The sequence below is a fragment of the Streptomyces virginiae genome, from assembly GCF_000720455.1.
In the GTDB taxonomy this organism is placed as follows: domain Bacteria; phylum Actinomycetota; class Actinomycetes; order Streptomycetales; family Streptomycetaceae; genus Streptomyces; species Streptomyces virginiae.
Window position 1 is genome coordinate 1 of the sequence record NZ_JOAK01000014.1, and the last position, 57,671, is coordinate 57,671.

The following is a 57,671-nucleotide window of genomic DNA, read 5'->3' on the forward strand; positions in this document are numbered from 1 at the left end:
CAGCACCGCGCGAGCCGAGGAGACACTCCGGCGGGGCACCGCCCCACACCACCCAGCCCCGCCGGCGATTGAGGCGCGGGGCCTGGGGCAGCGCCCCAGCACCACCGGCCGACCGGAGTCGGCACCCCCGGCGGGAGCCACCCCGCACCACCGAGCCCCGCCGGCGGTTGAGGCGCGGGGTCTGGGGCAGAGCCCCAGCACCACCGGCCGACCGGAGTCGCCACCCCCAGCGGGAGCCACCCCGCACCACCCAGCCCCGCCGGCGATCGAGGCGCGGGGTCTGGGGCAGCGCCCCAGAACACCGGCCGGAGCCGGCCACCCCGGCGGGAGGCTACTCGTGGTGTTCCAGGCCGATCGCCTTCTGCAGGTCCTTGTGGGCCTGCCCCCATTCGCCCTCCTGCTGTTCCAGCAGCGCCGCGGCGATGGCGTCCAGTTTGACCTGGATGGCGTGTTCCGCCCGGCGTTCGGAGTTCTTCAGCAGGGCCAGCAGGAGCAGGGCGACCGCGCCCATCGCGTCGCCGACCAGGTGCTGCCAGCTCGTGTCCAGGTGGAGGAAGTGGACGACCAGGAAGGCAGCTACCAGCAGGACGCAGAACACGGAGAAGGCAGCGGAGCTGGTGAGGTTGGACGCCAGTTCCGCGAGCTTCTCGAACCGCCCGAGCCCGTTGTCGTCGCCCTTCTCCGCGGGGTGCTCAAAGGTCATGTTCCACGCCTGCCCGCTCCGGGCACCCCGAACCACCCGGTTCGGCCGCTTGTGCCCGAAGGTGTCGCGGCCGGGCCGAACGGCCCATACCCCGCACGGTACCGCCGAGAAGATATTGCGCCAGATTGGCCAGATGACTCCGCGCCAAACGATCATTTTCGCTCAGTAAGTTTCAAACACGATCATCCGGCGCCCGCCTCCGTCACCCCCGCTCGGGATACCCCCACCCCGCCCCTCGGCCGCTCCCGCCCCGGCCGAGGATGGCCGAAACCGCTCGGGCCCATCGGAATTGCAGCCAACTTCCGGCCATTCAAAGCGAGTTGACCTCACAGCAAGGGTCAACCTAAGGTTTGGACCAGTACTGACCAGTACTCCTATTCCAGCTTTGGCTGTTTTCGTGCTCCACTCCGCCAATCCCACGTTGCAGGGAATGAATCAAGGCCGATGTTCGCGGATCAGGATGCGATGGACGCCGGTTGCGTGACCTCGGGTCGATCGCCCCGGAGAGCGCCGCGCATCCTCGTCCCCGAATCCGTGGTACCGCGGAGAACACCGGCCCCGTGAGCCCCGGAGCTCCGGCACCCCGAAGAGGGGGAACCCCGCGCGGCAGCCCTCCCGGCGCCGCGCGTCACGTTCGCCGTCCGCCTGCCGGCCCGCACCCGGTGCGAACATCCGATCCGGCATTGAATGAGGCTGAGAATGCTTGACGCTGCCCTGGACCAGATCCACCACGAGACGGTGGTCGACGCCCTGCGCGCGCATGCCGCGCGCATACCGGACCACCCCCTGTTCACCTTCCTCCCCGACGGCGAGGAGGCCGAGCCCTCGCTCACCTTCGCGGCGCTCGACGCCAAGGCGCGGGCCGTCGCCGCGAGCCTGCAGGCCGCGCACGTGGAGCCCGGCTCCCGTGCGCTCCTGCTGTTCCAGCCCGGCCAGGACTTCGTCGTCGCGTTCTTCGGTTGTCTGTACGCGGGCGTCGTCGCCGTGCCCGCGTACCTCCCCCACCCCGCGCAGCGCGCCCGCGGGCTGCTGCGGCTGGCCGGAATCGCCGAGGACGCGCAGCCCGCGGCCGTGCTGACCACCGCCGGGATCCGGGCGGCCATCGAGACGACGGCGCGCACGATCCCCGAGGTCCAGGAAACGGCCTGGCTGGCGGTCGACACGATCGAGGAAGGGACCGGAGCGGGCTGGTCCGCGCCGTCCCCGGAACCGAAGTCGGTCGCCTTCCTGCAGTACACCTCCGGCTCGACCGGCCGCCCGAAGGGGGTGATGGTCACCCACGGCAACCTCACCCACAACACCGACCTCATCCGCACGTCCCTCGGAATGGACGGGTCCACGGTCGTCGTGGGGTGGCTGCCGCCCTATCACGACATGGGTCTGATCTCGATGATCATCGTTCCGGCGGCGATGGGAATCCATTCCGTTTCCATGCCGACCGTGGCGTTCCTGCAGAGTCCGGTGCGCTGGCTGCGCGCGATTTCGACGTACCGGGGAACGCTTTCCGCGGCCCCCAACTTCGCGTTCGACCTGTGCACCCGAAAAGTGACCGACGAGGACCGCGCGACCCTGGACCTTTCGTCCTGGCTGGTCGCGACGAATGGCGCCGAGCCCATTCGCGCCGAGTCGATGCAGCGGTTCTCCGAGGCATTCGCCTCCACCGGATTCCGCCCGGAAACCATCGTTCCGGTATACGGGCTCGCGGAGAGCACACTGCTGGTGAGCGGGGCTCCGATCGAACGGCCCTGGGTGTTCCGGTCCTTCGACGAGAACGAACTCGAACGCGGGGCCGCGGTGGCCGTGCCCGACGACAGCCCGGACGCCCGCGTCCTGGTCAGCTGCGGCGTCAGCCGGTCCCTGGACGTGGTCGTCGTCGACCCGCAGGCGCGTACCCGGTGCCGGCCGGGGCAGGTCGGGGAGATCTGGGTCGCGGGCGACAGCGTCGCGGTCGGCTACTGGCAGCGTCCCGACCTCAGCCGCGAGGCCTTCGAGGCCACGCTCGCCGACGGCGACGACCAGGGCCCGTACATGCGCACGGGCGACCTGGGCTTCCAGACGCAGGACGGTCTGTTCGTCTGCGGGCGCATCAAGGACGTCATCATCGTGGGCGGGCGCAACCACTACCCCCACGACATCGAGCGCACCGCCGAGAGCGCGCACCCCGCGGTCCGCCCCGGCTGCGTCGCCGCCTTCGGTGTGACCACGGACGGCGTGGAGCAGGTGGTGGTCGCCGCCGAGCTGCGCCGCGAGGCCGGTGACGGGTCGGACCGCGAGGCCCAGGAGGGCGTCGTGAACGCCGTGCTGCGCGCGGTGGCCCAGGAGCACCGGCTGACCGTGCGCGAGGTCGTCCTGCTGCCCGCCGGGACCCTGCCCAAGACGTCGAGCGGAAAGCTCCAGCGCCGCGAGACCCGCAAGGAGTACCTGGCCGGCCGGGCGCCGTGGAACGCGCAGCACTGAACCGCACCACCACAGAACAGCGGAACAGCACGACACAGGGGGAGCACATGAAGGACACCGAGCTGGAAACCTGGCTGCGCCGGCGCATCGCCGAGCTGGCCCGCATGAGTTCGGGAGACGAGATATCGGCCCACGAGCCACTGGCCGCCTACGGCCTGTCCTCGATCGACGCGGTGGCGCTGGCCGGTGAACTCGGCGCCCTGCTGGGCCGGAAGGTCTCGCCGACGGTCGCGTACGAATTTCCCACGCTGAGGGAGATCCTGGACCACCTCCAGGGCGGGCGGCCCGCCCGGGGCGGCCTCACCGCACCTCGCCGCACCGCCACCGCCGGCACGGCGCACGACGAGCCGATCGCGATCATCGGCATGGGGTGCCGGTTCCCCGGGGCCGACGGCCCCGAGGCCTTCTGGGAACTGCTCGAACAGGGCGTGGACGCCGTCGGCCGGGTGCCCGACGACAGGTTCGCCCGCTGGGGCCGCGGCGACGGCGGCACCGACCGCGCAGGCGTCGGAGGGTTCCTCGGCGGCGTCGGCGGACTGGACCTCGACTTCTTCGGCATCAGCGAGCACGAGGCCGCCAAGATCGACCCGCAGCAGCGGCTCATGCTGGAGGTCGCCTGGGAGGCCGTCGAGGACGCGGGGATCGACCCGTACGGCCTGGCCGGTTCGGCCACCGGCGTCTTCGTGGGCATCTCCAGCTCGGACTACCGCGACGTCCTGGCGAACTCGCCCTCGGCGGACGCCTATTCGCTGCTCGGCGGGGCGTCCAGCGTCGCCGCCAACCGGCTCTCCTACGTGCTCGACCTGCGCGGCCCGAGCCTGTCCGTCGACACGGCCTGCTCCTCGTCCCTCGTCGCCGTCCACCTCGCGTGCGACGCGATCCGCCGCGGCGAGTGCGGCCTCGCCGTCGTCGGCGGCGTGAACGTGATCCTCACCCCGGCGATCACCGAGGCGTTCGACAACTCGGGCGTCATGGCACCCGACGGCCGCTGCAAGGCCTTCTCGGCGCGGGCCGACGGCTACGTGCGCAGCGAGGGCGCCGGTGCGGTCGTCCTCAAGCCGCTGAGCGAGGCACTGCGCGACGGGGACCGCGTCTCGGCGGTGATCCGCGGCTCCGCGGTGACCTCGGACGGGCGGACCAACGGCCTGCTGGCGCCCAGCCGCAGGGCGCAGGAGGACGTGGTGCGCCTCGCGCTCGCCGGCGCGGGCGCCCGGCCGTCGGAGGTCGGCTACGTCGAGGCCCACGGGACGGGCACCGCGATCGGCGACCAGATCGAGGCCGCCGCGCTGGGCACCGTACTGAACCAGGGCCGCGCCGAGGACCGGCCGTGCGCGATCGGCTCGGTGAAGACGAACGTCGGGCACCTGGAAGCGGCCGCGGGCATCGCCGGCCTGATCAAGCTGGCCCTCTCCTTCGAGCACGGTGCCCTCCCGCCGTCCCTGCACTGCGCGGAGCCGAACCCGGACATCGACTTCGACGGGCTCGGGCTGCGCGTGCAGACGTCGCTGCGCCGCTGGGAGTCCCCCGGGGAGCTCGGTCTGGCCGGAGTGAGCTCCTTCGGTTTCGGCGGCACGAACGCGCACGCGGTGCTCGGCCCCGCCCCCGCCGCCGAATCGGACGCCGGGGCGCAGGCGCCCGCGGGCGACGCGCACCCCGTACGGCTCCTGGCCCTGTCGGCCGCCACCGAGGCGGCCCTGCGCGCGCAGGCCGCCGGTCACGCGGCGTGGGCCGCCGGGGTGGACGAGCGGGAGCTGGGCCGGGACACGGCCGCGGCGACGCTGCTGCGGGGACGCGGCGGGCCGCGGGGGCGCGAGTTCCGTGCCGCCTTCGCCTTCGCGGACAAGGAGGAGCTCCTCGGCCGGCTGCGGGAGCCGTTCACGGCCGCCCGGGGCGGGGCGGACGAGGCGGGCGTCGTCTTCGTGTTCCCCGGACAGGGCGCGCAGTGGCTCGGGATGGGCCGGGCCCTGCTGGATTCGGAGCCCGCCTTCGATCTGGCCGTCTCGCGCTGCGAGCAGGCCTTCGCCCCGTACGTCGACTGGTCGCTGCGCGAGGTCCTGACCGAGGAGGACGCCGCCCCGCTGCTGGAGCGCATCGACGTCGTCCAGCCGGCGCTCTTCGCGATGCAGGTCGCGCTGGCGGCGCTCTTCCGGTCCTGGGGCGTGCGGCCCGCCGGTGTCGTCGGGCACAGCATGGGCGAGGTGGCGGCGGCCCACGTCGCGGGCGCGCTGCGGCTGGAGGACGCGGCGCGGATCATCTGCCGGCGCAGCGCCCTGATGATGCGTCACCGGGGCCGGGGCGCCATGGCGCTGGTCTCGCTCCCCGTGTCGGACGTGCGCAAGGCGCTGGAGCCCTACGGGGACCGGCTCTCGCTCGCCGCGCACAACGGGCCGAGCACGACGGTGGTGTCCGGGGAGACCGCGGCCGTCGAAGCGTTCGTGGCCGCCATGGACGCCGAGGGCGTCTTCTGCCGGCGGGTCAAGGTGGACGTGGCCTCGCACTGCGCGCTGCTGGAGGACCTGCGCGAGGACCTCCGCGCCGAGCTGTCCGGGCTGTCGCCGCGCCCCGCGACCGCCGCCTTCTACTCCTCCCTGGCCGGGGAGCACCTCGACGCGCAAGCGCTGGACGCGGACTACTGGTGGCGCAACCTGCGCGAGCCGGTGCTGTTCGCCGACGCGGTCCGCTCGGCCGGGGCGGCCGGTCACCGGGTGTTCCTGGAGATGAGCCCGCACCCGCTGCTGTCGGTGTCGGTGACCGAGTGCCTGGAGGACGACGACCGCGCCGTGGCCGCCGTCCCGGCGATGCGGCGCTCGGACGGCCGGGCGCCCTACGAGGCGGTCGCCGCGCTGTTCGAGGCCGGGTGCGAGATCGACTGGGCCGCCTTCTTCGGCGGCCGGCCCCGGGCGGGCACGCGGCTGCCCTCCTACCCCTGGCAGCGCCAGGAGCACTGGGTCGAGCCCGGGGGCCCGCGCGCGGAGGGCACGCTGGTCACCGGGGCGCTGCCGGTCATCCGGGACCACCGGGTGCGGGAACGGGCGATCGCGCCCGCCGCGTGGATGCTCGACGCGGCGCTGAAGGAACTCAATCCGGACCGGGTCGGCGGGTACGGCCTGAGCGACGTACTGGTGACGAACTCCCTTGCGGTCGCCGAGGGGGAGGCCCGGCACGTGCGGGTCTCGCGGCGGGTGCGCGCGGGCGACGAGCCCTACCTGTCCGTGGAGAGCCGGGCGGCCGGCGAGCGGGGCTCGGCGTGGGAGGAGCACGTCTCCGCCACGTGGTCCGAGACCCCGCCGGCCCCGGACGCGGCGGACCTGTCCGCGATCCGCCTGCGGTGCCCGCGGCGCGTCGAGCCCGACGCCCTGTACGAGCACCTGGCGGAGTCGGGGCTCTCGTACGGGGAGAGCATGCGGATGGTGACCGGGATGTGGCTGGGCGAGAAGGAGCTGCTGACGCAGCTCGCTCCCCCGTCCCGGCGGACCGCGGACCGGCCGCTGCCGGCGGACGTCGCGGACGGTGCCATGCAGTCCATCGCCGGACTGTCCGTCGACGGCGGCGCCGACGGGACGTTCGTGGGGTTCGGCTACGGACGGGTCGACGTCTTCGCGCCCTGGTCGGGTCCGGCCTTCGCCCACGTGCGGCTGCACGGGGAACTCCAGGCGGACGCCGACACCTTCGACTGCGACGTGGACGTCCTCGATCCCGACGGGCGGGTCCTCGTACGGTTCACGGGCGTGTCGCTCAAGCGGATGCGCACCGGGCACGCCATGCGCTTCTTCGCCGTGGACGCGAGGCCGCAGCCGCGGCCCGCCGGGACGGACCCGACCGCAGCCGCCACCCCCGTCGTCCTCCTCACCGCGGACGCCGGCCGGTGTGCGGCGCTGGTGGAGGAGCTGGGCCGGGGCGGCGCCGAGTGCTCGGTCGCCCCGCTGCCCGGGGAAGAGGACGCGGCGGCGTTCCTGGAGTCGCTGCCGCAGCGGGCGCGCCTCGTCGTCGTGGAGCCGGAGCGCGAGGCGTTCCTGTCGTTCCTGCGGACCGCCGCGCGCACCGGGTCCGCCGCGCGCCGCGAGCTGGCGCTGGTGACCGGCGACGTCGCGCTGCCCCCGCTGCTGCGCGCCCTGGAACAGGAGACCGTGAGCTGGTCGGGGCGGGCCGTCCGGGTCGAGCCGGAGGAGCTGGCCACGCGGGAACTCGCCCGGGACATCGCCGCGGAGCTCGCGACGGCGCCCGCCGCGTTCTGCGTCCGCTACCGGCACGGGGAGCGCACCGTCCCGTCGCTGACCCCGGTCGAGCCGGCCTCCGGCGAGGCCGACCTCCGGCCCGGCGGCGTCTACTGGATCACTGGCGGGCAGGGCGGCCTCGGTTCCACGCTCGCGGTCGCGCTGGCCCGCGAGGCGGGCGCGCGGGTGGTGCTCACCGGGCGCCGCGCCGAGGTCGACCCGCACCTGGAGGAGGCGGTCGACGCGGCCGGCGGGCGGCTGCTGTACCTCCAGGCGGACGTGACCGACGCGGCCGCGGTGCGGCGCGCCCTGGACGAGACGCTGCGCCGCTTCGGGGCCCTGCACGGTGTGATCCACACCGCGGGGATCCTCGACGACGCGCTCGTCGAGTCGACGTCGGCCGAGCGCATGAACACGATCATCGGGCCGAAGGAGCAGGGGGCCCGGATCCTCATCGACGCGGTGGCGTCGGAGGACCTGGACTTCATCGTGCTGTTCTCGTCCATGGCCAGCCTGTTCGTGACGCCCGGCCAGGGGGCGTACGCGGCGGGCAACGCCACGCTCGACGCGCTGACCGGTACGGTGCGCAGCCGGCGCACGCCCGTGCGGACGGTCAACTGGGGCCCCTGGGCCGAGCTGGGGATGGTCGCCGACCCCAAGTACCAGGCCCAGCTGCTGGAGTCGGGGCTGCACCCGATGTCGCCGGAGGCGGGCGCCGCGGCGTTCCTGCGGACCCTGGGCAGCTCCCACCTGCAGCTGGCGGTCCTGGACGTGGGCGACGAGGTCGCCGACGGTCTGGTGGCCCGGTTCAACCGCGGGCACGGGCAGGCCGCGGCGGCGGCCCGGGGGCGCGCGGTGCGTCCGGAGGGCGCGGACGGCTCGGCGGCGGACTTCGTCCGGGCGGAGCTGGCCCGGGCGCTGCGCCGGTCCCCCGCCGAGATCGACACCTCGGCGCGCTTCGACCGCCTGGGGGTCGATTCGCTGCTGGCCGTTTCCCTCACCCGCCGGATCGGCGCCCACTTCGGGCTGGAGCTGCCGGCGACGTTCATGTTCAACCACCGGACGGTGGACGCCGTGGGGCTCCACCTGGAGGGGCTGCTGGGGCCGGCGGAGCCCGAGGGGGCGGACGCACTGCCCGAGCTGCCCGCGCAGAGCGCGCAGGAGATCACGCTGGACGAGGCGGAGCTGCACAGCACCGTCCCCGGTTACACGATCGTCGCGGGCCCGTCCGGGCTCGACATGCGGCTGCGGGACGTTCCGGTGCGCAAGGCCGGACCGGGCGAGGTGGTCGTCGACGTGCAGGCCGTCGGCGTCAACTTCATCGACGTCCTGGCGACCACCGGTTTCCATCCGTTCCTGTCGGCGCCCCCGTTCGTCCCCGGGCACGAGGTGGCCGGCGTCGTCCACGCGGTGGGCGAGGGCGTCGAGCACGTGCGGCCCGGTGACGCGGTCATCGCGCTGACCCCGGACGGCGGTTACGCGGCCCGCGTGACGACGGCCGCGTACACGGTGGCTCCGCTGCCCGAGGGTGTGAGTGCCGTCGACGCGGTCTCCGTGCTGATCAGCGGTCTCACGGCCATCGCGTGCCTGGAGCGGGAGGCGCGCGTCCACCCGGGTGACCGGGTGCTCGTCCAGGCCGCGGCCGGCGCGACCGGTACGGCCTGCGTGCAGCTGGCGCTGCACCACGGCGCCACGGTGTTCGGTACGGCGAGCACGGGGGCCAAGCTGGACCACCTGCGGGCCCTGGGGGTGCAGTACCCGATCAACTACGCGGAGGCGGACTTCGCCGACGCGGTACGGGAGCTCTCCCCCGACCAGGGGCTCGACCTCGTAGTGGACTCGCTCTCCGGCGACGCGGTGGGCCGCGGCCTGGAGCTGCTGCGGGCGGGCGGCCGCTTCATCGAGATCGGTGCGGCGGGTGTGCTCGACCTGGCCGTGGACGGACGCGACCTGTTCATGAGCAGCCGCTCCTTCTGCACCGTCAACGTCGGTGCGCTGGCCCGTGATCCGTCCCGGCTGCGGCCGCTGATGGACCGCCTCGTCGAGCTGATCGACGCGGGCGTGCTCCGTCCCTCGGTGGGCGGGGTCTTCGCCTTCGAGGACGCCCCGCAGGCGATCACGCAGCTGCGCAACCGGGCCAACATCGGCAAGTTCGTCATCACCGTTTCTTAGGATGGTCGTGGAAGAATCTCGCAGTCGATCAGAGTGGAAGCAGAAATTCCGCACGTTTGCCGATGAGGTGATGGCCCCGCACGTACGCCGCTACGACGAGGAGCGGGCCTTCCCCGTCGCGATCCACGAGAGGGCCGCCGCCGAGGGCATCCTCAACGCGGCCTTCCCGCAGGAGCTGGGCGGCGCCGGGCTGTCCTACACGGAGTTCGGCCAGGTGATCGGCGAGCTGTCCGCGGTCTGCCCGGGGATGACGTGGACGCTGGTGTTCAACCGGGGCGCGCTGCACCCGGTGGTCGCCGCCGGCACCCCGGAGCAGAAGGAGCTGTTCGTCACCCGGCTCCTGAAGGACAACGGCTACGCGGCCCTCGGGCTCACCGAGCCCGAGAACGGCTCCAACCTGCTGGCGGCCACCACCCGCGCCGTGCGGACGGATTCGGGCTGGCTGCTCAACGGCGGCAAGTGCATGTCCGGGAACGGCACCGTCGCCGACGTGTTCATCGTCCTGGCCAACACGGTGATGGACAACCGCAAACGCGGCCTGTCCTTCTTCGCCGTACCGCGCGACGCTCCGGGCGTGACCGTGAGCGAGGACATCGACAAGGCGGCGTTCCGCTGTCTGCCCACGCCCTCGGTCACCTTCCGGGACGTCGCCCTGGAACCGATCAGCCTGATCGGACGGGCCGGCGACGGGGAGATGCTGCTGAACGAACTCCTCGCGACCATCCGCATCGGCGGCGCCGCCTGCGGCACGGGCATCGTCGCCGCCATGCTGAAGGACGCGCTCACCTGGGTCGGTGAGCGCCGCGTCTACCCCGACGACCGCATGGACACCCTCAGCCACGTCCAGCTGACGCTGGGCCGGCTGTACGTCGAACTGTGCGCCGCCCGCAAGCTGCTGGACGAGGCGACGGCCCTGGCCGACCAGGGACTGCCCTTCGGCAAGGAGAGCTCCATGGCGAAGTACTACGCCACCGAACTCGCCGTCCGCGCCTCGAACGAGATCCTCCAGCTGTACGGGTGGCGCGGCATCGCCGCCGACCACGGTGTCGAGAAGCGCTGGCGGGACGCTCGCGCCCTGACCATCTTCGAGGGTTCCAGCGAGATCCAGCTGTTGAACGTGTTCCGCGAAATGCGCAGGATGGCCACGAGCGAGGGAGGTCTCTGATTCCGTCCGTCGAAGTGACCACCGAGACCGTGCGCGCCGAGGACGGCGCCACGGCAGACGTCCGGCTGCACCGCAGGCCCGGCGATCCGTCGGCACCGGTCCTGGTGTGCATGCCCGCCATGGGCACCAGGGCCGCCGCCTACGCCCCGCTGGCGGACGCCCTCGCCGGGGCCGGCTTCCAGGTGGCCGTGGGCGAACTGCGCGGGCAGGGCACGAGTTCCGTGCGCGTGGGGCGGGGGGTGCGCTACGGCTATCACGAGATGGTGGCCTACGACTACCCGGCGCTCTTCCGCGCGGTGGAGGCGGCCTTCCCGGCGGCCCCGCGCCACCTCCTGGGGCACAGCCTCGGGGGGCAGCTCGGCGCCCTCTACCTCAGCCAGGAGCCGCACATGGCCTCGGGCGCGGTCCTGGTCGGTGCCCCCTCCTGCCACTACCGCGGCTGGCCCTTCCCGCAGAGCCTGGGGATGCTCGCCGCCTTCCAGTTCGCGGCGGCGTTCGCCGCGGTGTACGGGTACTTCCCCGGCCGCCGCATCGGGGTCCTGGGCAACGACTCCGCGCAGGTCCTCAGGGACATGGCCACCCAGGTCAGGACGGGCCGCTACCAGGTGCCGTCCTCCGGGGTGGACTTCGAGCCGGCTCTGGCGAAGCTGGACCTGCCGGTGCTGGCGGTCGCCGTCAAGGGCGACGCGATGGCACCGCCCGGCGGCGTGCGCGGGCTCGCCGACAAGCTCACGAGCGCCCGCGTGACGTACTGGGAGCTCGCGCTCGGCGAGGGCGCCAAGGGCAGCCGGCACTACGCCTGGATCCGGGACAGCGCCGCGCTCGTCGAACGGGTACGGAGCTTCGTGGACCAGGGCTGATGCCCCTCCCCCGGTGCCCCTCCCCGGCCCGTCAGCCCAGACGGGCCGGGGAGGAGGCCCCGGAGGTCAGCGGTTCGGGACGGCCGGAGCCGTCGGCGGGCACGGTCCACAGGTCCGTACGGTCGGCGGCGCCGTCGGCGGGCAGGGCGTAGGCCAGCGTGCCGTCGTCGAGCCAGGCGGCCTGGTCGTCGACGCTGCGCTTCTCCGCGAGCGGATGGTCGCTCAACGTCCGCAGATCCATGACGTGTTCGCGCCACAGCGAGGCGCCCGCCCGCACCCGCTTCTTGTACGCGATGCGCGTCTCGTCCGGCGACAGGGACGGGCATTCGACGTTCTTGGCGAGGGTGGTGACGGAGCGTCGCGAGACCGACCCCTTCACCAGGTGCGTCTCGCCGGCCGTGGAGAGGGTGGCGTAGAAGGTGTCGTCGTCCTTGGCGAAGGTCACGCCCCAGAAGTTCACGTCCTGGGCGCGGTAGTCGCGCCCGTCCATGGTGATCGCGAACTCCTCCAGGCTGGCGTCGAGCTTCCAGGTCCTGGTGTCCAGGATCGCCGTGCGCGTGGAGAAGAACGCGGCGCCGTAGGACTCGCCCGAGACGAACACCGTCCAGGCGGCGAAGCGGCCGCTGGGCGAGACGCGGGCCCGGCTGGGCGTGCCCGCCAGAGGGAAGCTGCGCACCGGGCGCAATGCGGCGTCGACGATGACCGCCTTGTTGTCCTGGGCGAGCGCGCCCGGGCTGGAGCGCAGGCAGACGCCCGTTCCCGCGGCGGCGTAGAAGCGCTGGCAGGTCAGGTCGGACACGGTGCGCGGGCCGTCGGGCGCGTCGGCCGGGACGGAGGCGAGGGCCCCGCGGTGCGGGCCCTGCCCGCTGCCCAGGAAGGCCAGCGTGTCCCGTCCGGCCGTCAGCGTGACGGACCCCGCGGTCGCCTCCGGTCCACCCGTACGGGGCCGGTCGGCGCGGGAGGCGGCGCGCTGCACCAGGGTGGCGCCGACGCCCCCGAGCAGCAGCACCGCCACCGCGAGGACGAGCAGGCGGCGGGAGCGGGTCATCGGGTTCCTCACGGGCGTCGGGCCGGGTCGGGCGGTGCGGGGGCGGGAGGTGCGCCGGGCGCGGGCGGGGCCGGCCGCAGCACGTGGCCGGCGACGGCCGCGCAGCAGAGCAGGCCGGCCGCGGCGGCGGCGAGGGCCGGGCCGGTGCCCCAGAGGGTCCACGCCCCGCCGAAGGCCAGCGAGCAGCCGAAGCGGGCCAGCGCCTGGCCGGTGCCGACCAGGGCCAGGCCGGAGGCGCGCAGCGACTCGGGCACGGTGGCGGCGACGGCGGCGGGCAGCACCCCGTCGGTGGCGGCGTAGAACATGCCGTGCAGGGCGAGGACCAGGTAGGGCAGCGCCGGCCAGTCGGGGGCCCACAGCAGCAGCCCGTAGGCGGCGAGGAGGAGGGCGTGGCCGGTCAGGAAGACGGTGCGGCGCCCGATCCGGTCGGCGAGGGCTCCGGCCGGGACGGCCAGCAGCAGGAACACGGCGGCGGTGCCCAGCGGCAGCAGCGGGAACCACTGGTCGTCGATGCCCGTCCGGCGCTGGAGCAGCAGGTAGACGAAGGCGTCGCTGACGGTGGTGAGGCCGAGCAGGACCGCGCAGATCGCCAGGGCCCGCAGCCGCGGCAGGCGCAGCAGGGCCACGGCGTCGCGCAGCCGTACCGGGTCCGGGCGCGCGGGAGCGGGTGGCGCGGCGGGCGCGGCGGCCGGCCGGGGGCGGGGCGGGGTGTCGCCCGCGCCGGAGGGGACGAACAGCACCAGCACGACGACGCCGAGGGCTGCGACGCAGGCGCTGACACCGAAGACGGCGTCGTAGCCGTCGACGGCCACGCCGAGGATGAGGAAGGCGGCGAGCGGGCCGAGCAGCGCCCCGGTGGTGTCCATGGCCCGGTGCACGCCGAAGGCCCGGCCCTGTAACTCGTCCGGTGTGGAGAGGGAGATCAGCGCGTCGCGCGGGGCGGTGCGCAGGCCCTTGCCGGTGCGTTCCAGCGCGAGGATCACGCTGATCGGGCCGAGGCTGTGGACGAGCAGCAGCAGGGGTTTGCACAGGGCGGACAGGCCGTAGCCGATGCCGGCGACCAGCTTGTGGTTGCGGACCCGGTCGGCGAGGTGGCCGCCGGTGAGCTGCACCAGGGCGCTGACGCCGTTGTAGACGCCGTCGAGCGCGCCGAACCCGAGCGGGCTCAGGCCCAGCCCGGCGATCAGGTAGAGGGGCAGGACGGCGGTGACCATCTCGGAGGAGATGTCGGTGATCAGGCTGACCGTGCCCAGGGCGAGGACGGTCGGGGCGACCGCCGGCCCCCTGCCGGACCCCCGGCCCGGCGCGGTCTTCGCGCCCGCGGGCGCGGAGCGGTCCGCGAGGTACATGCTCTGGAGCTCCCGGTGCAGACGGTCTGAGTCACTCGAACGTGCGAGTGGCACCCTAGTGCTTGTACGGGCCAACTGTGGTGCGTACGACGGGATTCGGCAGTACGCGCCGCTTCGTGCGGATGCGCCGCTTCGTGCGGACGCAACGCTTCGTCACTGCCGGCTGCTCTCGTCCCGCAGCCAGGTGGAGAAGTCCCGGTCGCGGATGGCCCTGCGGGAACCCCGGCGGGCGGCGAGGGCGGCCGCCGCGAACACCACGACCCCGGGCAGCAGCGCCGGCCGGGCGCGCAGCAGGGCGCGCAGGTCCCCCGTGCGCGTGCGGGCCGACGGCGCGGCTGCGCCCTGCGTCTCCCGCGTGGCCTGGAAGCGTTCGAACTCGGCGGAGGACGTCGCGGCGCGGACCTTGCGCCGGATCAGGTCGGACCAGGTGCGCGGCGGGCGCACGACGACCCGGGCCGCCTCGACCACGCGCCGCTCCCCGGGGCCGAAGGCGAGGGACGCGGCCAGGTCGTCGGCCATCAGCGGGGGCAGGGCGGCGATCCGCTCGTGCCCCTCCTCGGTCACGGCGATGACGCCCCGGCCGAACAGGCCCTCGCGGACGGCCGGGAGCAGCTGCCACACCCGGTAGTAGGCCCGAACCGGCCAGGCGCAGCCGGCCAGCGGGATGTCCCGGCCGGGGGCGGCGGCGAGCAGGCCCGGGTCCCCGGCGAGCGCGCCCGCGAGGGCCCGTACGTCCGCGGCCCCGACCACGACGTCGGCGTCCACGTACAGCCGGGGGAAGCCGCGTGCGTGCTCGTCGCCGACCCGGAGTGCCGTGTGTTTGGAGGGGGTCGGGATCTCCACGACGCGTACGCGGTCGCCGCGCGCGCCCGCCACCCGGGCGGTGTCGTCGGTACAGCCGTTGCACACCACGACGATGTCGGGCCCGGACGCCGAGGGGTCGGCCAGGAGCGCGTCGAGGAGCCGGCCGATGACCCGGCCCTCGTTGTGCGCCGGTATCACGATGCTGGTCACCCGGGCAGTATGCACGCTCGAACACCAGCTCCCGGCGATTCCGCCAACTCTGCCCGGGGGTACGCCCGGTGGACTAGATTGAGCGGCGCCGACCGGATTCGGCGCGCTTCGGCGCGGCCGGCACGATCCGGAACCGGCAAGGGTGGTACGGGTTCGGCTGCTTGTGGGGAACAGGCGGTCGGGCCGGGGGGCGGCATACGCGATTCACGCAGAACATCGGTTGTGGGGGGCCATCACCGTCGAGCAGGTCACGCACGGGACGCGCAGGCGTCCGGCGTGCCCCTCGGCGACGGCGTTCTCCTCCACCACACGCGTCCCGGCCATGGGTTGTCGACACGCCAGTCGGCGTGCGCGGAAGGAAGGGAACGCTGTGAAGGACACCTCCAAGGACGGCGCGCAGAGCGCCGAACGGACCGTCGGGCAGAGCGCCGCAATCTCCGGCCGGGGGTCCGCGGCGCCCTTAGGCATCGCGGTGGTCGGAGCGGGCTACTGGGGCCCCAATCTCGTCCGCAACTTCCAGTCCAGTCCGCAGTACCGGCTGCGGTACCTCTGCGACCTGGACCTCGACCGGGCCCGGCAGGTGCTCGGCCGTTACTCGACGGTGCAGCCGACCTCCGACTACGCGGCGGTCCTCGCCGACCCGTCCGTGCAGGCGGTCGCCGTGGCCACCCCGGCCGGGACGCACCTGGACGTCGCACTGGCCGCCCTGCGCGCCGGCAAGCACGTCCTCGTGGAGAAGCCGCTCGCCGCCACGTACGAGGACGGGATGCGGCTGGTCGCGGAGGCCGAGAAGCGCGGTCTCACCCTGATGTGCGACCACACCTACTGCTACACCCCGGCGGTGCGCCGGATCCGGGAGATGGTCCGCTCCGGCGAACTGGGCGAGATCCACTTCGTCGACTCGGTACGCATCAACCTGGGGCTCGTCCAGAAGGACGTCGACGTCCTGTGGGACCTCGCCCCCCACGACCTGTCGGTCCTCGACTTCATCCTCCCCGACCACGTGCAGCCGGTGGCCGTGGCCGCGACCGGCGCCGACCCGATCGGGGCCGGCCAGTCCTGCGTGGCCTACCTGACCCTCCAGCTGAACACCGGCGCCATCGCGCACGTGCACGTCAACTGGCTCTCCCCGACGAAGGTCCGCACCACCATGGTCGGCGGCTCCAAGCGCACCCTGGTCTGGGACGACCTCAACCCCACCCAGCGCGTCTCGGTGTTCGACCGGGGCGTGGAGCTGAGCGCCCCGCAGGAGATCGGCGCCGACGAGCGCCGCGACATGCTCGTCTCCTACCGGTCGGGTGACATGGTGGCGCCCGCGATCGGCGAGAAGGAAGCGCTGCGCAGCATGGTCGAGGAGTTCGCCGACGCCATCAGGACGGGGCGGCCGCCGCTGACCGACGGCCGGGCGGGCCTGAAGGTGCTGGACATCCTCGAAGCGGCCTCCAGGAGCCTGGAGTTCCGGGGTGCGGTCGTCGGACTGCGCACCGGGCGCTGACCGCTCGCGGTCCGATCCCGGTCCTCATCCGGACCTTTCGCATTCCGTCACACGCAGGACCACGACCGATCCAGTGGGAGCAGGGCGTTGAGCAGCAGCGTACGAGGCAAGAAGATTCTGGTCACCGGCGGAGCGGGCACCATCGGCTCGCACGTGGTGGACCAGCTGGTGGACAACGGGGCACGCGAGATCGTGGTGCTCGACAACTTCGTGCGGGGGCGGACCGCCAACCTGGCCCGCGCCCTGCCGAGCGGCGTCGTCGAGGTCGTCGAGGGCGACATCCGCGACGTGGCGGCGGTGCGCAAGGTGACGGAGGGCGCCGACCTGGTCTTCCACCTGGCCGCCATCCGGATCACCCAGTGCGCGGAGGAGCCGCGGCTGGCGAACGAGGTGATGGTGGACGGCACGTTCAACGTGCTGGAGGCGGCGGCCGCCGCCGGAGTGGGCAAGGTGATCGCCTCGTCCTCGGCCTCGGTCTACGGGCTGGCCGAGCAGTTCCCGACGACCGAGCGCCACCACCCGTACAACAACGACACGTTCTACGGTGCGGCGAAGGCCTTCAACGAGGGGATGCTGCGCAGCTTCCACTCGATGTACGGGCTCGACTACGTCGCCCTGCGCTACTTCAACGTGTACGGGCCGCGCATGGACATCCACGGGCTCTACACCGAGGTGCTCATCCGCTGGATGGAGCGCATAGCCTCGGGCGAGCCGCCGCTGATCCTCGGCGACGGCCTGCAGACCATGGACTTCGTCGACGTGCGCGACATCGCCCGCGCCAACCTGCTGGCCGCCGAATCGGACCTGACCGACGAGGTGTTCAACGTCGCGAGCGGGACCGAGACGAGCCTGCTGGAGCTGGCGAACGGCCTGCTGGAGGCCATGGGCGCGGACGGCCTGGTGCCCGAGCACGGCCCGGCCCGCGCCGTGAACGGAGTGACCCGCCGCCTCGCGGACACCGCGCGGGCCTCGGAGGGCCTCGGCTTCACCGCCGGGATCGACCTGCGCACCGGCCTGCGGGACCTGGTGGACTGGTGGCGCGCCGAGCGCGCCGCCGACGCGGCCGCGGAGGCGGGCCGATGACCGCCCCCGACCCGGCCGCCGCACCGGCCCGGATCCCCGTGATGGTGCCCTGGCTGGGCGAGGAGGAGGCGAAGGCCGCGGCCGACGCGGTGCTCTCCGGCTGGGTCGCCCAGGGCCCCCGGGTCGCCGAGTTCGAACGGGCCTTCGCGGAGCGGGTGGGGGCCGAGCACGGCATCGCCGTCAGTTCGTGCACCACCGCCCTGCACCTGGCCCTCGTCGCGCTGGACCTCGGTCCGGGGGACGAGGTGATCGTCCCGTCCCTGTCGTTCATCGCCACCGCCAACGCCGTGCGCTACGTCGGCGCGCGGCCGGTGTTCGCCGACGTCGAGGAGGCCACCGGCAATCTGACCCCGGCCACCGTGGACGCGGTCCGCACCCCCCGGACGAAGGCGGTGCTCGCCGTCCACCAGGGCGGGGTGCCCGCGGACGTGCACGCGCTGCGCGCGGCGTGCGCCGGGTGGGACGTCGCGCTGGTGGAGGACGCCGCGTGCGGCATCGGCGCGACGGTCGGCGGGAAGTCCGTCGGCCACGGGGCGCTCCTCGCCGCCTGGTCCTTCCACCCCCGCAAGGTGATCACCACCGGCGAGGGCGGCATGGTGACGACGGACGACGCGCAGTGGGCGCAGCGGCTGCGCCGGCTGCGCGAGCACGGCATGAACGTGTCCGCCGCGCAGCGTCACGCGAGCAGCAAGCCGATCGCCGAGAGCTACCTGGAGGTCGGCTACAACTACCGGATGACCGACATCCAGGCCGCGGTCGGCCTGGTGCAGCTCGGCAGGCTGGACGAGATCGTCGCCCGGCGGCGCGCGCTCGCCGCCCGGTACGCGCAGCTGCTGCGGGAGGTCCCGGGCGTGCGCCCGGTCCGCGATCCCGCCCACGGGCAGGGCAACTTCCAGTCGTACTGGGTGCTGCTGGCCGAGGACTTCCCCGTCGGGCGGGACGAGCTGCTCGCGGTGCTCTCCGAGGCCGGGATCTCGGCCCGGCGCGGGATCATGGCCTCGCACCTGGAGCCGGCGTACGAGGGCCACGGCGCGGACGCGCTGCCGGTGACCGAGCGGATCAGCCGCGACTCGCTGATCCTCCCGCTGTTCCACACCATGACCGAGGCCCAGCAGGACCGGGTGGTGGCCGTGCTGCGGGAACGGGCGGGCGGATGAGCGCTCCGGTGACCGAGGACCTGCTGATCGTCGGCGCGGGCGGGTTCGCGCGGGAGACCGCGCAGGCCGTACGGGACGTGGCCGCGGCCGACGTGGCGCGCGGCCGTCCTGCCCGGTGGCGGCCGGCCGGGCACCTCGACGACGATCCGGCGCTGCACGGCCGGGAGGTCGACGGGGTCCCGGTGCTGGGCGGCTGCGAGCTGGTCCACGAGCTGCCGGCCGCCCGGGTGGTGGTCTGCGTGGGCAGTCCGCGCGACTACGCCGTACGGGCCCGCCTGGTGCGGCGCCTGGGGCTGCCGGTGGACCGGTACGCGACGGTGGTGCACCCGACGGCGGCGGTGTCGGCGTCCTCGGTGCTCGGCGCGGGTTCGGTGCTGCTCGCGCACTGCGTGCTGACGGCCGCCGTCCGGGTCGGGTCCCACGTGGCGGTCATGCCGCAGGTGGTCCTCACGCACGACGACACGGTCGAGGACTTCGCCACGCTCGCCTCGGGCGTCCGCCTGGGCGGCGGGGTGCGGGTGGGGCGCGGCGCGTACGTGGGGGCCGGGGCGCTGGTCCGGGAGTACGCCACGATCGGCGCCTGGTCGCTGACCGGCATGGGCAGCACGGTCCTCGCGGACGTTCCCGCCGGGGAGGTGTGGGCCGGCAGCCCGGCCCGCCCGCTGCGGCCGGCGGGGGCCACGGCCCTCGCCGAACTGGCCCGCGCGGCGGGGGTACCCGGTGGGTCCGCCGCCGGCGGACCCGCGCAGGACGCGCCGGTGCCCGCCCAGGCGGCGGCGCACGGCACGCAAGAGGGCACCGGCCCGGACGGCCCGCGGCCTCAGACACGGATGGAGAGTCCCGTCGTATGAACCAGATACCGCTCGTCGACCTGAAGGCCGCGCACGCCGAGGTCGCCGAGGAATTAAGGGCCGGTTTCGACCGGGTGCTCGCCGACACGGCCTTCATCGGGGGCGCCGAGGTCCGCGCCTTCGAGAGCGAGTACGCCGACTTCGCCGGGGTCCGGCACTGCGTGGGGGTCGCCAACGGCACCGACGCCCTCGAACTGGCGCTGCGCGCGAGCGGGGTCGGCGTGGGCGACGAGGTGGTGCTGCCCGCCAACACCTTCATCGCCACCGCGGGCGCCGTCGCCCGGATCGGTGCCCGGCCGGTGCTGGTCGACTGCCTGCCCGACACCCTCCTGATGGATCCGCAGGCCGCGCTGGACGCGGTCGGTCCTGCCACCCGCGCGGTGGTGCCCGTCCACCTGTACGGGCAGTGCGCGGACGCCGCGGAGCTGGCGGGCCGGCTTCCGTCGCACGTGAAGGTCGTCGAGGACGCGGCGCAGAGCCAGGGCGCGACCCGGGACGGCCGCTCCCCCGGCAGCGGGGGCATCGCCGCGACCAGCTTCTACCCGGGCAAGAACCTCGGGGCGTACGGGGACGCGGGCGCGGTGGTGACCGACGACCAGGAGAGCGCCGACCTGGTCCGGGCGCTCGCCAACCACGGCGGTGTCGCCAAGTACCGTCACGACGTGGCCGGTTTCAACAGCCGGCTGGACGGTCTGCAGGCCGTGGTCCTGCGGGCGAAGCTGGCCCGGCTGGCGGAGGGGAACGCGGCCCGCCGGGCCGCCGCCGCCCGCTACGACGGACTGCTGGGCGAGCTAGCCGCCGCCGGCCGGGTCATCCTGCCGGTCACCGGGGCCGGCAACGTCCACGTCTGGCACCTGTACGTCGTACGGGTCAGCGGAGCCGACCGCGACACCGTGGTCGGCAAGCTCAACGCGGAGGGGATCGGCGCGGGCGTGCACTATCCGGCCCCGGTCCACCTCACTCCGGCCTTCGCCCACCTCGGTCACGGGCGCGGGGCCTTCCCGCACGCCGAGCGGGCAGCGGACGTGATGCTCTCCCTGCCCCTCTTCCCGCAGATCACCGCCGCCCAGCAGGAGCGGGTCGTGGACACGCTCTCCGGCGCCCTGCGCTGACCACGTGCCGACGTACACAATGAGGTCCAGATGAACAAACGGACAAAGTTGCTCCGTTACGGTCTCTTCACCGTGGTGGCGGCCCTGATGGCCACGGCCCTGCCTCCGGCCTCCGTGGCCGCGGCGGCCGATCCCTGCGGTCCCACGACGAACGCGATCGTCTGCGAGAACTCCAAGCCGGGCACCCCGATGGAGGAGTGGTTCGCGCCGAGCGCGTACGGCGACATCAAGGGATTCCCGGCCCAGACGAGCGTCCAGGCCGGCGACACCCTGCAGTTCAAGATCCAGTCGCCGACGCCGTACAAGGTGTCGGTGTACCGCCTCGGCCACTACGGCGGCACCGGGGCCCGGCTGATGTCGACCGCGGCGCAGGCCGCCCAGACGTACCCGGCGAACTTCGCGCCCGGCGGGAACCCGGCCGCCTGCACCACCAAGGCCTCCACCGGCCTGGTCGACTGCGGCAACTGGCCCGTCACCGCGACGTGGTCCGTGCCGGCCGACGCCGTCTCCGGCCTCTACGTCGCCAACTTCGACCAGGCGGACGGCAACGGCGTGATGCCGTACCCGTTCGTCGTCCGCAAGGACTCCAGCCACTCCGACATCGTCGTGCAGACCAGCGACCAGACCTGGCAGGCGTACAACAACTACGGCGGCCAGGACCTCTACGACGGTGGTGGGCCCGCGCCCGACGGGCGGGCGTACGAGGTCAGTTACAACCGGCCCATGGACATCGGCGGGGACAACGGGATCTACGGTTCCGAGTTCCAGATGGTGGCGTGGCTGGAGCGCAACGGCTACGACGTGAGCTACATGTCGGGGATCGACATGTCGGTGCGCGGCGCGACCCTGATGCCGAACCACAAGGTCTTCATGTCCTCCGGGCACGACGAGTACTGGACCCAGGACCAGTTCACCAACGCCCTCAACGCGCGCCGGGCCGGGCAGCACCAGACGTACTTCGCGGGCAACGAGATCTTCTGGAAGACCCGGCTCGCCCCGAGCATCGACGGCGCGAACACCGCCAACCGGACGCTGGTCTCGTACAAGGAGACCAAGCTGTCCTTCCCCCAGCCCAACGGCATCCCCGACCCGAGCGGGATCTGGACGGGGACCTTCATGGACCCGGCCGGCGCCACGAACGGCCGGCCCTTCCAGCCGCAGAACCAGCTGACCGGCTCGATGTTCAGCGTCAACGGCTACCGCAGCGACGCGATCACCGTGCCGGGCACCTTCGCCAAGCAGCGGCTGTGGCGCAACACCTCCGTCGCGAACCTCACCCCCTCGCAGACCGCCACGTTCCCGCAGGGCACGCTCGGCTACGAGTGGGACAGCGACGTGGAGAACGCCAGCCGTCCGGCCGGGCAGATCCAGATGTCGTCCACGACGGTCGACATCGAGGACGGCAAGCTGCTGAAGGACTACGGCAACACCTACGGCAACGGCACCGCGAAGCACAGCCTGGTGGCGTTCCGCGACCAGACCTCGCACGCGCTGGTGTTCGGCGCGGGCACGGTGCAGTGGTCCTGGGGCCTGACCAACATGCCCACCTCCAACCCGGACGACACCGTGGTCACCGCCGACAAGCGGATGCAGCAGGCCACGGTGAACGTGTTCGCCGACATGGGCGTCCAGCCCAAGTCCCTGCAGAGCGACCTGGTCGCCTCGACCGCCTCCACGGACGCGGTGGGCCCCGGCATCAGCGTGACCAGCCCGGCGGCGAACGCCACCGTGCCGGCCCTGCGGCCGGTGACCGTCACCGGTACGGCGACCGACACCGGCGGCGGCGTGGTGGCCCGCGTCGAGGTGTCCACCGACGGCGGCACCACCTGGAAGGCGACCACCGGCCTGGCGAGCTGGAGCTACACGTGGACGCCGACCACCCCGGGTCCCGTGCAGATCAAGGTGCGCGCGGTCGACGACAGCGTCAACATCGGCGCGACCACCACGGTCCCGCTGACCGTCGGGCCGCAGCAGTGCCCCTGCACCGTGTGGCCCGCCGCGGCCGTGCCCGGCACCGTCAACGCCGGTGACGGCAGCGCCGTCGAACTCGGCGTGAAGATCCGTTCCTCGGTGGCCGGCTCGATCACCGGCGTCCGGTTCTACAAGTCCCCCGCCAACACCGGTACCCACACCGGCAGCCTGTGGAGCAGCACCGGCCAGCGCCTGGCCACGGGCACCTTCACCAACGAGACGGCGTCCGGCTGGCAGCAGCTGAACTTCTCCAGCCCGGTGCCGATCAAGCCGAACACCACCTACGTCGCCTCCTACTTCGCCCCGAACGGCGGCTACTCCTTCGACAACACCTTCGCCACCGCCGACGCGGGCCTGGCCCCGCTCACGGCCCTGAAGAACGGAACCGACGGCGGCAACGGCGTCTACCGCTACAGCGGCACGGGCGGGTTCCCGAACAAGGCCTCGACCGGCAGCAACTACTGGGTGGACGCGGTGCTGGACACCTCCGGCGCCAGCACGACCCCGCCCACCGTCACCGGTACCTCCCCGCAGTCGGCCGCGACCGGCACCCAGATCACGGCGGCGGTGACGGCCACCTTCAGCACCGCCGTCGACGCGGAGACGCTCACCTTCACCGTGAAGGACGCGGGCGGCGCCACCGTCCCGGGCACCAAGGTCCTCGGCGCGTCGAACAGCGCCACCTTCACCCCGTCCTCCGAGCTGGCCCTGAACACCACGTACACGGCGTCCGTCCAGGTCTCCGACCTGTGGGGCAACGCCATGACCGCGCCGGTCGCGTGGAACTTCACGACCAGCGCGAGCCCTCCGGCGGTGAACTGCCCGTGCACCCTGTGGAACGGCACGGCGACGCCGAGCACCGCCAACGTGGGCGACGACGCCAACTCGGTGGAGCTGGGCACCCGCTTCCAGTCGGCGGTGAACGGCTACATCACCGGTGTCACCTTCTACAAGGGCCCCGGTAACACCGGCACCCACACGGGCAGCCTGTGGTCCGCCTCCGGCACCCTGCTGGCCACCGGGACCTTCGGCAGCGAGACCCTGTCCGGCTGGCAGCAGCTGCAGTTCGCGACGCCCGTGCCGATCACGGCGGGCACCACGTACGTGGCCTCCTACCACGCACCGAACGGCAACTACTCCGTCGACGGGGGCTACTTCTTCGGCGCCCACCGCTCCTACCCGCTGGTGGCCCCGGCCGACGCGCCGGGGAGCGCCAACGGGCTCTACAAGTACGGCTCCGCCACCGTCTTCCCGTCGAACACCTACGGTTCGGTGAACTACTGGGTCGGTCCCGTCTTCACCACGACCCCGCCGAACTCCCTGCAGTCCACGGACGGTTCCACGGAGGTGTCCGGCCAGTGAGCACGGTCAGCGTGGTGATCCCCTGCTACAAGTACGGCCACTTCCTGGCCGACTGCGTCAAGAGCGTCCTGGACGAGCAGGAGGGCGTCGACGTGCGGGTGCTGATCATCGACGACGCCTCGCCCGACGACTCCGCGGACGTGGCGCGCGCGCTGGCGGCGGCCGACCCCCGGATCGAGGTACGGGTCCACGAGCGCAACCGGGGGCACATCGCGACCTACAACGAGGGTCTGCTGGAGTGGGCCGACGGCGACTACGTCGCGCTGCTCTCGGCCGACGACCGGCTGGTCCCGGGGGCCCTGGTGCGCGCCGCCGCCCTGCTCGACGCCCATCCGGAGGCCGGCTTCGCCTACGGCAGGCCGCTGCGCTTCCGGCACGGCGGTCCGCTGCCCGCGGCCCGCACCCGGTCCACCGGGTCGGTGGTCTACCCCGGGCGGTGGTGGCTGGACCGGCGGTTCCGGGAGGGCACCGGCTGCATCACCTCGCCCGAGGTGGTGGTCCGTACCAGTCTCCAGCGCAAGGTCGGCGGGTACGATCCGGAGCTGCCGCACGCCGGTGACATCGAGATGTGGATGCGGCTCGCGGCGCACGCCGACGTGGGCTACGTCCAGGGAGCCGACCAGGCCTTCTACCGCGTCCACGGCGACAACATGTCCACCACGGACTTCGGCGGGCAGCTCGACGACCTGCGCCAGCGCCTGGTCGCCTTCGACTCGGTGCTCGACAAGTGCGGCGATCTGCTCCCGGGGTCCGACCGGCTGGCGGTCGCGGCGCGCACCCGGCTCGCCCGGTACGCGCTGCGGCGCGCCTACCGGGCCTACGACCGGGGGCGGACCGCCGTGGTGCCGGTCGACGAGCTCGTGCGGTTCGCGGCCGAGTGCCTGCCCGACGGCTACACGTCGCTGGCCGAGTACCGGGCGCTGCTCAGGCGCCGGCGGATCGGTCCGCGCGTGATGCCCTACCTTCAGCCGCTGGTGCTGTCGGCCGTCGCCGACCGGGGGCGCGAGTGGCTGTGGTGGCGGTCCTGGAAGCGCCGAGGGATCTGATGTCCCGTCTCCACCGGTTCCACCGGCGGGTCCTGCGGACCGGCGTCGGCGCTCTCGCGCCGGCGCCGGTTCCGGCCTGTCAGGAGCCGGTCGGTCCACAGGGTCGCGGCCACGCCGACGACCGCGGCCACCAGGGCCACTCCGGCCAGGGCCCGCATCCGGTCGCCGGTCCGTGCGACGGCGTGCGGCTGCACCAGCAGGTCCACGCTCATCCGCGCCGCGTCCGGGATGCCCTGCTGCGTCTGGAGGTCGGTCAGGTGCCGGGTGTAGATCTCGATGATCTTCCGTACGGAGGCGTCGGCCACGTCGGGGTCGGAGTGCTCGACCTGGATCTGCAGCGAGGGGATCAGGTGGCGCGGGGTGACGCTGGTGCCGCTGTTGCGCGGTGTCATCCGGTAGGTGCCGGCGACTCCGCCCGCTGTGAGTTCGGCCGCTCCCGCGGGCGAGTCCAGCTGCTGCACCACCGCGTAGGAGACGGCGGCGAGCGGCGGCTGGAGGTTCGCGAGCTGGTTGGGCTGCCGGCTGGTCACCGGCGGCTTGAGCACCACGATCGCGGAGCTGAGGTGGACCGGCTGGGGCCGCAGCACCGCCGCCGCTCCGGCGGCCGCGAGCAGCACCGCCACGACCAGGACGTACCAGCGCCGGCGCAGCGCTCGGACCAACTCACCAGGCGACACGGGGATCCTTTCCTTCATGTCCGATCTTTGCAGGACCCGGGTAGGTCCGCCATCAAATCCGTTACCCGGCAGGGGTGTTCGTGAGCATTCGTGAAATGGGCGCGGTGCTGCGCCGGCGGTGGTACGTGATCGTGCCGGCGATCGTGCTCAGCCTGCTGGCGGCGCTGCACCTGTACCGGTCGGTGCCGGTGGCGTACCAGTCGCAGAGTTCGGTGGCGCTGCTGGACTCCTCGGCGGCGGCCAAGCTGCCGCCCGCCTTCGGCAATCCCATCTCCAACGCGGGCGGCGCCCTGGTGGTGACCGCGGACGTGCTGATCAGGACGCTGTCGGGGGCGGACGCCGCCCGTGAACTGCACAGCCTGGGCGTGACCGATCCCTACACCGTCGGGTTCGCCGCGAACACATCGGGGCCGCTGCTGACGCTGACGGTCACGGGCACCGACCGGGAGAAGGTGCTGGAGGAGACCAACCTCCTGACGGGTTTCGCCGGGGAGCAGCTCAACGCGCTGCAGGCGGCGGCCAAGGTGCAGCCGGCGTACATGGTGCAGACCGCGCCGGTGGTGCTGCCGCAGACCCCGGTGCCGCAGCTCAAGAGCCGCTACCAGCAGGTTCTGGGGGTCCTCATCCTCGGTGTCGGCGGCGGGTTCGTCCTCTCCTTCGTGGCGGACGCGCTGGCGGCGGCCCGCCGGCGCAGGCGCGAGAGGGCCGCCGAGGCCGCCGGCACGCCGGGCCGGGCCGCCCGCCGCAGGTCGCGGGGCCGCCATGTGGACGCCACCGCGCTGCTCACCGGGTATCTGGCGCTGGCGTTCTTCATCCCGTCGAACCTGACGCTGCCGGGCCTGGGCGGGGTGGGGACCCCGGCCAACGTGTTCGCCCTGCTGGCCCTGTTCTGGTATCTGGCGACCTGGCTCGCCGGCCGGATCAGGCCGGCGGCCGGGACCCGGCTGCCGCGGGTGGCGATGTGGCTGCTGGCCGTGTCGGTGCTGGCCTCCTACATCGCGAACGCGGGCCGCGGGAGCGTGCGCAAGGAGCTGCTCGGCGCGGACCGCGGCCTGATCGCCCTGCTGGTGTGGGTGTCGCTGGTGGTGCTGGTCTCCGCCGGGATCCAGGACCGTACGCGCCTGGACGTCCTGATGCGCCGGGCCGTGGTGATGGGCACGATCGTGGCGGCCGTCGGGTTCTACGACTTCTTCACCGCGACCAACATCGCCGACAGCATCAGCATCCCGGGGCTGACGTCGGGCGTCCCCCAGATCACGACCCTGGACCGCGGGGCGTTCACCCGGCCCCGGTCCACGACGGCGCAGCCGCTGGAGTTCGGCGGGATGCTGGCGCTGCTGCTGCCCTTCGCCGTGCAGCAGGCCTTCGATCCGGTACGCCGCCACCTGAAGGCCTGGCGCCGCTGGGGGCCGGTGGCGCTGATGGGCGGGGCGCTGCCGCTGACGGTGTCGCGCACCTCGATCATCGGGGCGCTGATCGTGATCCTGGTGATGGTGCCGCGATGGAAGCCGCAGCGGCGGTGGACCGCGATCGGTGTGCTGGCGGGCGCGGTCGCCTGCTTCAAAGTGATCATCCCGGGGCTGATCGGCACCATCACCGCCCTGTTCGCGTCCTTCCTGTCCAACTCCGACAGCAGTACCCAGGCCCGTACCGTGAAGTACAGCGCGATCGTCCCGTACCTGGACGAGCGCCCGCTGTTCGGGCGGGGTCTGGGCACCTTCATTCCCGAGCTCTACTTCTTCACCGACAACCAGTACATGCTGACCCTCGCCGAGATGGGGTTCCTGGGGCTGCTCGCGCTCGTGTTCCTCTTCCTCACCGGTATCCACCAGGGCGGGGCGATCCGCCGGCTGGCCGTCGGCGAGTCCGACCGGGAGCTGGGGCAGGCGTTCTTCGCCTCCGCGGTCGTCGCCCTGGTCGTCAGTGCCACGTTCGACGCACTCAGCTTCCCGATGTTCGCCGGGATGTTCTTCCTGACGATCGCCGCCGGAGGCAGTTACCTCGGCTTCATCCGGCGCGCGGCGCCGAAGCCCCGATCCGTGGAGTTCCCATGTCTTCCCGCCGATCAGCATCTCCCGAGTCCCTCCCCGGCTCCTCCGGCTCCGGTCCGGTAGCGGTCCTCGTCGTCACCTGGAACAGTGCGGAGGTCCTGCCGGAGTTCCTCGCCTCGCTGCCGGAGGGCATGGCCGGGCTCGACTGGCGCCTCGTCGTCGCCGACAACGACTCCGCCGACGCCACGGTGGAGGTGGTGCGCTCGTTGGCTCCGGACGCGACGGTCGTCCAGACCGGGCGCAACGCCGGCTACGCGGCCGGGGTGAACGCCGCGCTGGCGGCCGCCGCCGGGTGGGAGGGCGGCTTCCGGGCCGCCCTGGTGTGCAATCCGGACGTCCGGATGCGGCAGGGCTGCGCGAAGCTGCTCGTCGACGCGCTGGGCGAGGCGGGCCCCGGCGGCGGCCGGGTCGGGATCAGCGTCCCGCTGCTGTACGAGGAGGACGGCCGGACGCTGCTGCACTCGCTGCGCCGCGAGTCCAGCGTGACCCGGGCGCTCGGCGAGGCGGTGGTCGGCAACCGCCGGGCGGGCCGCTTCCCGCGCTGGAGCGAGCTGGTCACGGACCCGGCCGCTTACGGGCGGCGGACGGTTGCGGACTGGGCGACGGGGGCGCTGATGGCGCTGTCCGGGGAGTGCCTGGCCGCGTGCGGGCCGTGGGACGAGTCGTTCTTCCTGTACTCGGAGGAGACCGAGTACTGCCTGCGGGCCCGGGACCTCGGTTTCGTGACGAGGCTGGAGCCGTCGGCCTCGGCCACCCACCTGGGCGGGGACTCCCAGGTGTCGCCGCGGCTGTGGACGCTGCTGACGGTCAACCGGGTCCGGCTCTACCGGCGCCGCCACGGCGTCGCGGCCACCACCGCCTTCCGGGCGGCCGTGCTGCTGCGGGAGTCCTCCCGGGCGGCCCTCGGCCGCCCGGCGAGCCTGGCGGCCGCCCGCGCCCTGGCGGGCCCGTCGGCCCTGCGCGCCGTGCCCGGCCCTCAGCCGGCCGGGCCGTCCCAGGCGGTGTAGAAGCTGCCGGGGTTGACCAGGTAGCGGACGGTGGGGCGGGGCAGGTGGCGTACCTCGTGGCGGCGGGCGTAGCGTCGGATGAGCTCCCAGTCCTCGCGGGGCAGCACCTGGGGGGTGCGCCGCAGCCGGCTGAAGTGCAGGGCCCTGCTGCGGCGGGCCACGAAGGCGTTGGTGTCCAGGAATGCCTCGTGGGCGGCGCGGCGGCGGTCGAACGGCACCGACAGGACGTCGCGCTCGGTGCCGTCCGGCAGCACCCTGCGCAGCGCGGTGTAGACGGCGTCGGGTCCGCCGGCCGCGTCCAGTGCGGTCAGGGCCTGCTCCAGGTGGTCGGGCTCCCACAGGTTGTCGTCGTCGAGGAAGGCCACGTACCGGGAGCGGGTGAGCCGGATGCCCACGTTGCGCACGACTCCTGCGGTCGCCGTGTTGCGGGCCAGGGAGACCGCGAAAAGGCGCGGGTCCGTGGGCAGTTCGGGCAGTCCGGCGCCGTCGTCGACGACGATGACCACCTGGTCGGCGACGGTCTGGGCCAGGGCGGAGCGGACGGCCGCGCGCAGCGCGTCGGGGCGCCGGTGGGTGGCGATCACGGTGGCGACCCGGGCGTACGGCGGCCGGCCCAGGAGGGCTGCGAGGCGGGTGGTCTCGGTGTCCTCGAAACGCCGCAGCCGTACGGCGGAGGGCAGGAGCAGGAGCTTGTTGCGGGCCTCGAAGAGCACCAGCCAGCCGAAGGCCCGCTTGAGCAGTTCCCAGGGGGCCCGGGCGATACGGCGCATCGTGGAATCTCCGTGGTGGGGTGGGGTGTCAGGGGGCGGGTTCCACCGGGCGGCCGTCGGACATGCGGTTGTCCTTCCACACGTTCCCGGCGCCGCCCGCGTTCCAGGCGGTGACGGGGCCGTAGGCTCCACTGGCCGGGTGGTACTGGGTGGAGAAGACGTTGCCGGTGACCCGGATACCGGTGGCGCCCGGGCCGCCGCCGTAGAGCGCGTACGCGCCGCCGGCGAGCCAGTTGTCCTCGACGAGGACGGAGGAGACGACTCCGGTGTCGGCGAAGAGGCCCACCGCGGCGGTGGCGCCCTTGTCGACGGGGGTGGCGTTGAGCAGGGTGTTGTGCCGGACGGTCAGCCGGCCCTTGTTGCCGCCGCCGCTGATGACGGCGTCGGTGTGCTGCCATTCGCCGCCCTGGTTGCGGAAGGCGACGAGGTCGTGCACGTAGTTGTCGTGCAGGTCGCCCTGGCCCATGGACAGGGCGTTGCCGAACACCGAGATGTCGCACCAGCCGACCTCGATGGAGCTGCCGCCCATGTTGGACACGGCGTAGTTGACGCCTCCGTTGTCGGGGCCCTTGCCCGGTACGGCGGTGATGGTGGTGTGCAGGACCTTCAGCCCGCTGAAGCCGGGGCGCAGGTTGATCCCCCACCAGTTGGTGGAGGTGATCCTGCTGTCGATGACGGTGACGTCGTTGGCGTAGACGTCGAGCGAGCCGCGGATGTCCCAGCCCTTGATGACCGTGCCGTCCTTCTTGACCGACATGTTGCCGGTGTCGTGCCGCTCCAGGGCGATCCGCGGGCCGGTGCTGTTCGCGTCGGGGTATCCGCAGGCCCCGGGTGAGGTGCAGGCGGTGGGTGAGGGGGCGGGCGACGGGTCGCCCGATCCCGGCGGGGCCGCCGGGGAGGGTGTGGCCGAGGGGCTCGGCGTGGCGGTGGGGGCGGGCATCGCCGTCCCGGGCAGGGCGGCCGACGGTGTCGCGGAGGGGGCGGCCTTCGGGTCGCTCACCCCGGTGCGGTCGGCGTCGTACAGGGTGAGGACGACGGCGAGCACCACTCCGGCGAGCAGCCACGCCACGAGGCGCCTGCGGTTGCGTGTCATGGCCGGTCGCCTATCCTCGGAGCGTTTTTCGGGCGGGCAGGAGGCATACGGCGTAGCACAGGGTGCCGGCGGTCGCGGTCGCGAGGAGCGCGGGCACGGAGTCGCCGAGGGAGCGTTCCAGCAGGAGGAGCACGGCGGTCATCACGGCGCCGCCGAGCAGCGGCCAGGCGCAGGCCCGTACGAGGGTAGGCAGGCGGATGCCGCCGCGGTGCAGCGCGAGCAGGAAGACCGGGACCACGACGGCGCAGGCGACGACGACGTGCCCCTGTGCCACGCCGACGATCCCGCCGCCGCGGGCGCCGATCACGAGGGCCGGGATCAGGATGAGCAGCCACAGGCCCTGGACCCCGATGAGGGAGCGGCGCCGGCCGATGGCGAGCAGGCAGTCGTAGGCGAGTTCGCAGCCGATGCGGACCAGGCCCAGGGCCATGAGCCAGGGCAGGGCGCCGGCCGCGGGCAGCCAGCGTTCGCCGTAGACGAGCCCGATGACGGGTGCGGCGAGGGCGGCGAGCAGGACGCAGAGCGGGACGGTGGCCGCCGTCACCACGCCGAGGGCGCGGGCGAAGCCGGCGGCCAGTGCCTGTGGTGAGTCGGCCAGCCGGGAGAAGCCGGCGAAGGAGACGCGGCGGGCGGCTTCGGAGATGATGCGGACGGGCCAGCCGGAGATGTTGAAGGCGAGTACGTAGAAGCCGAGGGCGAGGGGGTCCAGGGTGGAGCCCACCACCATGGTGTCGACGTTGACCACGCCGAGGGCGAGCATGCTGGCTCCGGCGAGCGGGAGGCCGAACTTCAGCAGTGCGCGGGCCTGTTCCCTGTCCCAGCCGAACTTCAGGGTGCCGGGCGCGGCGAGGCAGCAGCCGATGAGGGCGGCGACGTTGCCGACGACGGAACCCCAGGCGAAGCTCATGGCGCCCCAGCCCTGGACGGCCAGCAGCAGGGTGACCGCGGTGCTGAGGACGAAGTTGAGCGCGTCGACGGCCATCCGCCGGCCCTGCGCGAACTCCCGGGTGAGGAAACCGGCCGGGACCTGGGAGAGGCCGTCGAGGACCACGCACAGGCACATGACCCGCAGGACTCCGGACGCCTCCGGCGAGCCGAGGACGTCGGCGACGGCCGGGGCGGTCGCGAACAGCACGGCGTACAGCAGGCAGCTGGAGGCGGCGCTGAGGGTGAGGACGGTGGGGGCGAAGCGGCGCGGGTCGCCCTCCCAGCGGACGATGGCGAGGGAGACGCCGAGTTCGTTCGCGGAGAGCAGGACGAGCAGGACGGTCTGGGCGATCCCGTACACGCCCCAGGCCTCGGGCCCGAGGAAGTAGCGGGCGAGGACGATGCCGGTAGCGAAGTTGCCGAGGCGCATGACGACGGTGTTGACCAGGCTCCACTTGGCCGCGGAGCCGACCTTGCGTCCCAGGGAGGGCGCCGCCGGGGTGGTCTGCGTGCTGGTACCGGTGTCGGTCACGGTGAACCCGCCCCGCCGGAGCCGACCGTGCGCAGTGCCATGGTCTCGTCGGTCGCGGCGGGCGTCGCGGCGCCGGGTCCGGCGGTGGCGGGCACGGCCGGCGTCCCGGCCGGGGCCGGGCGGTCCTTCCCGCGCGGGGTGCGCCGCCGGGCCTCGACGAAGAAGGTGGCGACGAGGCTGAGGACGAAGCCGAGCGCGCCCACCATCACGATGTACTGGAGCCGGGTCTTGGTCTGCGCCTGCGGTTTCTGCGGGGGCACGATGGTCGCCATCCGGATCATGGCCGCGGGGGCGACGGACTGCTGGGTCTGGAACTCCTTGAGCCTCTTGTCGGCGTAGGAGGCGAGGAGTTCGTCGGACTTGAGGACGGCTGCCGGGTCGGTGCCGGTGACGGTCAGCCACATGAAGGGGCCCTGGGCGTTGTCGGCGATCTTCACCTCGTGCTTGCCGGTGACGCCGAGGGCCTTGAGGTCGGCTTTGGCGCCGTCCGAGTTGAGGTTGCGGGCGAGGCCGTCGGCCATGCCGGTGAGCGAGGCCTGCGTGCTGAGGAAGGGGTTGCCGTCGAAGGCCTCGGTGGCCTTCGACGAGTTGAGCAGCGTCACGGTGCTCTGAGACTGGTATTCCACCGGGATCAGCAGGTGCACGGCGGTGGTCAGTGCCGCTGTCAGCAGCAGTCCGGGCAGCAGCACGTACCAGCGCCTGCGCATGACCCGCCATATCTCGGCGAGATCCATGGTCTTCCCCCTTGTTGCGGATGTTCCGGTTACTGCGGTCCGTGCCCGGCGGCCGGCACGAGGTCGGTGGGTCTGGGCCGGGTACGGGCGGGTCCGCCGTCCAGGAGGACGGCGGCGATGCGCTCGCTGGCGCGGCCGTCCCACAGGGCGGGGCAGCGCGGTGCGGGCGGGTCGTCGAGCACCTTGTCCACGGTGGCGACGATCCGGTCGGGATCCGTGCCGGCCAGGACGTTGGTGCCCTCCGCCACGGTGACGGGGCGCTCGGTGTTCTCCCGCAGGGTCACGCAGGGCACGCCCAGCGCGGTGGTCTCCTCCTGGACGCCCCCGGAGTCGGTGAGCACCAGCCGGGCGGAGTCCTGCAGGGCGATGAAGTCGAGGTACCCGGCGGCCGGTACGAGCCGGATGCCGTCGGGTACGCCCAGTTCGGCCAGGCGCTGGGCGGCCCGCGGATGCACGGGCAGCAGCAGCGGGCATCGGCCGGCGATCTCGCCGAGGGCCTTGAGCAGGCCGCGCAGCGCTCCGGGGTCGTCCACGTTGGCCGGCCGGTGCAGGGTGACCAGGCCGTATCCGCCGCGGGTGAGGCCGTGGCGGTCCAGGACGTCGGACTGCCGGGCCCGGTCGAGGTTGGCGAGGAGGGTGTCGATCATGACGTTGCCGACGAGGTGGATCTGGTCCTCGCGGTAGCCCTCCGCGCGCAGGTTCGCCGCGGCGTCCGGCGAGGGGGCCAGCAGGTAGTCGCTGACCCGGTCGGTGGCGACCCGGTTGACCTCCTCGGGCATGCTCCAGTCGCGGCTGCGCAGGCCCGCTTCCACGTGGGCCAGCAGCGGGCCGGCCTTCGCGGTCACCAGGGCGCAGGCGAGGGTGGAGTTGATGTCCCCGACCACCACCACGGCGTCCGGGGCCAGTTCTTCGACGAGCGGCTCGAAGGCGGCCATCACCCGGCCGGTCTGCTGGGCGTGACTGCCCGATCCGGCGCCCAGGTACCGGTCGGGCGGCCGGATGCCGAGGTCGCGGAAGAAGACGTCGTTCATGGACTCGTCGTAGTGCTGTCCGGTGTGGACGAGGACCACCTCGGCGCCGCGGCGCTCCAGGGCGTCCATCACCGGTTTGATCTTCATGTAGTTGGGGCGCGCCCCGGCGACGCAGACGATCCTGGTCATGGGTTCAGAGCACCTCCACCTTCGGGCCGGTCATGCGGTTGCGGGTGTCGAGGACGTAGGTGGCGTGCTCGCTGATCATCTGGTAGTCGAAGGAGTCGTGGTCGGTGAGCAGGACGACGACGTCGGCGGCCGCCAGTTCCTTGCGGGTCGCCTCGACGCGGGCGAGGCGTGCGTCGACCTTGACGCTCTCCACCACGTGCGGGTCGACCGCGCGGACCTTGGCGCCCATGTCGAGGAGCAGCTCGGCGATGCGTACGGCGGGCGACTCGCGTGCGTCGCCGGTGTTCTTCTTGTACGCGAGGCCGAGCAGCAGGACCCGGGAGCCGTTGACGGACCGGCGCTTGGTGTTGAGGGCGTCGATCACGCGGCGGGTGACGTATTCGGGCATGTGGTTGTTGATGTCGTTGGCGAGTTCGACGAAGCGGAAGTTCTGGCCGAGTTCGCGCTGGACGCGCCAGTTCAGGTACGAGGGGTCGATGGGCAGGCAGTGTCCGCCGACACCCGGTCCCGGGGTGAACTTCATGAAGCCGAAGGGCTTGCTGGACGCGGCCTCGATGGACTGCCAGACGTCGATGTCGAGGTGGCGGGCGAACATGGCGATCTCGTTGACGAGGGCGATGTTCACGTGCCGGAAGGTGTTCTCCAGCAGTTTCGCCAGCTCGGCCTCCTTGGGCGAGCGCACGGGCACGGTGGTGTCGACGAGCTGCCCGTAGAAGGCCTCGACGGCCTTCAGGGAGGCGGCGTCGACCCCGGAGACGACCTTGGGCGTCTGCTGGAAGCCCCAGACGGTGTTGCCCGGGTCGATGCGCTCGGGGCTGTAGCCCAGGTGGAAGTCGGCGCCGGCGGTGAGGCCGGAGCCGTCCTCCAGGATCGGGGCGAACAGCTCCTCGGTGGTGCCCGGGTAGGTGGTGGACTCGAGGACCACGGTCGCGCCCGGGCGCAGGAAGCGGGCCAGGGTGTGGGCCGACTCCTCGATGTAGCGCAGGTCGGGCGCCCCGTCCTGTAAGGGGGTGGGGACGGTGACGACGGCGACGTCGAATCCGCCGCAGTCCCGGGCGAGTTCGCTGGGCCGGTAGGCGCCGCGCTCCAGGGCGCGGGCGAGGCGTTCGGAGCTGACGTCCTCGACGTACGACTCTCCGGCGGCGAGGCTCTTGACCCGCCGCGCGTCGACGTCGTAGCCGATCACCTGGTGGCCGACTTCGGCGGCCCGGATGGCCAGGGGAAGGCCGACGTATCCCTGTCCCACGACGACGACGCGCATCAGCAGTGACTCCTGTTCGCGGAACCTGCAGACGGGGTGCGGTGGATGAGCTCCCGGACCGTCATGACGAGGAAGGCGGCATTGGTGGTGAGGTAGCGCCTGCCGAGGCGGCGCGGCTCCTGGAGGGTGCGGTAGAACCATTCGAGGCCCATCCGCTGCCATGCCAGGGGGGCCCGCTTGGTGATGCCGGCGAGGATGTCGAAGGAGCCTCCGACGCCGTGGACGACGTGGGCGCCGGTGCGCTTGCCGTAGCCGGCGGTGAAGATCTCCTTCTTGGGCGAGGTCATGCCGAGGAACAGCAGTCGTGCGCCGCTGTCGGCGACGGCGTCGGCGATCCCCTCCTGCTCGGCGTCGCCGAAGTAGCCGTTGCGGCTGCCCGCGACCCGCAGTTCCGGGAAGCGTTCGGAGATCTGGGCGAGCATCATCTCCAGCACCTGCTGCTGGGCGCCGAGGAGGTAGACGGGGATGTCCGCGACCTCGGCGGCGGCGAGCAGGCGCATGAACAGGTCGATGCCCGCGACGCGTTCGGGCAGCCGGACGCCCAGGACGCGGCCGGCCCAGACGACGGCCTGGCCGTCGGCCAGGACGAGGTCGCAGCCGGACACCGCCTCGGCGAGGGCCGGGTCGCGCCGCATGTTGACCAGCTTCGCGGCGTTGACCATGCCGATCTCGATCTGCTCCCCGCGCCGTACGGCGTCGAGGCAGCGCTGGACGGTCTCGTCCATGGTCAGGGGGTCGAGCGTGATCCCGAAGAGGGTGCTACGGCTCATCTCTGCGGCCCCCCGAGCCAGGCGAACAGCATCCAGCCGAACTCGTACGGGCGGCACTCCCGGTCCACCCACCGGGGGCGGAAGAGTGCGTCCAGGGGTGCGAGCCGGGCGTGCGGGGCGAGGCGGGTGGTGAGCCCGCGGGCGGCCCGGACGGCCTTCCTGGGGTCGCCGCGGTAGACCTTGCGCCAGGTGACGCCGAGGTCCTCGCGGATCATCGGCTCGCGCGGGGTCGCGGCGGGCCCGGTGAGTTCGGGCACTGCCGTCATCCAGCGCAGTCCCCGGCGGACCGCCGCGGCGAAGTCCGTGCCGCCCGCTTCGGCCAGGTCGAACAGGGCGGTCGGGGCCATCGCGTGCTGGTGGACGCTGTAGACGGGGTAGCCCTCGATCACGCCGCCCTCGCGGGCGTCGTAGTGCCACCACCACTGTCCGCCGTCGCCCTGGAGGTCGACGATGCGGGTGGCGCACGCGTCGGCGGCCGCGAGTGCCTCCGGGTCGTCGCCGCTCGCGTGCAGCCGGGCCAGTGCCTGCAGCGGATAGGTCTGGTCGGCGAAGCAGGCCACGTGCGAGCGGTAGCCGGGCACCAGTCCCGGGCCGGTGGCGTGCGCGAACAGCGGGCCGCTGCCCGTCCTGGCCGTCAGCAGGCGGGCGCGGGCGGCCGCGAGGCGGTCCTCCACGTCCACCACGGCGCGCGCGGCCGCGAGGGCGGAGAGCACCCAGGCCGCCTCGACCGTGTACTGGGGCCGGCCGGGCAGGTCCAGGGCGGCGACCCGGTCGAGTGCGTCGGACAGTTTCGGGTGGCCGGTCTCGGCGGCGGCCCAGGCGATGAGCGCCGCGTCGCCGAGGTTGACCACCCCGGGCAGCCGTTCCACCAGCAGCCCGGTGAACTCCTCGGCGGAGCGTCCGCCGAACAGGGCGCGCTGGCGGCCCTCGGGCAGGAACCGGGCGCCCAGCGCGGTGATGGCCGCGTACCGGGTGCTGGTGCCCCGCAGTTCCAGGCGGCGGGCACCCTCGGGCGAGACCGCCGCGGCCCTGGTGAAGGCGAAGGTCTCGGCCTCGGGCAGATACATGGCGGGCAGACCCGCCTCGGCCAGCCCGAGCAGCCGCTGCGCCAGCGCGTGCAGCTTCGGGTCCTCTTCGGCCAGTGCTGCTAATCGTGTGATGGTCATCGGGTCCCCACCCCGACTCCCCGGGTGCCGCTCGCACCCCGCATGTCCGAGCTCCTCGGCTCCAACACACCTACCCCCTCTGATCGCTCCTCGGACGGACCTGGCGGTCGTCATTCCGCGGAGGGGGACTGCGCGTGACGGCGCCCGTGGCCGCGGCGTTGCGACGCCGCGGGCACGAGCCGTCCGAAGGCTGCCGTCTGGATCCCCCCAGCGATGCCTCGGACCGGGACACGCGCGCACGGCAGTGTCGGCGGGCGCGGTGGAACCACGCTCCGCCGGGCGCTGCCCGCGGTGCCCTCGTCGTACACAACCCCCCACTGAACAAGGCCTGTTGCCTGCTCAGATCCCGTGTGCAGGGACACGTTATGCCCACGGATGTTCATTGATTGTGGTTTTGAGGAAATGCTTGTGGCCTAAATTGCCGACATTCCGTCAGTTTCGCTCGACGAGCGTGCCGTCCTTCTCGTCGTGCAGCGCCCCGGTGCGCGGACACTCCCACGTGCCCGGCTCACCGTCGCGCGCCACGAGGCGGACTCCGGCCCGGCCCACCCAGCCGATCCGGCGGGCCGGCACCCCCGCCACGAGGGCGAAGTCCGGCACGTCCTTGGAGACCACCGCACCGGCCGCGACGAGGGCCCAGCGCCCGACGCGCACCCCCGCCACGCACACCGACCGGGCCCCCAGCGAGGCGCCCTCGGCCACGACGACCCCGGCGGCCTCCCAGTCGCCGTCGCGCTTGAGGGTGCCGTCGGGGTCGACCGCGCGCGGGTAGAAGTCGTTGGTGAGGACCGCGGCCGGGCCGATGAACACCCCGTCGCCGAGCTCGGCCGGCTCGTACACGAGGGCGTAGTTCTGGAGCTTCACGTGGTCGCCGATCCGCACGCCCGGCCCGACGTACGCGCCGCGCCCCACGATGCACCCGCGCCCGAGCCGGGCCTCCTCGCGTATCTGCGCCAGATCCCAGATCGTGGTCCCCTCGCCGAGCTCGGCGCTCTCGTCGACCTGCGAGGTGGGTTGAATGCGGACACTCACGGCGCGGTCCCCTTACGGTTCGTGAGACGTGCTGCGCACGGGCGTGCGTATGCACGGGCGTGCGGGTGTTCAGGCGTTCCGGTGCTCAGGTGTACGGAAGTACGCGCCGAGCATATGCGCCCGCGGGCCGCTCCACCCTCGGATCAACCGACTGTTCACCCAACGCACTTGGGAGGAGTCAGAGGAGGCGTTCGGGAACGGAGCCGGCGGGGACGGTGCGCGTGCGCAGGCGCCCGTCGGGGGAAAGGAACTCGACGTCGCCCATGGGGTCGGCCGTGACCTCGCCGACGACGGCGGCCCGTCGGCCGTGGGGGTGGGCGTGCAGCGCGGCCAGGACCCGGCCGGTGCGCCCGGGCGGGACGAACAGGCACAGGCACCCGGCGCACGCCGCGTCCAGCGGCGCGATGCCGCGGGCGCCGAGGGCCACCCGGGCCGCGTGGCGTACGGGCAGGGCGGACTCGTCGACGCGCAGCGTCAGGCCGCGGCCCGCCGCGCTCTGGCGCAGCACCTCGGCCAGACCGCCCGCGACCACGGTCCGGGCGTGGCGGACGTCGGCGACCACCGTCCGCAGCAGGCCGCCCAGGGGGGCGCAGTCGCTGGGTACGTGGTGCTCGTAGCCCAGGCCGTCGCGCAGCGACACCAGGTGGGCGGCGTGGCTGCCGAGCGGCCCGGTGACGACGATGCGGTCCCCCGGCCGGACCGAGTGGAGTTCCGGTGGGGAGCCGTCCGCCGCCACCCCGAACGCGGTCGTGGTGACGAAGACCCGGTCGGCCTCGCCCGCGCGGACGACCTGGGTGTCGACCGCGGCGATGGCGACCCCGGCCTCGGCGGCGGCGCTGCGCACCGACGCGGTCAGCCGGTGGACCAGCTCCAGCGGGAGCCCGGCCTCCAGCACGATGCCGAGGGCGATGTGGCGGGGTTCGGCGCCGGTGACGGCCAGTTCGTTGACGGCGCCGCAGACGGCCACGCGGCCGATGTCGCCGTTGCCGAAGAAGGGCGGATCGACGACGTACGTCCCGGTGCGGACGACGACGCCGCGGTCGGGGAGGAGCTCCTCCTCGACCAGGGCGCGCACGCCCGGGCCGAAGCCGACCTGGGCCGCGTCCCATCCTTGTGCGTACGTCACGCCATCCCCCGATGCGCCCGATTCACGATCGCCCCATCATCCTGCGGCTACGGGGCGCCGCATACCCGTGCCACCCGTACGACGGCGGATCAGGGGTCGGTAGGGGCGGGCGGGCGGTCGTACCCGCGCAGCAGTACGACGGCGGCCGCGGTGGCGAGGGCGGGCAGGGCCGCGAAGCCGGCCAGCAGGCCCAGTTCGGCGGTCGCGCCCTGCTCGGCGGCGCGGCCGGTGCCGGAGGAGACGTAGCCGGAGAGCTGGAGGACCAGTCCGTAGACGAAGGGCCCGGCGGCGACCCCGAGGCCCTCGCCGGTGGTGAACAGCCCGGACAGGGCGCCCGCCCTGCGCTGCTCGCTGCGGGCGGTGCACTGCGCCAGCATGGCGTACAGGAACAGCAGTTGGCCGGCGTGGCCGGTGCCGGCGAGGGCCATGACGGCCAGCACCGCGGCGTCGGGCAGCACGGGGGCCGCGAGGAGGAGCAGGCAGCCGGCGGCGAACAGCGCGGACGCGAGGGCGTGGCCGCGGCGGCCGCGCAGCCGCGACCAGAGCGGGACGGTCAGCAGGTTGGGGGCGACGAACGCGACGACGAGGGGGCCCACCCCGGCGGAGTCCCGCAGCACGTGGTCGGCGAAGTACGGGGCGCCCGCGAGCAGGACGCCGGTGGCCGCGGACTGGACGACCGCGCACCGCAGCAGCGCCGCGAAGGAGGGGTTGGCGCGGGCCGCGGCGAACTGGCGGTGCAGGCCGGGCTCGCTGTCGGCGGCCCGGACCCGCACCGGCGGACCGGAGCCGGAGGTGCCGGCGAAGACCCAGAGCGCGCCGAGGGCGATGACCACGGCGCCGAACACGCCGGCCCAGCGGTGCCCCGCGAGGCCGCCGCCCCCTGCGTCGATCAGGGCGGGGGCGGCGGCTCCGGTGACGAGGGCGGCCACCCCGATGACCGCGACCCGCCCGCCGACCAGGCGCATGCGGTCCTCGTCGCGGGTGGCGAGCTCCGCGGGCATGGCCACGTACGGCACTTGGAAGAAGGCGAAGGCGGTGGCGGTGAGCAGGTATCCGGCCGCCGTGAACCAGGCGCCCGCGGTGCCCGGAAGCGGGCCCGCGAACGTCAGCGCGAAGGCCGCGGCCATGGCGAGCCCGCCCCACAGGACGTACGGGCGGCGGGCGCCCCAGCGGGTGCGGGTACGGTCGCTGGCGCGGCCGACGAGCGGGTTGAGCAGGGCGTCCCAGGCCTTGGGCACGAACACGACGAGGCCCGCCAGCGCCGCGCCCACGCCGAGGGTGTCGGTGAGGTACGGGAGCAGCAGCAGGCCCGGGAGGGTGGTGAAGGTCGCGGTGACGAGGGATCCCGAGGCGTAGCCGAACCGCAGCCGGGCCGGCGGGCCGGCCGCCGGCCCGGGCGCGGGCGCGGGCGGGGGCGCGGGCGCGGGCGGGGGCACGCCTCGCGTGCGCGCGGTCCCTGTGGTGGCCATCGGGGGCTCCCTTCCGGGATCGGGGAGAGCGGGGTGAACGGGCGAACGGGCGGACGGGGGGGACGGGGGGGGGACGGGGGCGGGTCAGGGGTGCCAAGGCCCCGCGCCCGAAGGGTGGGGGATGCCCCGAGGGGGCGGGGCCTTGGCTCGGGCCGTGAAGTCCCCATAGCTGTGCGGGACTTGACGGAGGCTCTCCGGTACCCACACTCCGGCAGGCGGCATGGACGTCGCTAAAGCCCCGGCCCTGCGGACCGGCCGGCGGGCCGGACGAGTTCCTGCCATGCACTTTGCTGACACCGGCTCCGGCTGGCTGCCCGCTCCGCGGCGGCCCCACCATGGCTGCAGAGAAGGAGAGGGACATGACAGTCGACAACGGCACGACCTCGCCCCCCACCATCCATGGACATGCGACCGCGGGCACCCAGCACCTGATCCACCGTCCGCCCTCGCGGGCGTACTACGCCCTCGACGCACCCAGCCTGGGTGAGGAGAACTTCACCCTCGTCGGCGCGACTCCCGTCACCCACCCGCTCTTCAACGACGGCCCGGGCCGTTTCCACGACCTGCAGATCGCCACCGAGACGGTCCGCGAGATCGGCGAGTTCGTCGGCCACCGCTACTTCGGCGTCCCCGACGATCGGCCCGGCCTGTTCTACCGCTTCTCCCTCGACTTCACCGACCTCTCCGCCTGGCGCACGGACCCGGGCGGCCCCCGTCCCGTGCCCCTGGCCACCCACATCCGGGCCCGTCCGGCGAACGTGGTGGCCGAGGTACCGCGCGGGCTCGACTTCGACCTCCGGGTGACCATCGACGGCCGCCCGTGCGCGACGGGAGCGGCCGGGCTGGTCTTCCTCATGCCGAAGCTGTACCGCAAGCACGTGGAGCACTCGCGGCGGGCCCTGCAGGCCGCGCCGGAGATCGACGACGCGCCGGACGGTCCGCTGCGCCCGGCCGACTCCGCCGAGGCGGGCCGCTACGCGCCCGAGAACATCGTGATCAGCGAACCCACCGACGTCTCGCGCGGCCGGCTGAGCACCTGGCTGCTCCCGACCCCCGTCAGCCCGGTGTTCACCGGCGCGGACGGCCAGTACTCCGGCCTGCACCTACTGGAGGCGCTGCGCCAGACCTCGCTGCTCGCCGCGGGCCGCACGCACGGGCTGAGCTCCGCGCACAGCACGCTCGGCGCCTGCCAGATCCACTTCCGCGGGCCCGCGGAGCGCGAACTGCCGTTGCGCTGCGTCGCGGTGGCCGGACCGCTCGGGCGGGACGACGAGGGCCGGCCGTCCGTCGCGGTCACGCTCACCCTGACCCAGCGGCGGCGCGCGGTGGCCGAGGCCCGTACCACCGTGGTGCAGGACCACTGAGCACCATGCGCTTCGGGATCCTGGGCCCGCTGGAGGTCACCGGCGCCGCGGCCCCCACGGACGGCGGCCGGGAGCCCTCGTACGCTCCGCAGGCCGCCAAGCTGCGGGTGGTCCTCGGCACGCTCCTGATCCGCGCGAACGAGGTCGTGTCGGTGGAGAGCCTCATCGACGAGCTCTGGCCGGACGCGCCGCCGCGCACCGCGACGACCACCCTCCAGGTGTACGTGTCCCACCTGCGCAAGACCCTCCAGAGCGCCGACCCGGACAACGGGCGCGAGGCCCTGGTCACCCGGCGCCCGGGGTACCTGCTGCGGGTCGGCGCGGACGCCGTCGACGCGCTCGCGTTCGAGGACCTGTCCCGGCGGGGCCACCAGGCCCTGCAGGCTTCGGACTTCGCCGCCGCCGCCGATCTGCACCGGCGGGCGCTGGCGCTGTGGCGGGGGCCGCTGCTGTCGGACACCCCGCACGGGCCGGTGCTGGAGGGCGCAGCCGTACGGCTGGCCGAGGCGCGCACCAGCGCCCTGGACGAGCGGATCCGGGCCGAGCTGCACCTCGGGCTGCACCGGGAACTGGTCGCCGAGCTCCAGGAGCTGGTCGCCGAGCACCGGATGCACGAGGAGTTCCACACCCACCTGATGGTGGCGCTGTACCGGTGCGGGCGGCAGGCGGAGGCCCTGCGGGTGTTCACGACGCTGCGGCAGACCCTCGTGGAGGAGCTCGGGATCGAGCCGGGCCCGGCGTCGACCCGGCTGCAGCGGCGCATCCTGGAGGGCGACCCGGCGCTGACGCGCGCCGGCGGCCGGGGCGCCGTCCGGGGCGCGGGCACGGGAACGACAGCGGCAAAGACCGCGGCGACCGCGGCGACGGCGGGCACGCCGGGCGGGACGGGCCGGTCCCCCGGTCACGACGGGCCGCCCGCAGCCGCAGCCGCAGCCGGCACCGGAGCGGGCGCGGGCGCCCCGGGCTGGTCGGCGGAGTCCGGCGCGCTGCCCGCCGCCGACCCGTGTTTCACCGGCCGCACCGAGGAACTGGACCGGCTGGAGCGAATGGTGCGCAGCGCCCCGGCCGGCGGCTGCGTCGCCGTGACGGGCATGCCGGGTGCCGGCAAGACCGCGCTGGCCGTCGAGGCCGCGCACCGGGTCGCCGACGCCTTCCCCGACGGGCGGCTCTACCTGGACCTGCGGGACGGCGCCGGAACCGGCCTGCCCTCGGACGCGGGATCCGTCCTGGAACGGCTGCTGCCCGCCTCCGCCGGGCCCGGCGCGGCTCCCGCCGACGGTGCTCCGCAGGCCCCCCGGGTCCTGTTGGTCCTGGACGGGGTCGGCTCGGAGACCCAGGTACGGCCCCTGCTGCCCGCGCTGCGGGGCGCCGTGGTGCTGCTCGTGGCGCGCCGGGTGCCCGCCGGGCTCCCCGGGCTGCGGTCGGTGCTCCTCGGACCGTGGCGGCCCGACGAGGCGCAGCGGCTCGTCGGGCTGTTCACCGGTCGCGCGGGGACCCGCCCGGGGACGCTCGGCGCCGCGGCCGCGCTGGACGCAGGGCCGGGCCTCGGCCCCGACACGGTCGCCGAGGTCGCCGAGCTGTGCGGGCGGCTCCCGCTCGCCGTGCGGACCGCAGCGGCGCAGCTCGCCGCCCGTCCGCACTGGACGGCCGCCGTCCTGGCGGACCGGCTGCGGGACGAGGGCGGGCGCCTGGACGTGCTGCGCACGGGTGACGTGGACGTCCGGGCCCGCCTCCTGGACGCCTACGCGGCCTGCCCCGAACCGCAGCGGCGGGCCTTCCGGCTGCTGTCCCTGCTGCCGCCCGGCCGGTTCGGCGCCCGGCAGGCCGCGGCCGCCCTCGACCTGACCGAGGCACGGGCCTCGGCGGCCCTGGAGTCGCTGGCCGACGAACGGCTGGTGGCCGTGGACCGTGACGGCTGCCACCTCCCGGAGCTGCTGCGGCTGCTCGCGGTGGAGCGGCTGGCGCTGGAGGACCCGCCCGAGGTGGTCCGGGCGGCGGCGGAGCGCGTGTGCCGGGCGTACGCGGCCGCCGCCGCGGCGCAGCCGGGCCGGATGTCGGACTCCGGCGCGCGCGGGCTCGTACGCCTGGCCCGGACCGCGTACGGGGCGGGGCTGTGGGCGCTGGCCGTACGGCTGACGGACGCCCTGGGCGGGTGGGTGCCGGACGACGGGGAGGCCGTGTACGCGCTGGCGCTGGACGCCGCGCGGCGCTGCGCCGACCGGTCGGCGCAGGCCCGGATGCGGCGCTCGCTGGGTGAACTCGCCTGGCAGTACCGGCGGGTGGAGCGGGCGCACGAGCTGTTCTCGGGCGCTCTGGAACTGGCCCGGGAGGCCGGCGACGAGGAGGAGGCCGCGCGCGCCCAGGTGGGCCTGGCCGAACTGCGCCTGGACGCCGGGGAGTGGGCGGCTGCCGCCGCGCTGCTGGAGCCCGCCCTCGCTGCCCTGTCGGCGCCGGGCCGCACCCGCGGCCGGTACGAGGCGAGCCGCGCGCGGGGGCTGCTGGCGCTGGCGCACGAGGGGCCGGAGAGCGCACGGGCGTGGTTCGGCGAATGCCTGGAACTGGCGGGGGCACTGCGCGACCAGCGACTGGAGGTGTACGCGCTGCGCTCGCTGCGGGCGCTGAGCCTGCCGCCGGAGGGCGGCTCCGGTCCGGCTGCGCGCGCCGTGGAGATCCGCCCCGGCCTGTGGCGCATCCACCCGGCCGGTGTCCCCACGTGAACGGGCCGGCCCGGCCGGTCCCGACGGTTCCCGCGACCCCCTGTGAAAGGAGCACCATGAGCACGATGGGCACCCTGCCGGCAGCGCTCGGCCCGGTGACGGAGCTCGTCGGCCGGGAGCTGGAGGCGGCCATGCTGCGCGAGCGGCTGCGGGACCCGCTGGTACGGCTGGTGACGGTCACCGGACGGGCCGGGGTGGGCAAGAGCCGGCTGGCGCTGGAGGTCGTACGGGAGATCGGCGGGGAGTTCGGCCGGGTGGAGGTCCGGGACGCCGGGGCGCCGGACACGCCGTCGGCCCTGGCCGGCCTGGCCGCGCCGCCCGCCCTGGCCGACCTGCCCGCCCGGCCGGCACCCGTCGAGCGGCAGCAGGAGTGCGGCCGGGTCCTGCTGCTGCTCGACGGCTGCGACCACGAGGCGCGCCCGGGCGCCGCGGGGGCGCTGGAGGCGCTCACCGGCGATCCGCGGGTCGTGGTGCTGGCCACGGCCGTGGAACCGCTCGGGGTGTACGGGGAGCTGCTGTTGCCGCTGAACCCGCTGGCGGTGCCGGGCCCGGTGCGCGGTCCGGCCGGCGGCGCCGCGGCCGCGGCCGATCCGCACGAGCTCCAGGAGGTGGCGTCGGTGGCGCTGTTCGTGCGGCGGGCCCGGGCCGCCGACCCGGCCTTCGCGCTCACCCCGGAGAACGCCGGGGCCGTCGCGGAGATCTGCACGCTGCTGGACGGGCTGCCGCTCGCCGTCGAACTCGCCGCGCGCCGGCTGCGGCTGCTGCCCCCGCACCTGCTGCCGGTACGGCTGCGGGACCGTACGACCGTCCTGTCCGGCGGGCCGGCGAACGCGCCCGAGCGGCACCGCTCGCTCGCCGCCCTCGCCGAGTGGAGCTGCCGCGGCCTGGACGCCCCGGCCCGCGCGCTGCTGGGCCGGCTCTCGGTGTACGAGCCGGGCTTCGGCCTGTCGGCGGCGGGGCTGTCGGCCGAGCCGGCCGTCGACACGCTGATGGACCGCGGCCTGCTCGTCGTGGTGGGTGAGGAGCGGGGGGAGTTGCGGCTGGCCGTCTCCGAGCCCGTGCGCTCCGCCGCGCGCGACGCCCTGGCGGAGGCGGGCGGCGAGGACGCGGCCCGGGACGCGCACGCCGAGCGCTACCGGACGCTGGTGGGCTCCGCGCAGGCCGGGCTGCGGGGCACGGCACAGGACCATCTCCTGCGGGAGCTGGCCGCCGAGGCGGCCAACGTGACCGCGGCCCTGCGGCGGCTACGCGAACGGGGTGACGCCGAGGCGGCCGCCGCCACGGTGCTCGGCTGCCGTCTGCCCTGGCTGGTCCAGGGGCGGTTGCGGGAGGGCCTGGAGTGGTGCGACGAGCTCGGCGGGGAGGGCGGTCCGGCGCTGCCGGACGCCGTGCGGGCCCGCCTCGCCGACCAGTCCGGTGTCTTCGCGCTCGCCCTGGGCGATCCGCAGGAGGCGGTCCGCCGCCACCGGCACGCGCTCGCCCTGGGCAAGGGCGTCGGTGACCGCCGGCAGAACGCTCTGGTCTCCGCCCACCTCGGCGCGGCCCTGCTGGAGGCCGGCGATCCGCCGGGGGCGCGGGCCGTGCTGGTGACCGCGCACAGCGCGCTGGAGGCGATGGGCGTCACCGGCGGCGCCGCCGGAGCGGCCGCCTCGCTGGCCGGCGTCCTGCGCGCCGAGGGCGACCGGAGGCGGGCCCAGGAGCTGCTGGACCGGGCGGTGGAGGCGCTGAGGCGGAGCCGGGACGGACGGGGCCTCGCGGGTGCCCTGCGCAAGGAGGCCGCGCTGGCCCTGGACGGCGACGAGCCGGCCCGGGCCGACCGGGCGCTGCGCGAGGCCCTGCGGCTCTACGGATCGGTCGGCGAGCGGACCGGACTGCCGGGACTGCTGGAGGAGTTCTCGCTGCTGCTGATGCGCACGGCACCCGCCCAGCGACCGCGGACGGTGCGGCTGCTGGCGGCGGCCGACACCTTGCGCGCCGCGACCGGGGCCGCGGTGCCGGACGAGTGGCGGTCGGCGGCCGAGCGGGCCCGGACGGATCTGGGCGCCCGCCTGGACTGGACGGACTTCGCGCTGGCCTGGGCGGAGGGCGTACGGATGACCGCGTCCGAGGCGGTGGCGGAGGCCCTGTCGGCGCCCGCGCCGACGCGCCGCCCGTCGGCCGGGCCGGCCCCCGAGGACCAGTCGCTGACACCGCGCCAGGTCCAGGTGGCGCTGCTGGTCTCGCAAGGCATGACGAATCGTCAGATAGCGTCCAGGCTGGACATTTCCGAGTGGACGGTGGTCAACCACGTGCGGCAGGTCATGCGCCGCCTGGGGTGCTCCTCCCGGGTGCAGGTCGCGGGTGCGGTGGGCAGATGGGCCTGACGAGGACGGGCTCGACGGGCCCGACGCGTGCGACGGCCCCGGCGGGCGCCGTCCGCACGGCGGGCCGCTCCTGGTACCAGCCCGCCCGGCCGCTGGACCTGGCGCCGCCCGCCGAGGTCGCGGAGCGGTTCCGGGCCGCCGGCCGGTGGCGCGGGGAGACCTTCCTCGACGACCTGTACCGGACGGCCGCCCGTACCCCCCAGCGCCCCGCGATCGTCTCCGACCGGGCCCACCGGCCCGCCGGACGGCGCCTGGTGACCGTCTCCTACGCCCAGCTCGCAGCGTACGTGGACCGGTTCGCCGGCGCCCTGTCGTCCCTGGGTGTCGTGGCGGGCGACCCGGTCGCCTACCAGCTGCCGAACTGGTGGGAGACCGCGGCGCTCACCCTGGCCTGCCTACGGGTCGGCGCGGTCGCGGTGCCGGTGCTGCCGACCGTACGGGCCCACGGCCTGCACCGGATCCTGGACGCCACCCGGGCCCGGGTCTGCGTGGTGCCCGACGTCTGGGAGGGCTTCGCCCACGCCGAGGCCCTGGCGGACCTGGCCGGCCGGCTGCCGTGGCTGCGCCACCGGGTCGTCGTGGGCGACGCGGCGGCCACCGGCGCGGTGGACTTCACCGCGCACTTCCTGCGGACCGCGCACGAGCGCACGGCGGCGGGCCGGCGGAGCAGACCGCGGGGCGGGCGGGCCGACCGGCCCGCCCTGCTGATCAGCGTCATGGGGCTGCGGGACGCCTACACCTCGGTGCTGCACTCCCCCAACACCCTGTACGCCAACATCTCCGCGCAGAGCGCGCCCGACGGGCCCGGACGGCGACCGGGCGAGGTCTTCCTCAGCACCCTGCCGCTCACCTCGCTGGCCTCCCTGATCTACACCGTGTGCTGGCCGCTGGCCGTCGGCGGGACCGGGGTCTGCCAGGACGTGTGGGACCCCGGCCGCTGCCTGGACCTGATGGCCACCGCCGGGGTCGACCAGCTGTACGCGGAGCCGGCCTACCTCTCCGAGCTGGTGACGGCGCAGCGCCGCCGGCCGCGGGCGGCGCGGCGGCTGCGGCTTGTTCTGTCGGGGGGCCGCACCAGTACGCCGGCGCCGCTCGCCGATGAGCTGCGGGAGGTGTTCGGGGTACCCGTGCTCTCCGTGTGGGGGGCGCCCGAGCTGGGCATGGGCGCGCTCTCCGGGGACGCGCCCGGCGGCGGTGACGGGGTCCGCCCGCTGGGCGGGCTGGAGGTGTCGGCCGGGCCGGCGGGTTCGGCGCTGGAGGTGCGCGGCCCGTCGGTCTGCCTGGCGACCTGGCGGCACGGTACGCCGGCGCCGGTGGCGACGTGGGAGCACGGGGACGGCTGGCTGGACACGGGGGACCTGGCGGCGGCCGACGCGCAGGGCGGGCTACGGCTCCTGTCCAGGGCCGGCACGCGGACCGGCGCCATCTTCATGGTGCCGGTCTCCGAGGTGGAGGAGCGGCTGCTGGCCCACCCCCGGGTACGGGAGGCGGCGGTGGTGGCCTACACCGACCCGGAACACGGGGAGCTGCCCTGCGCCGTCGTGGTCCCGGCCGCCGAGGACGGGCCGCCGGGGCCGGCCGAGCTCCGCGAGCACCTCGCCTCCCTGGGCGTGGCGGAGGCCTTCCTGCCCACCCGGCTGGAGATCGTCGGGGCGCTGCCGCGCGACGAGCGGGGCCAGGTGCGGCGGGAGGCCCTGCGGAGCTGGCTGGCGCGGCTGCGGCCGGGCGGCCCCCGGCCGGCACCCGCCTGAGGCCCGGACCGGGGCGGGGCCGGTACGGGGGCCGGTACGGGTGCCGGGGCGGGGCCTGGACGGGGGCCGGGGCAGGGGCCTGGACCGGGTGGTGTCGGCCCGGTGTCCGTCCCGGACGACAGGACAGCGTCCGGACGGCAGGACAGCGTCAGCCGGCGATCTCGCGGGCGAGGGCGCCGAGTTCCTCGCGCCACGCGGGGGTGATCCGGGCTCCGGCCACGGCCTTGTCGGCGCGGACCACGAGCGCGGCGATGGTCTCCTCGGCGCGGTCCCGCGCCCGGTCGTCGAAGAACACGTCGCGCAGGAACTGGGCGTCGCCGTCGAAGCCCGGGCCGCCGCCGAGGAACCCGCGGATCCGCCAGGCGGCGTGCAGGGCGCGGGCGTACTCCTCGTAGGCCTCGCGGAGGTCGTCGCGGCCCGCGAGCGCGGCGCCGATCAGCAGGGCGTGGCGCAGCCCGTACCAGCCGGCGCCGCAGCCGGTGGCGCAGCCGTCGAGGCACTGGCCGGGCCAGGCGTCGTCGAGGTACTCGGTGGCCGCGGCGGCCTCCATGTGCGCGCCGATCGCCCGCTCGACGCGCAGGTCGTCCCACAACAGGCGTGCCTGCTGGGGCAGTCCGGCGGCGAGCCGGTCTCCGTAGGCGAGGGCGAGGTCCCCCGCGAGCACGGCCGTGCCCTCGCCGAACCGGCGCGGCTCGCCGCGCCAGCCGTTGCGCTCGTGTTCGGCGGCGTGGCTGATGTGCAGGGTCGGGATGCCGCGGCGCAGCGGGGCGTTGTCCCGTACGTCCGCGCGGATCACCCAGCAGGTGTCGAGCAGTTCGAGGGCCGCGGCGGCCGCCACGGCTTCGCCGTCGTCGGGGTCGCCGCCGGCGGCGAGGTACCCGGTGAGGCAGATGGCGGGGCGGGCCCGTTCACCGCCGGCCTGGATCAGTTCGGCCACGCCCATCACCAGGACGGCGCTGCGCGGGTCGGAGGTGCGCCGGCCCCGGTGCTCCTGCGCGAGGAGCCGCGCGAGCTCCTCCTCGACCCGGTCGAGCATGGCGTCGCGGACCTCTCCGGGCGACGCGGTGCGCCACGGCTGGTCGTGTGCTGTGGTCATGGTGCCCTCCCTGCGGGCTACGGCTCATGACCGACTGTCCCGGACGGGGCGCGCGGAAGCCACCCGTTCGGCGTTCGGAGGCGGTAACCGGGGGGTGCGGCGGTCCCGATCCCTGCCAGGAGCCTGCCACGGGAGGGCCCGCCGGACCGGGCTTGCCATGGCCTTGCCATGCCCGACAGACCACGGCCTTGCCGTGGGGGCGCCGCCCGCCGTCCGCCGCCCGCCGCCCGCCTCAGACCGGTACCCCGGCGGCGGCCGGGTCGAGGTCGACCGGCAGGGCCTGCCGGCCGGGGATGTCCAGCTTGCGGTAGACCCGGGTGAGGTGCTGTTCCACCGTACTGACCGTGATGTAGAGCCTCTTGGCGATCTCCCGGTTGGTGTGGCCGTGCACCGCGAGCAGCGCCACCCGCCGCTCCGACTCGCTGAGGGCCGCCACCAGTGCGGCGTCCGGGGCGCCGGCCCGGCCCCCCTCGCCGGTGTCGTCCTCGGTGTGGCCGGGCAGGATCCGCTCGCGCAGGGTGTCGGCCCCGCAGGTCTTCGCGAGGTGCCAGGCCTTGCGGTTGACCATGGCGGCCCGTGCCGGTTCGCCCGCCTCGCGCAACGCCTGCCCGAAGTCCGCCATGGCACGGGCCAGTTCGTACTTGTCCCCCGAGCGCTGGAGGTCGTCGACGGCCTTGGCCAGCATCGTCTGGCGTTCCCTGGGCTCGCGCAGGGACGCCCGCAGCCGCAGGGAGGTGCCGCGCACCCACGGGTCGGCGGCGTCGCGGGTGGTGAGCTGGTCCGCGAGGAAGCGCTCCGCCTGGTGGGCCTCGCCCAGCCGGAGCAGGGCCTCGGCCGCGTCCGTGCGCCAGGGCAGGACACGGGGCCGGTCCAGGCCCCAGCGCTTCGCCTGCCGGCCGATGTCCAGGAAGTCGCCCAGGGCCGCGTGGAAGCAGCTCGTGGCCAGGGCGTGGTGGCCCCTGGCGCGCAGGTGCGCCAGGGCGTGCACGCCGCCGGTGTGCCCGGCGGGGGCGGGCCGGGGCAGGGCGGCCGCCGCCTCCTCCAGCCGGCCCATCGCGGTGAGGGCCCGCGCCCGGGTGCCCGCCAGCGCGCCCAGCAGCACGCTGGTGCCGCGGGCCGGCGCCGCCCGCAGGGCCTCCCCGGCGGTTTCCGCCGCGCCCGTCAGGTCGCCCAGGCGCAGCCTGGCCTCGGCGGTGAGTCCCGCGAACACGGCCAGCCAGCCGGGGGCCCCGCGCCGGGCCGCCTGGTGGGCGAACTCCTCGCACCAGGGCAGGGCCCGGGCCGCGCCGTCCAGGTACAGCAGGGTGCGCAGGGCCTGCGCCACCGGTTCGACTGTGCCCTCGGCGAGGGTGGCGCCGCGCAGGAACAGCTCTGCCGACCGGGCGGCGACGCCCTCTTCCGCCTCCACGGGGAGCGCCCACAGGGCCGCCGGGTGGACGGTGGTCCCGGCGGAGCGGACGGCGGGGTCGGTGCCGGACTCGGCCGGGACGCTCCGCCGGCCGGCGGCCCACCGGGGGAACGCCGACAGGCCGTCCAGCGGGTCGCCTCCGGGGATGCCGCCGAGTCGGGCGCCGCCGGCTCGGGTGCCGTCGGCCGCCAGTCGCTCCAGTACGCCGGCGGACTCGTCGATGCGGCCCTGCGCGGCCAGCGCCCGGGCCAGGGGGGCGAGGGCCTGCGGACCGAGCTGTCCGGCGCCTGCGGCGGCCAGCGGGGCCGCGAGGCGGTGTTCGGCGGCCGCCGGGTCTGTGCGGCCCAGGACGACACCGAGCCTGATGTCCACTTCGGCGCGGGACGTGGCGTCCGGGCAGGCCTCGTGGGCGAGCCGCAGAAGTGCCACGGCCCGGTCGGGGTCGCCCTCCGCCACGTGCTGGTCGGCGGCGGAGCGCAGGACGGGCAGGGCCCAGTCCGGGCGGGTGTCGCGTGCGGCGAGGAGCTGTCCGGCGACCTCGGTGTCGGGCGCGCCCGACGCGCGCGCCAGCAGGGCGGCCTCCGTGTGCAGGGCGGACCGGTCGGCGGGGTCGAGGCGGTCCAGTACGGCGGCCCGGGCGGCCGGGTGGCGCAGTCCGTGGTGTCCGCGCCGTCCGTGCGGGCCGTCGGGGGCGAGCAGTCCGGCCTCCTCCAGGGCCGCGAGGGCGCGTACGGCGGTGGCCTCGTCGGTGCCGCTCAGCCGTGCGAGGTGTGCGGGCGTGGCCCGGCCGTCGAGTACGGCGATCGCCGCGCCGAGTCGGGGGGTGGCGGGTCCGCAGCGGTGCAGGCAGGTGAGGACGGCCCGGGCGTAGGCGTCTGCGGGCCGTCCCTCCGGGTCCTGGAGGAGGGCCCGCAGGAGCAGCGGGTTGCCGCCGCTGGCCTCGTGGAGCAGGGCCGCCTCCGCCCCGGTGCGGCCGGGCAGCAGGGCGTGGACGGCGTCGGGGGTGAGCCGCCCGAGCCGCAGGCGGACGAAGTGGGGCAGGCGGAGCAGTTCGGTGCGCAGCAGCGGGTCGCTGTCGTGTTCGTGCGGGGAGGCCGTCAGGACCAGCAGGACGGGGGCGCGGCGGGTCTCGCGCGCGAGGTGGAGCAGATGGCGGCCGGAGGGCTCGTCCACGTGGTGCAGGTCGTCCACGCAGATCACCACGGGTGCGGTGGCGCTCAGTTCGCGGACGGCGACCGCGAAGTCCCGCAAGGCCAGAGCGTCTTCGGCGTCGTCCGGGGACGCGGGCAGGGGCAGGGCTCCGGGCGGGGCGTCGGCGGCCAGCCGGCGCAGGACCCCGAGCCGGCGGCCGCGTTCGGTGGCGGCGCCGCCGGCCCGCAGGACGAGGGCCCCGCGGTCCTCCGCGTGCGCGGCGGTCGTTTCGAGGAATTCGCTCTTTCCGCAGCCGACCGCCCCCTCGACGAGAAGCAATCCGGCTTTTCCTTCGGCGCAGCCTTCGAGCAGAGCTGCTGATACGGACATTTCCTCGGCACGGCGGAACGGCAGCATGAAAATCCCCCAGGATGCCCGTTCCGCATATCCGAGACATTCGAAGCACTCAAAGCATTCGAAAGGGGAACATGAATACCGAACGGGGGTGTTCGAGCGTGGAGCGAGTGAGAATTCCCGCTCAGTCTAGGGGCCGGATCCGTACCCGCCGGTGTCCGGAAGCTGCCTGGCATCAATCCCCGCGACGGGCGACGGGGAAGATCCGGCGGGGGATATTCCGCGGGTGTCCGGGCCGCTGCCACTCGCGGGGATAGCCGACGGAGACCTCCTCGAAGCGCACGCCGTCGTACCAGGTGGTGCGAGGGATGTGCAGGTGGCCGTAGACGACGGCGGCGGCGCGGAAGCGGATGTGCCAGTCGGCGGTCAGCTCGGTGCCGCACCACTGGGCGAACTCGGGGTGGCGCAGTACGTCCGTCGGGGCGCGGACCAGCGGGAAGTGGTTGACGAGGACCGTGCGCAGGTCGGGGCCGCACGCGGCGAGCCGCTGTTCGGTGGCGGCGACGCGGGCCCGGCACCAGTCCTGCCGGGAGGCGTAGGGGTCGGGGTGCAGCATGAACTCGTCGGAGCACACCACCCCGGCCTCGTAGGCCTGTTCCAGGGCCTGTTGCCTGGTGGCGGCGGTGGGCGTGCGGAAGCTGTAGTCGTACAGCAGGAAGAGCGGGGCCACGACGAGCGGGCCGCCCGGCCCCGCCCAGACGGGGTAGGGGTCCTCCGGGGTGTGGACGCCGAAGGACCGGCAGATCTCGACCAGGCGCCGGTAGCGGGCCTCCCCGCGCAGGGGTTCGGGGTCGTCCCGGACGGTCCACAGTTCGTGGTTTCCGGGCGCCCACACCACGGTGGCGTAGCGCCGGGTGAGGAGGTCGAGCACCCACCGGAGATCGTCGAGTGACTCGCTCACGTCGCCGGCCACGATGAGCCAGTCGGCGGGACTGTCGGGATAGAGGTCCTCGACGATCCGGCGGTTCTCCGGGAATCCGACATGGAGGTCGCTGATACCCATGAGGTTTCCGTGCGGCATTACGCGAGTGTGCCCGGTCGGCGGGCCCGCGAACACCCCTTAACCACCCCTCAATTGACGCCGGCGCACCCTTGTCCGGAGGCATGGCAGGGGGATGGCAATGCGGGGGCGGCCGGCTGCCTGCGGACCGGCAGGCGCGGGGCCGGCGCACCGGCGGATGGCAGCGGTCTGGCAGAGAACCGGGCAGCACCCGGGTGCGTCCGGTTGACCTGCGCCTTCGCCGCTGGCCGGGGTGGTGCGGCGGCGTGAACGTGGGAGCTGTCCGACCGGAACAGCGACCCGAGGGAACACCGTGCTCACAAAGCTCCTGCCCGCGAACGTCGCGACTGCCGAAGCCACCACCGACCCCGCCGACGTCTTCCTCTACCCCGAGGAGGAGCACCTCGTCCGCAACGCCGTACCCAAGCGGCGTCTGGAGTTCGGCACCGTCAGGTGGTGCGCCCGCCGTGCCATGGAGGAGCTGGGGCTGCCCCCGGCTCCCGTGGTGCCGGGCCGGCGCGGCGTCCCGCAGTGGGCGCCCTCGGTCGTCGGATCCATGACCCACTGCGTCGGCTTCCGGGGCGTGGCGCTCGCCCGCTCCGCCGAGTACGTCTCGGTCGGGGTGGACGCGGAACCCAACGCCCCCATGCCGGAGGGGGTCCTCGACTCGATCGCGCTGCCCCGGGAGCTCGACCTCGTCGCCGGGCTGGAGCGGACCGCGCCGGGTGTGGCGTGGGACCGGCTGCTCTTCAGCATCAAGGAGGCCGTCTACAAGACCTGGTTCCCGCTGACCGGCCAGGAACTCGACTTCACCGACGCCCTGGTGAGCGTGGACCCGGGGCGGGGCACCTTCCACGCCCGGCTGCTGCCGGACCCCGAGACCCTCTCCCCGGCCGGGCCGACCGCCTTCGACGGTCGCTGGTCGGCGGAGCGGGGCGTACTGCTGAGCGCGATAGCGGTGCCGGCTTCCCGGCTCGCCGCCGTCGGCGCCCCGGTACGCGGAAGCGCTCCCCGCATCTGCCGTGCGGGGAGCGCTTCGTGAACCGCCGGACGTGACGTCAGATCACGTCCACTGGTCGTCCTCGGGCTTGGCGGCGACGTCGGTACCGGTGCCGGCGTCGACGTCGGTCAGCCGGGCGGTGGCGGAGGACTCGGCGGCGGCGCCGGACACGACCGGTCCTGACACGCCCTGAACCCCCACCGCCATTACCACACCGGCCACCGCAGTCAAGCAAATCGAGAAGACCTTAACGGAAACTGTTCTCACGACTTCCCCCAGTCGAAGATCGAGATCTACTCATCCGAACCGCTCACCACTTCCGGCTCAGCGGCCCGGTTGATGGGAACAGAGTGCTGGCTCTCGATCAATCCCGCCAAGGGCGGTACGTTGGCGTAAAGTTACGTGGCAGCAAATACATCAATCAGCGGGGGCTGACATGTTTGCAGGGGAGGGCTCGGATTCGGGGTTCGCCGAGCTGGACGACGTCAGTGCCGCGGCTTACGGCCTGGCCGTCGAGTACGGCCGCTTCGAGCGCGAACGGATCGCCGAACAGCTGTCGCTGACCCCCGAGGAGATCTCCCGGGTGGAACAGGTGCTGAGCGGTGTCCGCCTCTTACAGGCGATGCCGGGAAACCCCGCCGAACTGACCCCCGTCACGCCCGACGTCGCGGCCGCGTCCCTGGTGGCGCCCGCCGAGCGGCACATACGCGACCTCCAGCAGGCGGTCACGGACGTCCGGGCCAAGCTGCTGTCCCTGACGCCCCTGTACTTCGAGGGCCGCCGGGTCCGCAACCGGCTGGAGGCCTTCGACGTCATCACCGACGTCTCCCGCATCCAGTCGATGCTCAACCACCTCACCCAGAGCTGCCAGAGCGAGATGCTCACCGTCCAGCCCGGCGGCGCGCGTCCCGCCTACGCGCTGGCGCAGGCCCGGGAGTCCGCGCTGACGACCCTCGCGCGCGGGGTCCGGATCCGCACCATCTACCAGCACACCGCCCGCAACGACCTGCCGACCCGCAGCTACGTGCGCGAGGTGAGCGAGCAGGGCGCGGAGATCCGGACCGCCGACGAAGTCATCGACCGGCTGATCATCTACGACCGGGAGGTGGCTTTCCTCCCGGAGCGCTCCGCCGGCGACCGCACGCCCGGCGCGGCGATCGTGCGCGAGCCCACCCTGGTGGCGTTCCTGTGCTCGGTCTTCGAGTACCTGTGGGACGGGGCCAGCCCCTACGTGGTGGAGTCCCAGCGCTCCCCCGCCTCCTCCGACGAGCTGAAGTGGTCGATCATCCGGTTGATGACCAAGGGCTACAAGGACGAGATGGTGGCCCGGCGGCTCGGCATGTCCGTGCGCACCTGCCGCCGCCACATCGCGGAGATCACCGAGGAGCTGGAGGCCACCAGCCGCTTCCAGGCCGGCTACAACGCCGCCCGGCAGGAGATGCTCGCCGGGGGGTCGGTGCCCTCCTAGGGGGTGTCCGGGTCCTCGCCCAGGGCCTCGGTGATGGCGTCGACGCAGTCCTGGTCGAGCATCGTCGTCACGTGGGCGTCCTGGAGCCGGCCGAAGCCCGCGTCGTAGACCGCGGCACTGACCACGTAGCCGTCGGCGACCGGGAACGTACGGAAGATCCACTCGTCCCCGGTCCCCGCGGTGCCGTCGGGCCGCTGGACCCGCACGGCCCGGCCGTCGGGGCCGAAGCCGAACTCGGTGAAGCGGAACTGCATGCCCTGCCCGATCGCCTTGCTGTAGGCCTCCTTGAGCGTCCACAGCCGTACGAGGGCGTCGTTGCGCTGCGGTTCCGGCATCCCCGACAGCAGCACCGATTCGTACGGGGTGCAGATGTGCCGGCCGAGTCCGCTGCCGTGCATCTCGCGGTCGGCGCGCTCGGCGTCCACTCCGATCAGCCCGCAGGTCGTCAGGCCCACCAGCAGCAGGTCGTCGGTGTGGCTGAGGCTGATGTCGATCTGGTCGCAGCCGCGCAGGTACGGGCGGCCGGTCGGCCCGTAGGCCAGTTCCAGGTCGGCGGGATCGCTGTCGAGCACCGCGCTCGCCGCCTGTTTGAGGAGCATCCGGGAGGCGATGTAGCGGCCCCGTACGTCGGCGTGCGTCAGGTCGAGGTAGCGCGTCCAGTCGCGGCCGAGCAGCTCGCGCAGCCCGTCGCCGAAGGGCACGACCGGCTCCAGGTCCCTCAGCCACGCGTAGACCAGGGCGGTGCCGTGGGTGGCCAGGTCGTCCCGCACCCGGTCCCACGAGTCACCTCCCGGTACCACGGCGACGGGCTCACCGAGCGGCGGGCCGAGCGAGGGGCTGCCCGGGGCAGTCATCCGTACTCCTTCACGAGAGTGTGGACCTCCCGGAGACTGCGTGCCCCCAGCAGGCGGTGCACCGGTACCCGGTGGCCGGACTCCTCCAGGAGCGCCACCAGTCGGAGCAGGTTCAGCGAGTCCCAGCCCGGCAGGTCTCCCAGGGCGGTGTCCGCGCCCTCGGGGATCGCGATGTCCAGGCCGAGGTCGTCACGGACCGTCCGCAGGAACACGTCGAGGCTATCGAGGCCCATCGGCCCGCCCTCCCCCCGGGGTTTCGGTGACGCGCACG

At 74.1% G+C, this 57,671-nt stretch carries 42 protein-coding genes (1 of these 42 running past the window's edge); 19 read left to right on the plus strand and 23 right to left on the minus strand.

Translation table 11 applies throughout. The features are described from left to right. Positions 1-331: 331 nt before the first annotated feature. Positions 332-703: a low affinity iron permease family protein gene (locus IG86_RS0121180; protein WP_030832646.1), complete on the minus strand. Its 372-nt coding sequence runs from the start codon at positions 701-703 to the stop codon at positions 332-334. 699 nt (positions 704-1,402) lie between these two features. Between IG86_RS0121180 and IG86_RS0121185 the strand changes: the two genes are divergently transcribed. Genes IG86_RS0121185 through IG86_RS0121200 form a run of 4 tightly spaced genes read left to right on the plus strand, consistent with a single transcriptional unit; the run spans position 1,403 to position 11,571 of the window. Then, positions 1,403-3,160: a fatty acyl-AMP ligase gene (locus IG86_RS0121185; protein ID WP_030832649.1), complete on the plus strand. Its 1,758-nt coding sequence runs from the start codon at positions 1,403-1,405 to the stop codon at positions 3,158-3,160. A 47-nt stretch (positions 3,161-3,207) separates the two neighbouring features. Beyond that, the gene (locus IG86_RS0121190; protein WP_157854857.1) at positions 3,208-9,546 is read left to right on the plus strand and encodes a type I polyketide synthase; all 6,339 of its coding nucleotides are present in this window, start codon (positions 3,208-3,210) and stop codon (positions 9,544-9,546) included. Between the two features lies 1 nt (position 9,547). Continuing rightward, positions 9,548-10,711, plus strand: a complete 1,164-nt coding sequence (locus tag IG86_RS0121195; protein ID WP_078848227.1) for an acyl-CoA dehydrogenase family protein — start codon at positions 9,548-9,550, stop codon at positions 10,709-10,711. A 14-nt stretch (positions 10,712-10,725) separates the two neighbouring features. Then, a complete protein-coding gene (locus tag IG86_RS0121200) occupies positions 10,726-11,571 on the plus strand; it encodes an alpha/beta hydrolase family protein (protein ID WP_051785309.1) in 846 nt (281 codons plus the stop codon). Positions 11,572-11,602: 31 nt separating this feature from the next. Here IG86_RS0121200 and IG86_RS0121205 read toward each other — a convergent pair whose 3' ends face one another. The 3 genes from IG86_RS0121205 to IG86_RS0121215 all read right to left on the minus strand — a co-directional run bounded on the left by IG86_RS0121205 (position 11,603) and on the right by IG86_RS0121215 (position 14,982). Next, positions 11,603-12,619: a TolB family protein gene (locus IG86_RS0121205; RefSeq protein WP_030832662.1), complete on the minus strand. Its 1,017-nt coding sequence runs from the start codon at positions 12,617-12,619 to the stop codon at positions 11,603-11,605. An 8-nt stretch (positions 12,620-12,627) separates the two neighbouring features. Then, the gene (locus IG86_RS0121210; RefSeq protein WP_030832665.1) at positions 12,628-13,968 is read right to left on the minus strand and encodes an MFS transporter; all 1,341 of its coding nucleotides are present in this window, start codon (positions 13,966-13,968) and stop codon (positions 12,628-12,630) included. A gap of 153 nt (positions 13,969-14,121) precedes the next feature. After that, complete coding sequence (locus tag IG86_RS0121215; protein WP_037849771.1) at positions 14,122-14,982, minus strand: glycosyltransferase family 2 protein; 861 nt, start codon at positions 14,980-14,982, stop codon at positions 14,122-14,124. Between the two features lie 370 nt (positions 14,983-15,352). Here IG86_RS0121215 and IG86_RS0121220 point away from each other — a divergent pair, with 370 nt between their 5' ends. The 7 genes from IG86_RS0121220 (at position 15,353) to IG86_RS0121250 (ending at position 25,059) form a co-directional block, all read left to right on the plus strand. Beyond that, positions 15,353-16,477 (plus strand): Gfo/Idh/MocA family protein, encoded by a 1,125-nt coding sequence (locus IG86_RS0121220; RefSeq protein ID WP_234349059.1) that lies wholly within the window; start codon positions 15,353-15,355, stop codon positions 16,475-16,477. 87 nt (positions 16,478-16,564) lie between these two features. Then, a complete protein-coding gene (locus IG86_RS0121225) occupies positions 16,565-17,560 on the plus strand; it encodes an NAD-dependent epimerase/dehydratase family protein (RefSeq protein ID WP_030832674.1) in 996 nt (331 codons plus the stop codon). Further along, positions 17,557-18,717, plus strand: coding sequence for a DegT/DnrJ/EryC1/StrS family aminotransferase (locus IG86_RS0121230; protein ID WP_030898722.1), 1,161 nt, complete (start codon positions 17,557-17,559; stop codon positions 18,715-18,717). Before IG86_RS0121225 ends, IG86_RS0121230 begins: the two co-directional genes overlap by 4 nt. Further along, positions 18,714-19,568 (plus strand): NeuD/PglB/VioB family sugar acetyltransferase, encoded by an 855-nt coding sequence (locus tag IG86_RS0121235; protein ID WP_078905983.1) that lies wholly within the window; start codon positions 18,714-18,716, stop codon positions 19,566-19,568. Before IG86_RS0121230 ends, IG86_RS0121235 begins: the two co-directional genes overlap by 4 nt. Beyond that, entirely contained in the window at positions 19,565-20,680 is a 1,116-nt protein-coding gene (locus tag IG86_RS0121240; protein ID WP_030898727.1) for a DegT/DnrJ/EryC1/StrS family aminotransferase, read from the plus strand. Before IG86_RS0121235 ends, IG86_RS0121240 begins: the two co-directional genes overlap by 4 nt. A gap of 30 nt (positions 20,681-20,710) precedes the next feature. Next, positions 20,711-24,013 carry a DUF4082 domain-containing protein gene (locus tag IG86_RS0121245; protein WP_051785310.1) on the plus strand — a complete coding sequence of 1,101 codons (3,303 nt, stop codon included), beginning with the start codon at positions 20,711-20,713 and terminating at the stop codon, positions 24,011-24,013. Then, positions 24,010-25,059, plus strand: a complete 1,050-nt coding sequence (locus IG86_RS0121250) for a glycosyltransferase (protein WP_030898732.1) — start codon at positions 24,010-24,012, stop codon at positions 25,057-25,059. The genes IG86_RS0121245 and IG86_RS0121250 overlap by 4 nt, the downstream gene beginning before the upstream one ends. On the opposite strand, the gene IG86_RS0121255 is transcribed toward IG86_RS0121250, so the two are convergent. Continuing rightward, positions 24,978-25,754 (minus strand): hypothetical protein, encoded by a 777-nt coding sequence (locus tag IG86_RS0121255; protein WP_199814456.1) that lies wholly within the window; start codon positions 25,752-25,754, stop codon positions 24,978-24,980. The genes IG86_RS0121250 and IG86_RS0121255 overlap by 82 nt on opposite strands. A 62-nt stretch (positions 25,755-25,816) precedes the next feature. On the opposite strand from IG86_RS0121255, the gene IG86_RS0121260 reads away from it, so the two are divergent. Next, entirely contained in the window at positions 25,817-27,850 is a 2,034-nt protein-coding gene (locus IG86_RS0121260; protein WP_030898737.1) for an O-antigen ligase family protein, read from the plus strand. Next, positions 27,787-28,794, plus strand: a complete 1,008-nt coding sequence (locus IG86_RS0121265; protein ID WP_045936583.1) for a glycosyltransferase — start codon at positions 27,787-27,789, stop codon at positions 28,792-28,794. Before IG86_RS0121260 ends, IG86_RS0121265 begins: the two co-directional genes overlap by 64 nt. Here IG86_RS0121265 and IG86_RS0121270 read toward each other — a convergent pair. The 11 genes from IG86_RS0121270 to IG86_RS0121320 all read right to left on the minus strand — a co-directional run bounded on the left by IG86_RS0121270 (position 28,764) and on the right by IG86_RS0121320 (position 40,834). Beyond that, a complete protein-coding gene (locus tag IG86_RS0121270) occupies positions 28,764-29,564 on the minus strand; it encodes a glycosyltransferase family 2 protein (RefSeq protein ID WP_030832701.1) in 801 nt (266 codons plus the stop codon). The genes IG86_RS0121265 and IG86_RS0121270 overlap by 31 nt on opposite strands. Before the next feature lie 28 nt (positions 29,565-29,592). Next, entirely contained in the window at positions 29,593-30,657 is a 1,065-nt protein-coding gene (locus tag IG86_RS0121275) for a lipoprotein (RefSeq protein WP_045936582.1), read from the minus strand. Positions 30,658-30,667: 10 nt separating this feature from the next. Next, positions 30,668-32,116 (minus strand): oligosaccharide flippase family protein, encoded by a 1,449-nt coding sequence (locus tag IG86_RS0121280; protein ID WP_030898741.1) that lies wholly within the window; start codon positions 32,114-32,116, stop codon positions 30,668-30,670. Beyond that, positions 32,113-32,850, minus strand: coding sequence for a YveK family protein (locus IG86_RS0121285; protein ID WP_051785311.1), 738 nt, complete (start codon positions 32,848-32,850; stop codon positions 32,113-32,115). Before IG86_RS0121285 ends, IG86_RS0121280 begins: the two co-directional genes overlap by 4 nt. 29 nt (positions 32,851-32,879) lie before the next feature. Next, complete coding sequence (wecB, locus tag IG86_RS0121290) at positions 32,880-34,010, minus strand: non-hydrolyzing UDP-N-acetylglucosamine 2-epimerase (protein WP_037942801.1); 1,131 nt, start codon at positions 34,008-34,010, stop codon at positions 32,880-32,882. A 4-nt stretch (positions 34,011-34,014) separates the two neighbouring features. After that, on the minus strand, positions 34,015-35,271 hold the full coding sequence (locus tag IG86_RS0121295; protein ID WP_030832726.1) for a nucleotide sugar dehydrogenase: 1,257 nt from the start codon (positions 35,269-35,271) through the stop codon (positions 34,015-34,017). Beyond that, a complete protein-coding gene (locus tag IG86_RS0121300) occupies positions 35,271-36,041 on the minus strand; it encodes a WecB/TagA/CpsF family glycosyltransferase (protein ID WP_030832729.1) in 771 nt (256 codons plus the stop codon). Before IG86_RS0121300 ends, IG86_RS0121295 begins: the two co-directional genes overlap by 1 nt. Then, the gene (locus tag IG86_RS0121305) at positions 36,038-37,207 is read right to left on the minus strand and encodes a hypothetical protein (protein WP_030832732.1); all 1,170 of its coding nucleotides are present in this window, start codon (positions 37,205-37,207) and stop codon (positions 36,038-36,040) included. Before IG86_RS0121305 ends, IG86_RS0121300 begins: the two co-directional genes overlap by 4 nt. A gap of 432 nt (positions 37,208-37,639) precedes the next feature. After that, the gene (locus tag IG86_RS0121310) at positions 37,640-38,239 is read right to left on the minus strand and encodes an acyltransferase (protein WP_030832735.1); all 600 of its coding nucleotides are present in this window, start codon (positions 38,237-38,239) and stop codon (positions 37,640-37,642) included. Positions 38,240-38,417: 178 nt separating this feature from the next. Beyond that, positions 38,418-39,365 (minus strand): AIR synthase-related protein, encoded by a 948-nt coding sequence (locus IG86_RS0121315; protein WP_030832738.1) that lies wholly within the window; start codon positions 39,363-39,365, stop codon positions 38,418-38,420. A gap of 89 nt (positions 39,366-39,454) precedes the next feature. Continuing rightward, a complete protein-coding gene (locus IG86_RS0121320; RefSeq protein ID WP_078848224.1) occupies positions 39,455-40,834 on the minus strand; it encodes an MFS transporter in 1,380 nt (459 codons plus the stop codon). 359 nt (positions 40,835-41,193) lie between these two features. Between IG86_RS0121320 and IG86_RS0121325 the strand changes: the two genes are divergently transcribed. From IG86_RS0121325 to IG86_RS0121340, 4 genes are read left to right on the plus strand one after another with little or no spacing between them, the layout of a single operon-like run. After that, positions 41,194-42,198 (plus strand): AfsA-related hotdog domain-containing protein, encoded by a 1,005-nt coding sequence (locus IG86_RS0121325; protein WP_030826159.1) that lies wholly within the window; start codon positions 41,194-41,196, stop codon positions 42,196-42,198. Positions 42,199-42,203: 5 nt separating this feature from the next. Beyond that, positions 42,204-44,915 (plus strand): AfsR/SARP family transcriptional regulator, encoded by a 2,712-nt coding sequence (locus IG86_RS0121330; protein ID WP_063761556.1) that lies wholly within the window; start codon positions 42,204-42,206, stop codon positions 44,913-44,915. 56 nt (positions 44,916-44,971) lie between these two features. Continuing rightward, positions 44,972-47,278 (plus strand): ATP-binding protein, encoded by a 2,307-nt coding sequence (locus IG86_RS0121335; RefSeq protein WP_244305982.1) that lies wholly within the window; start codon positions 44,972-44,974, stop codon positions 47,276-47,278. Then, positions 47,269-49,029 (plus strand): AMP-binding protein, encoded by a 1,761-nt coding sequence (locus IG86_RS0121340; RefSeq protein ID WP_078848223.1) that lies wholly within the window; start codon positions 47,269-47,271, stop codon positions 49,027-49,029. Before IG86_RS0121335 ends, IG86_RS0121340 begins: the two co-directional genes overlap by 10 nt. 148 nt (positions 49,030-49,177) lie before the next feature. Here the strand turns inward: IG86_RS0121340 and IG86_RS0121345 are convergent, their stop codons facing one another. From IG86_RS0121345 to IG86_RS0121355, 3 genes are all read right to left on the minus strand, one after another. Next, a complete protein-coding gene (locus IG86_RS0121345; RefSeq protein ID WP_234316048.1) occupies positions 49,178-50,125 on the minus strand; it encodes a polyprenyl synthetase family protein in 948 nt (315 codons plus the stop codon). 232 nt (positions 50,126-50,357) lie between these two features. Continuing rightward, positions 50,358-53,081 carry a helix-turn-helix transcriptional regulator gene (locus IG86_RS0121350; protein WP_078905984.1) on the minus strand — a complete coding sequence of 908 codons (2,724 nt, stop codon included), beginning with the start codon at positions 53,079-53,081 and terminating at the stop codon, positions 50,358-50,360. A 172-nt stretch (positions 53,082-53,253) separates the two neighbouring features. Next, positions 53,254-54,081: a metallophosphoesterase family protein gene (locus IG86_RS0121355; protein WP_030826175.1), complete on the minus strand. Its 828-nt coding sequence runs from the start codon at positions 54,079-54,081 to the stop codon at positions 53,254-53,256. Between the two features lie 310 nt (positions 54,082-54,391). Between IG86_RS0121355 and IG86_RS0121360 the strand changes: the two genes are divergently transcribed. Then, on the plus strand, positions 54,392-55,120 hold the full coding sequence (locus IG86_RS0121360; protein WP_030898758.1) for a 4'-phosphopantetheinyl transferase family protein: 729 nt from the start codon (positions 54,392-54,394) through the stop codon (positions 55,118-55,120). Positions 55,121-55,141: 21 nt separating this feature from the next. On the opposite strand, the gene IG86_RS45070 is transcribed toward IG86_RS0121360, so the two are convergent. Further along, on the minus strand, positions 55,142-55,264 hold the full coding sequence (locus tag IG86_RS45070; RefSeq protein ID WP_276329192.1) for a hypothetical protein: 123 nt from the start codon (positions 55,262-55,264) through the stop codon (positions 55,142-55,144). A 250-nt stretch (positions 55,265-55,514) separates the two neighbouring features. Between IG86_RS45070 and IG86_RS0121370 the strand changes: the two genes are divergently transcribed. Then, entirely contained in the window at positions 55,515-56,546 is a 1,032-nt protein-coding gene (locus tag IG86_RS0121370; protein ID WP_030826181.1) for a LuxR C-terminal-related transcriptional regulator, read from the plus strand. On the opposite strand, the gene IG86_RS0121375 is transcribed toward IG86_RS0121370, so the two are convergent. The 3 genes in view from IG86_RS0121375 to IG86_RS0121385 are tightly spaced (each overlapping or abutting the next) and all read right to left on the minus strand, a layout consistent with a single transcriptional unit that may run on beyond the window. Further along, on the minus strand, positions 56,543-57,400 hold the full coding sequence (locus IG86_RS0121375) for a 4'-phosphopantetheinyl transferase family protein (protein WP_030898761.1): 858 nt from the start codon (positions 57,398-57,400) through the stop codon (positions 56,543-56,545). The two genes, IG86_RS0121370 and IG86_RS0121375, sit on opposite strands and share 4 nt — an antisense overlap. Beyond that, positions 57,397-57,633, minus strand: a complete 237-nt coding sequence (locus IG86_RS45075; RefSeq protein ID WP_030898763.1) for a phosphopantetheine-binding protein — start codon at positions 57,631-57,633, stop codon at positions 57,397-57,399. The genes IG86_RS0121375 and IG86_RS45075 overlap by 4 nt, the downstream gene beginning before the upstream one ends. Beyond that, positions 57,620-57,671 carry the final stretch of an HAD-IIIC family phosphatase gene (locus IG86_RS0121385; protein ID WP_030898766.1) on the minus strand. The gene runs 1,841 nt beyond the window's last position, so the window shows 52 of its 1,893 coding nt (coding positions 1,842-1,893); its start codon lies off the right edge, out of view; its stop codon occupies positions 57,620-57,622. Before IG86_RS0121385 ends, IG86_RS45075 begins: the two co-directional genes overlap by 14 nt.

Coding starts and splice junctions, on each gene's coding strand:
- wecB (WP_037942801.1), bottom strand. CDS start 34,010: ATGACCAGGATCGTCTGCGTCGCCGGGGCGCGCCCCAACTACATGAAG.
- IG86_RS0121275 (WP_045936582.1), bottom strand. CDS start 30,657: ATGACACGCAACCGCAGGCGCCTCGTGGCGTGGCTGCTCGCCGGAGTG.
- IG86_RS0121180 (WP_030832646.1), bottom strand. CDS start 703: ATGACCTTTGAGCACCCCGCGGAGAAGGGCGACGACAACGGGCTCGGG.
- IG86_RS0121235 (WP_078905983.1), top strand. CDS start 18,714: ATGAGCGCTCCGGTGACCGAGGACCTGCTGATCGTCGGCGCGGGCGGG.
- IG86_RS0121295 (WP_030832726.1), bottom strand. CDS start 35,271: ATGCGCGTCGTCGTCGTGGGACAGGGATACGTCGGCCTTCCCCTGGCC.
- IG86_RS0121185 (WP_030832649.1), top strand. CDS start 1,403: ATGCTTGACGCTGCCCTGGACCAGATCCACCACGAGACGGTGGTCGAC.
- IG86_RS0121285 (WP_051785311.1), bottom strand. CDS start 32,850: ATGGATCTCGCCGAGATATGGCGGGTCATGCGCAGGCGCTGGTACGTG.
- IG86_RS0121330 (WP_063761556.1), top strand. CDS start 42,204: ATGCGCTTCGGGATCCTGGGCCCGCTGGAGGTCACCGGCGCCGCGGCC.
- IG86_RS0121190 (WP_157854857.1), top strand. CDS start 3,208: ATGAAGGACACCGAGCTGGAAACCTGGCTGCGCCGGCGCATCGCCGAG.
- IG86_RS0121210 (WP_030832665.1), bottom strand. CDS start 13,968: ATGTACCTCGCGGACCGCTCCGCGCCCGCGGGCGCGAAGACCGCGCCG.
- IG86_RS0121375 (WP_030898761.1), bottom strand. CDS start 57,400: ATGACTGCCCCGGGCAGCCCCTCGCTCGGCCCGCCGCTCGGTGAGCCC.
- IG86_RS0121320 (WP_078848224.1), bottom strand. CDS start 40,834: ATGGCCACCACAGGGACCGCGCGCACGCGAGGCGTGCCCCCGCCCGCG.
- IG86_RS0121270 (WP_030832701.1), bottom strand. CDS start 29,564: ATGCGCCGTATCGCCCGGGCCCCCTGGGAACTGCTCAAGCGGGCCTTC.
- IG86_RS0121205 (WP_030832662.1), bottom strand. CDS start 12,619: ATGACCCGCTCCCGCCGCCTGCTCGTCCTCGCGGTGGCGGTGCTGCTG.
- IG86_RS45075 (WP_030898763.1), bottom strand. CDS start 57,633: ATGGGCCTCGATAGCCTCGACGTGTTCCTGCGGACGGTCCGTGACGAC.
- IG86_RS0121340 (WP_078848223.1), top strand. CDS start 47,269: ATGGGCCTGACGAGGACGGGCTCGACGGGCCCGACGCGTGCGACGGCC.
- IG86_RS0121265 (WP_045936583.1), top strand. CDS start 27,787: ATGTCTTCCCGCCGATCAGCATCTCCCGAGTCCCTCCCCGGCTCCTCC.
- IG86_RS0121355 (WP_030826175.1), bottom strand. CDS start 54,081: ATGGGTATCAGCGACCTCCATGTCGGATTCCCGGAGAACCGCCGGATC.
- IG86_RS0121195 (WP_078848227.1), top strand. CDS start 9,548: ATGGTCGTGGAAGAATCTCGCAGTCGATCAGAGTGGAAGCAGAAATTC.
- IG86_RS0121335 (WP_244305982.1), top strand. CDS start 44,972: ATGAGCACGATGGGCACCCTGCCGGCAGCGCTCGGCCCGGTGACGGAG.
- IG86_RS0121300 (WP_030832729.1), bottom strand. CDS start 36,041: ATGAGCCGTAGCACCCTCTTCGGGATCACGCTCGACCCCCTGACCATG.
- IG86_RS0121240 (WP_030898727.1), top strand. CDS start 19,565: ATGAACCAGATACCGCTCGTCGACCTGAAGGCCGCGCACGCCGAGGTC.
- IG86_RS0121305 (WP_030832732.1), bottom strand. CDS start 37,207: ATGACCATCACACGATTAGCAGCACTGGCCGAAGAGGACCCGAAGCTG.
- IG86_RS0121230 (WP_030898722.1), top strand. CDS start 17,557: ATGACCGCCCCCGACCCGGCCGCCGCACCGGCCCGGATCCCCGTGATG.
- IG86_RS0121350 (WP_078905984.1), bottom strand. CDS start 53,081: ATGCTGCCGTTCCGCCGTGCCGAGGAAATGTCCGTATCAGCAGCTCTG.
- IG86_RS0121370 (WP_030826181.1), top strand. CDS start 55,515: ATGTTTGCAGGGGAGGGCTCGGATTCGGGGTTCGCCGAGCTGGACGAC.
- IG86_RS0121245 (WP_051785310.1), top strand. CDS start 20,711: ATGAACAAACGGACAAAGTTGCTCCGTTACGGTCTCTTCACCGTGGTG.
- IG86_RS0121255 (WP_199814456.1), bottom strand. CDS start 25,754: ATGAAGGAAAGGATCCCCGTGTCGCCTGGTGAGTTGGTCCGAGCGCTG.
- IG86_RS0121345 (WP_234316048.1), bottom strand. CDS start 50,125: ATGACCACAGCACACGACCAGCCGTGGCGCACCGCGTCGCCCGGAGAG.
- IG86_RS0121325 (WP_030826159.1), top strand. CDS start 41,194: ATGACAGTCGACAACGGCACGACCTCGCCCCCCACCATCCATGGACAT.